This is a genomic window from Chlorobium sp., assembly GCF_036528655.1.
Classification (GTDB): Bacteria; Bacteroidota; Chlorobiia; order Chlorobiales; family Chlorobiaceae; genus Chlorobium.
Genome location: NZ_JAIGND010000019.1, coordinates 1 through 54,869 on the forward strand (window position 1 = coordinate 1; position 54,869 = coordinate 54,869).

The 54,869-nt window shown below is 52.2% G+C and carries 66 protein-coding genes and 2 tRNA genes (1 of these 68 running past the window's edge); 53 read left to right on the forward strand and 15 right to left on the reverse strand.

What is annotated here, in order from left to right; all coding sequences use genetic code 11:
• Positions 1–97 precede the first annotated feature (97 nt).
• Positions 98–295 carry a DUF2726 domain-containing protein gene (locus K4305_RS05430; RefSeq protein ID WP_331561459.1) on the forward strand — a complete coding sequence of 66 codons (198 nt, stop codon included), beginning with the start codon at positions 98–100 and terminating at the stop codon, positions 293–295.
• Between the two features lie 438 nt (positions 296–733).
• Here the strand turns inward: K4305_RS05430 and guaA are convergent, their stop codons facing one another.
• From guaA to K4305_RS05445, 3 genes are read right to left on the reverse strand one after another with little or no spacing between them, the layout of a single operon-like run.
• Complete coding sequence (guaA, locus tag K4305_RS05435; RefSeq protein ID WP_331561386.1) at positions 734–2,275, reverse strand: glutamine-hydrolyzing GMP synthase; 1,542 nt, start codon at positions 2,273–2,275, stop codon at positions 734–736.
• A 25-nt stretch (positions 2,276–2,300) separates the two neighbouring features.
• A complete protein-coding gene (locus K4305_RS05440; RefSeq protein WP_442880431.1) occupies positions 2,301–4,604 on the reverse strand; it encodes a penicillin-binding protein 1A in 2,304 nt (767 codons plus the stop codon).
• 8 nt (positions 4,605–4,612) lie between these two features.
• The gene (locus K4305_RS05445; protein ID WP_331561388.1) at positions 4,613–5,536 is read right to left on the reverse strand and encodes an alpha/beta fold hydrolase; all 924 of its coding nucleotides are present in this window, start codon (positions 5,534–5,536) and stop codon (positions 4,613–4,615) included.
• Positions 5,537–5,725: 189 nt separating this feature from the next.
• Here K4305_RS05445 and K4305_RS05450 point away from each other — a divergent pair, with 189 nt between their 5' ends.
• The 41 genes from K4305_RS05450 to rplQ all read left to right on the forward strand — a co-directional run bounded on the left by K4305_RS05450 (position 5,726) and on the right by rplQ (position 32,149).
• The gene (locus tag K4305_RS05450) at positions 5,726–6,394 is read left to right on the forward strand and encodes a DedA family protein (RefSeq protein ID WP_331561389.1); all 669 of its coding nucleotides are present in this window, start codon (positions 5,726–5,728) and stop codon (positions 6,392–6,394) included.
• 348 nt (positions 6,395–6,742) lie between these two features.
• Positions 6,743–6,816: transfer RNA gene (locus K4305_RS05455), tRNA-Pro, on the forward strand.
• A 171-nt stretch (positions 6,817–6,987) separates the two neighbouring features.
• Complete coding sequence (locus K4305_RS05460) at positions 6,988–8,454, forward strand: phytoene desaturase family protein (protein ID WP_331561390.1); 1,467 nt, start codon at positions 6,988–6,990, stop codon at positions 8,452–8,454.
• 130 nt (positions 8,455–8,584) lie between these two features.
• On the forward strand, positions 8,585–9,847 hold the full coding sequence (locus tag K4305_RS05465; RefSeq protein WP_331561391.1) for a putative DNA modification/repair radical SAM protein: 1,263 nt from the start codon (positions 8,585–8,587) through the stop codon (positions 9,845–9,847).
• 4 nt (positions 9,848–9,851) lie between these two features.
• A complete protein-coding gene (locus K4305_RS05470) occupies positions 9,852–10,592 on the forward strand; it encodes a TIGR03915 family putative DNA repair protein (RefSeq protein WP_331561392.1) in 741 nt (246 codons plus the stop codon).
• 230 nt (positions 10,593–10,822) lie between these two features.
• Positions 10,823–12,088 (forward strand): hypothetical protein, encoded by a 1,266-nt coding sequence (locus tag K4305_RS05475; RefSeq protein WP_331561393.1) that lies wholly within the window; start codon positions 10,823–10,825, stop codon positions 12,086–12,088.
• A gap of 184 nt (positions 12,089–12,272) precedes the next feature.
• Complete coding sequence (gene rpsL, locus K4305_RS05480) at positions 12,273–12,677, forward strand: 30S ribosomal protein S12 (protein ID WP_292004099.1); 405 nt, start codon at positions 12,273–12,275, stop codon at positions 12,675–12,677.
• A 27-nt stretch (positions 12,678–12,704) separates the two neighbouring features.
• Positions 12,705–13,172 (forward strand): 30S ribosomal protein S7, encoded by a 468-nt coding sequence (gene rpsG, locus K4305_RS05485; RefSeq protein WP_331561394.1) that lies wholly within the window; start codon positions 12,705–12,707, stop codon positions 13,170–13,172.
• A gap of 51 nt (positions 13,173–13,223) precedes the next feature.
• Positions 13,224–15,338 (forward strand): elongation factor G, encoded by a 2,115-nt coding sequence (gene fusA / locus K4305_RS05490; protein WP_331561395.1) that lies wholly within the window; start codon positions 13,224–13,226, stop codon positions 15,336–15,338.
• A 66-nt stretch (positions 15,339–15,404) separates the two neighbouring features.
• Entirely contained in the window at positions 15,405–16,586 is a 1,182-nt protein-coding gene (tuf, locus tag K4305_RS05495) for an elongation factor Tu (protein WP_331561396.1), read from the forward strand.
• 79 nt (positions 16,587–16,665) lie between these two features.
• Positions 16,666–16,977 (forward strand): 30S ribosomal protein S10, encoded by a 312-nt coding sequence (rpsJ, locus tag K4305_RS05500; protein ID WP_292001667.1) that lies wholly within the window; start codon positions 16,666–16,668, stop codon positions 16,975–16,977.
• A 23-nt stretch (positions 16,978–17,000) separates the two neighbouring features.
• Entirely contained in the window at positions 17,001–17,630 is a 630-nt protein-coding gene (gene rplC, locus K4305_RS05505; protein ID WP_331561397.1) for a 50S ribosomal protein L3, read from the forward strand.
• 20 nt (positions 17,631–17,650) lie between these two features.
• Positions 17,651–18,277 carry a 50S ribosomal protein L4 gene (gene rplD / locus K4305_RS05510; RefSeq protein WP_331561398.1) on the forward strand — a complete coding sequence of 209 codons (627 nt, stop codon included), beginning with the start codon at positions 17,651–17,653 and terminating at the stop codon, positions 18,275–18,277.
• 32 nt (positions 18,278–18,309) lie between these two features.
• A complete protein-coding gene (rplW, locus tag K4305_RS05515) occupies positions 18,310–18,621 on the forward strand; it encodes a 50S ribosomal protein L23 (RefSeq protein WP_331561399.1) in 312 nt (103 codons plus the stop codon).
• 31 nt (positions 18,622–18,652) lie between these two features.
• Positions 18,653–19,492, forward strand: coding sequence for a 50S ribosomal protein L2 (rplB, locus tag K4305_RS05520; protein ID WP_331561400.1), 840 nt, complete (start codon positions 18,653–18,655; stop codon positions 19,490–19,492).
• Between the two features lie 33 nt (positions 19,493–19,525).
• Positions 19,526–19,822: a 30S ribosomal protein S19 gene (gene rpsS / locus K4305_RS05525; RefSeq protein ID WP_331561401.1), complete on the forward strand. Its 297-nt coding sequence runs from the start codon at positions 19,526–19,528 to the stop codon at positions 19,820–19,822.
• Between the two features lie 29 nt (positions 19,823–19,851).
• Positions 19,852–20,214: a 50S ribosomal protein L22 gene (gene rplV / locus K4305_RS05530; RefSeq protein WP_331561402.1), complete on the forward strand. Its 363-nt coding sequence runs from the start codon at positions 19,852–19,854 to the stop codon at positions 20,212–20,214.
• Between the two features lie 13 nt (positions 20,215–20,227).
• Positions 20,228–20,980 carry a 30S ribosomal protein S3 gene (gene rpsC, locus K4305_RS05535; protein WP_331561403.1) on the forward strand — a complete coding sequence of 251 codons (753 nt, stop codon included), beginning with the start codon at positions 20,228–20,230 and terminating at the stop codon, positions 20,978–20,980.
• 42 nt (positions 20,981–21,022) lie between these two features.
• On the forward strand, positions 21,023–21,442 hold the full coding sequence (gene rplP, locus K4305_RS05540; RefSeq protein WP_331561404.1) for a 50S ribosomal protein L16: 420 nt from the start codon (positions 21,023–21,025) through the stop codon (positions 21,440–21,442).
• Between the two features lie 34 nt (positions 21,443–21,476).
• Positions 21,477–21,683: a 50S ribosomal protein L29 gene (gene rpmC / locus K4305_RS05545; RefSeq protein ID WP_331561405.1), complete on the forward strand. Its 207-nt coding sequence runs from the start codon at positions 21,477–21,479 to the stop codon at positions 21,681–21,683.
• 30 nt (positions 21,684–21,713) lie between these two features.
• Entirely contained in the window at positions 21,714–22,013 is a 300-nt protein-coding gene (rpsQ, locus tag K4305_RS05550) for a 30S ribosomal protein S17 (RefSeq protein ID WP_331561406.1), read from the forward strand.
• Positions 22,014–22,049: 36 nt separating this feature from the next.
• Positions 22,050–22,418 carry a 50S ribosomal protein L14 gene (gene rplN / locus K4305_RS05555; protein WP_331561407.1) on the forward strand — a complete coding sequence of 123 codons (369 nt, stop codon included), beginning with the start codon at positions 22,050–22,052 and terminating at the stop codon, positions 22,416–22,418.
• Between the two features lie 9 nt (positions 22,419–22,427).
• Positions 22,428–22,500: transfer RNA gene (locus K4305_RS05560), tRNA-Gly, on the forward strand.
• Between the two features lie 34 nt (positions 22,501–22,534).
• Positions 22,535–22,777, forward strand: coding sequence for a 50S ribosomal protein L24 (gene rplX / locus K4305_RS05565; RefSeq protein WP_442880429.1), 243 nt, complete (start codon positions 22,535–22,537; stop codon positions 22,775–22,777).
• 60 nt (positions 22,778–22,837) lie between these two features.
• Positions 22,838–23,425 carry a 50S ribosomal protein L5 gene (gene rplE / locus K4305_RS05570; protein ID WP_331561408.1) on the forward strand — a complete coding sequence of 196 codons (588 nt, stop codon included), beginning with the start codon at positions 22,838–22,840 and terminating at the stop codon, positions 23,423–23,425.
• 18 nt (positions 23,426–23,443) lie between these two features.
• Positions 23,444–23,713 carry a 30S ribosomal protein S14 gene (rpsN, locus tag K4305_RS05575; protein ID WP_331561409.1) on the forward strand — a complete coding sequence of 90 codons (270 nt, stop codon included), beginning with the start codon at positions 23,444–23,446 and terminating at the stop codon, positions 23,711–23,713.
• Between the two features lie 63 nt (positions 23,714–23,776).
• Positions 23,777–24,172: a 30S ribosomal protein S8 gene (gene rpsH, locus K4305_RS05580; RefSeq protein ID WP_331561410.1), complete on the forward strand. Its 396-nt coding sequence runs from the start codon at positions 23,777–23,779 to the stop codon at positions 24,170–24,172.
• A gap of 28 nt (positions 24,173–24,200) precedes the next feature.
• Positions 24,201–24,740 (forward strand): 50S ribosomal protein L6, encoded by a 540-nt coding sequence (rplF, locus tag K4305_RS05585; RefSeq protein ID WP_331561411.1) that lies wholly within the window; start codon positions 24,201–24,203, stop codon positions 24,738–24,740.
• A gap of 43 nt (positions 24,741–24,783) precedes the next feature.
• On the forward strand, positions 24,784–25,143 hold the full coding sequence (gene rplR, locus K4305_RS05590) for a 50S ribosomal protein L18 (RefSeq protein WP_331561412.1): 360 nt from the start codon (positions 24,784–24,786) through the stop codon (positions 25,141–25,143).
• 24 nt (positions 25,144–25,167) lie between these two features.
• Positions 25,168–25,686, forward strand: a complete 519-nt coding sequence (gene rpsE / locus K4305_RS05595) for a 30S ribosomal protein S5 (protein ID WP_331561413.1) — start codon at positions 25,168–25,170, stop codon at positions 25,684–25,686.
• Between the two features lie 22 nt (positions 25,687–25,708).
• Positions 25,709–25,894, forward strand: coding sequence for a 50S ribosomal protein L30 (rpmD, locus tag K4305_RS05600; RefSeq protein WP_331561414.1), 186 nt, complete (start codon positions 25,709–25,711; stop codon positions 25,892–25,894).
• Between the two features lie 33 nt (positions 25,895–25,927).
• Positions 25,928–26,485 carry a 50S ribosomal protein L15 gene (gene rplO / locus K4305_RS05605; protein WP_331561415.1) on the forward strand — a complete coding sequence of 186 codons (558 nt, stop codon included), beginning with the start codon at positions 25,928–25,930 and terminating at the stop codon, positions 26,483–26,485.
• 17 nt (positions 26,486–26,502) lie between these two features.
• The gene (gene secY, locus K4305_RS05610; RefSeq protein WP_331561416.1) at positions 26,503–27,834 is read left to right on the forward strand and encodes a preprotein translocase subunit SecY; all 1,332 of its coding nucleotides are present in this window, start codon (positions 26,503–26,505) and stop codon (positions 27,832–27,834) included.
• A gap of 12 nt (positions 27,835–27,846) precedes the next feature.
• The gene (gene map / locus K4305_RS05615; RefSeq protein ID WP_331561417.1) at positions 27,847–28,656 is read left to right on the forward strand and encodes a type I methionyl aminopeptidase; all 810 of its coding nucleotides are present in this window, start codon (positions 27,847–27,849) and stop codon (positions 28,654–28,656) included.
• Positions 28,657–28,683: 27 nt separating this feature from the next.
• Positions 28,684–28,902 carry a translation initiation factor IF-1 gene (gene infA / locus K4305_RS05620; RefSeq protein ID WP_292001689.1) on the forward strand — a complete coding sequence of 73 codons (219 nt, stop codon included), beginning with the start codon at positions 28,684–28,686 and terminating at the stop codon, positions 28,900–28,902.
• 113 nt (positions 28,903–29,015) lie between these two features.
• On the forward strand, positions 29,016–29,132 hold the full coding sequence (gene rpmJ, locus K4305_RS05625; RefSeq protein WP_010933819.1) for a 50S ribosomal protein L36: 117 nt from the start codon (positions 29,016–29,018) through the stop codon (positions 29,130–29,132).
• A gap of 34 nt (positions 29,133–29,166) precedes the next feature.
• Positions 29,167–29,544: a 30S ribosomal protein S13 gene (rpsM, locus tag K4305_RS05630; protein ID WP_331561418.1), complete on the forward strand. Its 378-nt coding sequence runs from the start codon at positions 29,167–29,169 to the stop codon at positions 29,542–29,544.
• Positions 29,545–29,588: 44 nt separating this feature from the next.
• Positions 29,589–29,972 (forward strand): 30S ribosomal protein S11, encoded by a 384-nt coding sequence (gene rpsK / locus K4305_RS05635; RefSeq protein ID WP_331561419.1) that lies wholly within the window; start codon positions 29,589–29,591, stop codon positions 29,970–29,972.
• A gap of 38 nt (positions 29,973–30,010) precedes the next feature.
• Positions 30,011–30,622, forward strand: a complete 612-nt coding sequence (rpsD, locus tag K4305_RS05640) for a 30S ribosomal protein S4 (protein ID WP_331561420.1) — start codon at positions 30,011–30,013, stop codon at positions 30,620–30,622.
• Positions 30,623–30,651: 29 nt separating this feature from the next.
• The gene (locus K4305_RS05645; RefSeq protein ID WP_331561461.1) at positions 30,652–31,638 is read left to right on the forward strand and encodes a DNA-directed RNA polymerase subunit alpha; all 987 of its coding nucleotides are present in this window, start codon (positions 30,652–30,654) and stop codon (positions 31,636–31,638) included.
• A 46-nt stretch (positions 31,639–31,684) separates the two neighbouring features.
• Positions 31,685–32,149, forward strand: a complete 465-nt coding sequence (gene rplQ, locus K4305_RS05650; protein WP_331561421.1) for a 50S ribosomal protein L17 — start codon at positions 31,685–31,687, stop codon at positions 32,147–32,149.
• A 57-nt stretch (positions 32,150–32,206) separates the two neighbouring features.
• Here the strand turns inward: rplQ and rsmG are convergent, their stop codons facing one another.
• Positions 32,207–32,869, reverse strand: coding sequence for a 16S rRNA (guanine(527)-N(7))-methyltransferase RsmG (gene rsmG, locus K4305_RS05655; protein ID WP_331561462.1), 663 nt, complete (start codon positions 32,867–32,869; stop codon positions 32,207–32,209).
• Between the two features lie 175 nt (positions 32,870–33,044).
• Between rsmG and K4305_RS05660 the strand changes: the two genes are divergently transcribed.
• Complete coding sequence (locus K4305_RS05660; protein WP_331561422.1) at positions 33,045–34,163, forward strand: mannose-1-phosphate guanylyltransferase; 1,119 nt, start codon at positions 33,045–33,047, stop codon at positions 34,161–34,163.
• Between the two features lie 16 nt (positions 34,164–34,179).
• On the opposite strand, the gene cysS is transcribed toward K4305_RS05660, so the two are convergent.
• Positions 34,180–35,634, reverse strand: coding sequence for a cysteine--tRNA ligase (gene cysS / locus K4305_RS05665; RefSeq protein WP_331561423.1), 1,455 nt, complete (start codon positions 35,632–35,634; stop codon positions 34,180–34,182).
• 144 nt (positions 35,635–35,778) lie between these two features.
• On the opposite strand from cysS, the gene yihA reads away from it, so the two are divergent.
• The 7 genes from yihA to K4305_RS05700 all read left to right on the forward strand — a co-directional run bounded on the left by yihA (position 35,779) and on the right by K4305_RS05700 (position 42,696).
• On the forward strand, positions 35,779–36,357 hold the full coding sequence (yihA, locus tag K4305_RS05670) for a ribosome biogenesis GTP-binding protein YihA/YsxC (protein ID WP_331561424.1): 579 nt from the start codon (positions 35,779–35,781) through the stop codon (positions 36,355–36,357).
• Between the two features lie 12 nt (positions 36,358–36,369).
• A complete protein-coding gene (locus K4305_RS05675; RefSeq protein WP_331561425.1) occupies positions 36,370–37,674 on the forward strand; it encodes an adenylosuccinate synthase in 1,305 nt (434 codons plus the stop codon).
• A 21-nt stretch (positions 37,675–37,695) separates the two neighbouring features.
• The gene (locus K4305_RS05680; RefSeq protein ID WP_331561426.1) at positions 37,696–38,001 is read left to right on the forward strand and encodes an MTH1187 family thiamine-binding protein; all 306 of its coding nucleotides are present in this window, start codon (positions 37,696–37,698) and stop codon (positions 37,999–38,001) included.
• Positions 38,002–38,128: 127 nt separating this feature from the next.
• A complete protein-coding gene (gene bchN / locus K4305_RS05685) occupies positions 38,129–39,391 on the forward strand; it encodes a ferredoxin:protochlorophyllide reductase (ATP-dependent) subunit N (protein WP_331561463.1) in 1,263 nt (420 codons plus the stop codon).
• Positions 39,392–39,430: 39 nt separating this feature from the next.
• Entirely contained in the window at positions 39,431–41,038 is a 1,608-nt protein-coding gene (locus K4305_RS05690; RefSeq protein WP_331561427.1) for a ferredoxin:protochlorophyllide reductase (ATP-dependent) subunit B, read from the forward strand.
• 34 nt (positions 41,039–41,072) lie between these two features.
• Positions 41,073–41,903 (forward strand): ferredoxin:protochlorophyllide reductase (ATP-dependent) iron-sulfur ATP-binding protein, encoded by an 831-nt coding sequence (bchL, locus tag K4305_RS05695; protein WP_331561428.1) that lies wholly within the window; start codon positions 41,073–41,075, stop codon positions 41,901–41,903.
• A 238-nt stretch (positions 41,904–42,141) separates the two neighbouring features.
• Positions 42,142–42,696 carry a four helix bundle suffix domain-containing protein gene (locus K4305_RS05700; protein WP_331561429.1) on the forward strand — a complete coding sequence of 185 codons (555 nt, stop codon included), beginning with the start codon at positions 42,142–42,144 and terminating at the stop codon, positions 42,694–42,696.
• A 149-nt stretch (positions 42,697–42,845) separates the two neighbouring features.
• Here K4305_RS05700 and K4305_RS05705 read toward each other — a convergent pair whose 3' ends face one another.
• The 10 genes from K4305_RS05705 to modD form a co-directional block, all read right to left on the reverse strand.
• On the reverse strand, positions 42,846–46,322 hold the full coding sequence (locus K4305_RS05705; RefSeq protein WP_331561430.1) for an alpha-amylase family glycosyl hydrolase: 3,477 nt from the start codon (positions 46,320–46,322) through the stop codon (positions 42,846–42,848).
• A 162-nt stretch (positions 46,323–46,484) separates the two neighbouring features.
• Positions 46,485–46,862 carry a hypothetical protein gene (locus K4305_RS05710; protein ID WP_331561431.1) on the reverse strand — a complete coding sequence of 126 codons (378 nt, stop codon included), beginning with the start codon at positions 46,860–46,862 and terminating at the stop codon, positions 46,485–46,487.
• Positions 46,849–47,232: a phage holin family protein gene (locus K4305_RS05715; RefSeq protein ID WP_331561432.1), complete on the reverse strand. Its 384-nt coding sequence runs from the start codon at positions 47,230–47,232 to the stop codon at positions 46,849–46,851. Before K4305_RS05715 ends, K4305_RS05710 begins: the two co-directional genes overlap by 14 nt.
• Before the next feature lie 40 nt (positions 47,233–47,272).
• The gene (locus tag K4305_RS05720) at positions 47,273–47,545 is read right to left on the reverse strand and encodes a DUF883 family protein (RefSeq protein ID WP_331561433.1); all 273 of its coding nucleotides are present in this window, start codon (positions 47,543–47,545) and stop codon (positions 47,273–47,275) included.
• A gap of 93 nt (positions 47,546–47,638) precedes the next feature.
• Positions 47,639–48,376, reverse strand: coding sequence for an SDR family NAD(P)-dependent oxidoreductase (locus tag K4305_RS05725; RefSeq protein ID WP_331561434.1), 738 nt, complete (start codon positions 48,374–48,376; stop codon positions 47,639–47,641).
• Positions 48,377–48,445: 69 nt separating this feature from the next.
• Positions 48,446–49,501, reverse strand: coding sequence for a molybdenum ABC transporter ATP-binding protein (modC, locus tag K4305_RS05730; protein WP_331561435.1), 1,056 nt, complete (start codon positions 49,499–49,501; stop codon positions 48,446–48,448).
• Positions 49,498–50,184: a molybdate ABC transporter permease subunit gene (gene modB, locus K4305_RS05735; protein ID WP_331561464.1), complete on the reverse strand. Its 687-nt coding sequence runs from the start codon at positions 50,182–50,184 to the stop codon at positions 49,498–49,500. Before modB ends, modC begins: the two co-directional genes overlap by 4 nt.
• 27 nt (positions 50,185–50,211) lie before the next feature.
• Positions 50,212–50,958, reverse strand: coding sequence for a molybdate ABC transporter substrate-binding protein (modA, locus tag K4305_RS05740; protein ID WP_331561465.1), 747 nt, complete (start codon positions 50,956–50,958; stop codon positions 50,212–50,214).
• Positions 50,959–50,992: 34 nt separating this feature from the next.
• Complete coding sequence (gene modA / locus K4305_RS05745; RefSeq protein WP_331561436.1) at positions 50,993–51,775, reverse strand: molybdate ABC transporter substrate-binding protein; 783 nt, start codon at positions 51,773–51,775, stop codon at positions 50,993–50,995.
• 44 nt (positions 51,776–51,819) lie between these two features.
• Positions 51,820–52,665 carry a ModD protein gene (gene modD / locus K4305_RS05750; RefSeq protein ID WP_331561437.1) on the reverse strand — a complete coding sequence of 282 codons (846 nt, stop codon included), beginning with the start codon at positions 52,663–52,665 and terminating at the stop codon, positions 51,820–51,822.
• Positions 52,666–53,118: 453 nt separating this feature from the next.
• On the opposite strand from modD, the gene K4305_RS05755 reads away from it, so the two are divergent.
• From K4305_RS05755 to pstC, 3 genes are all read left to right on the forward strand, one after another.
• Positions 53,119–53,268 (forward strand): hypothetical protein, encoded by a 150-nt coding sequence (locus tag K4305_RS05755; protein ID WP_331561438.1) that lies wholly within the window; start codon positions 53,119–53,121, stop codon positions 53,266–53,268.
• 258 nt (positions 53,269–53,526) lie between these two features.
• Complete coding sequence (locus K4305_RS05760) at positions 53,527–54,555, forward strand: PstS family phosphate ABC transporter substrate-binding protein (protein ID WP_331561439.1); 1,029 nt, start codon at positions 53,527–53,529, stop codon at positions 54,553–54,555.
• Between the two features lie 75 nt (positions 54,556–54,630).
• Positions 54,631–54,869: the 5' portion of a phosphate ABC transporter permease subunit PstC gene (gene pstC / locus K4305_RS05765; protein ID WP_331561440.1), read on the forward strand. Its footprint extends 1,003 nt past the window's final position; only the first 239 of its 1,242 coding nucleotides appear in the window; it begins with the start codon at positions 54,631–54,633; its stop codon lies beyond the right edge, outside the window.

Sequence of the window (54,869 nt, forward strand, 5' to 3'; positions counted from 1 at the left end):
GAGGTTCTTCCAGGGAGCTTTTAAGCCCAAAATGTGTCAAAGAACGGTGTTTTTTAGGATCGACTACGAGCTTTTCGGCTGACCCAAGTACAGAGATATATCAAAACTCAATAAATCGAGGTTCCCTGAAGTCGATGGCTATGCGTTCCATCGCAAAGGAACCCGGCAGGCGAAACGTGATGCGCTTAAGGATGCAGTGCTGGCCAAATGCGGGCTGCCGATACTTCGCCTGTCGACGGTCGGGAGCGACGAGCGGAACTGGATCAGGAAAAAGCTGGAGGAGGTTGCAGCATAACAGCGGCCAAGAGAAGTCTTTCAACTGAAAGAGTTGCCCACGGATTGGCACGGATTGGCACGGATTTATGGAAGAGGGGTTACAGAGTGTTTGTGTTGAGCTCTTGAGCTATCGAGCTGTCAGGCTAACAAGCCAAAAGAGGGAAGAGCGCGGTTCCCGCTGATTGAAAACGGATATTCACGGATGGAAGACGACGGAAGTCGGGAGTAGAAGAGAAGAAGAAGAGTTGCCCACGGATTGGCACGGATTGGGGATTGGATTTTCACGAATGGATACGGGCTTCAGGGGATACTGCCGTGCGATCCGGAATCTCCGGCAGGCGCTGCTTGTATAAAGTAAAACAGGCATGCTCGGGCACGCCTGTTTTACAAACCGATTTTTCTGACAGAAGTACCGCAGGCTATTCTGATACAAGCCATTCAATAGCGAGCAGTTTCGTTACTCCCATTCAATGGTGGCCGGCGGTTTCGAGGAGATGTCGTAGGCAACGCGGTTGATGCCGCGCACTTCGTTGATGATGCGGTTCGAGACGCGCGAGAGGAAGTCGTGCGGGAGATGCGCCCAGTCTGCGGTCATGCCGTCAGAGGACTCGACGGCCCGGAGTGCGAGCACGTTTTCGTAGGTGCGCTTGTCGCCCATCACCCCTACCGACTGTACGGGCAGCAGCACGGAGAACGCCTGCCACACATGCTGGTAATGGCCGCTCGATTTCAGTTCTTCGAGGTAGATCTCGTCGGCATCGCGCAACACGTCGAGCCGTTCCTTCGATATCGAACCGAGCACCCTGACGGCAAGCCCCGGGCCGGGGAATGGGTGGCGCATGAGAATATCCTCGGCAATGCCGAGTTCGCGACCGACGGCGCGGACCTCGTCCTTGAACAGCTCGCGGAGCGGTTCGATAAGCTTCAGCTTCATGCGTTTGGGAAGTCCCCCGACGTTGTGGTGCGACTTGATGGTTTCGGACGGGCCTTTCACGCTGACACTTTCTATCACGTCGGGGTAGAGGGTGCCCTGAACCAGGAACTTCTCCTCGTGCAGGTTTTCCTCGAACACCTGGATGAAGGTTCTGCCGATGATCTTGCGTTTCTTTTCGGGCGAAGCGACGTTCTTGAGGCGCTTGAGGAAGAGTTCGGAGGCGTCGGCGAGCGTGATCCTGAGCCCGAGCGGCTTGAGGAAGCTCATCACCTTTTCGGCTTCGTTTTTCCTTAACAGGCCGTTATCCACAAAGACGCAGTGCAGGTTTTTGCCTATAGCCTGGCTTACCAGCACGGCAGCAACCGTGGAGTCCACGCCGCCGCTGATGCCGCAGATGACGGTTTTGTCGCCGGCCGTTTTGCGGATTTCATCGATCTGGTGCCGGATGAAATGTTTCGGCGACCAGTCGGGCGTTATTCCGGCGATGTCGATAAGAAAGTTCGAGAGCAGCTGCTTGCCATAGAGACTGTGCTGCACCTCGGGGTGGAATTGCAACCCGTAGACCTTGAGCGCGGCCTTGCTTCCATAGCTTTCGAGCGCGCACATCTCGGAATTCGCCGTGCTTGCCGTTACCCTGAACCCGTCGGGCATGCGCACCACCTTGTCGCCATGGCTCATCCAGACATCCGAGTCCGGGATGTTCCGGAAGAGCATGCTCTCATGTTCTTCGTCGTGGCTGACGAGCATCCTGGCGCGACCGAACTCCTGTTTCGATGCCGATGCAACCTCGCCGCCGAAATGCTTGGCAATGGCCTGCAGGCCGTAGCAGATGCCGAGAATCGGCAGTCCGAGGGCGAAAATGCCGTCATGCGGAAGAACGGCGGAATCACCGTAGACGCTGGTCGGGCCGCCTGAAAGGATGATGGCTTTCGGGGCGTGCTCCCTGATGGTATCGGGAGTTGTATTGTAGGGCAGAATTTCCGAATAAATGCCCAGCTCCCTGATTCGACGGGCGATCAGCTGGGTGTATTGCGATCCGAAATCCAGAACTAAGACTGATTGCATTCGAGTGTGTTGATTGATTGATTCCTCAGAAAAGGCCCTCACCGGCTGGTTCATCGGCAGGCAGGGGTTGCAGTTCCGTCGCATCTCCTCCTTCCGCCGGCGATGCGGAGCCGGTGTCTTCTGAAGACTCTGCTGGTTGTGATTTATAATAATTGAACCCTTTCGGCGTGTAATACTCGATATAGACATCCGAGCCCATAAGATCGGACGGAGTATTGGTGTTGCCGGAAATGGGGACGGCAATGACGTTCTCGGGAATATGGAAATAGCGGTTATCGAGCTTCAGTGAAGGGTCGCTGTAAGCCTTTTTCATGAACATCGCCCATATCGGCAGCGCGGCTCTCGCTCCCTGTCCGTATTGCATCGAGGTGAATTTAACGCGTTCATCGTCAAATCCGGTCCAGACGACAGCGGCAAGCTGGGGAGTAAACCCCGCGAACCAGGCATCACGCATGCTCTGGGTGGTTCCGGTTTTGCCTGCAGCCTCGTAATCGAACCCGTAACGGGCCCGGAGAGCGATACCTGTGCCTTTGTTGACTACATCCTTGAGCATTGACACCATCACGAAATTCGAGGTGGAGTCGATGGCGAATCTGGTATTAGGGCGATATTCGGAAATTACCCGGTTATGTTTGTCGTGTACTTTCAGGATTGAGACCGGTTCGTTCCATATGCCGTTGTTTGCAAAGGTTGCAAACGCACCGGCAAGTTCGAGCGGCGTAACTTCCGCTGTACCGAGAACAATGGAGAGGTTCGAAGGCATGGGCGACGAAATGCCCATTCTTCTTGCATAGCTGATGATTTCCGGGATCTTTAGATTTTCGTAGGCAAGTCGCACCGTAACCTGGTTCAATGACCTGCTCAGTGCCGAGCGGAGGGTTGTCAGGCCGCCTGAGGATCCGTCGGAGTTTCTCGGCGACCATATGCCGCTGCCGCTTTTAATGGCTACGGGCTGGTTCAGCACTCTGAAATTTGCGGGAATCCCCTTGTCGATAGCCGCGGCGTAGACAAACGGCTTGAATGTGGAACCGGGCTGACGTTTCGCCTGCCAGACATGGTCGAACTGATAGCGGTAATCGTCAGGCGAGAAGTTGTTTCCCCCCACCCAGGCCTTGACATGTCCGTTTGACGGGTCGATTACGACAAAAGCGAGCTGTATTCGCGTTTTTTCCCGGAGGAGGTTTCCGAGCCAGACCTTGTCAGCCCGAAGTCTGGTGAGTGCCGATTGTTCGGAAACGCCTTCTTCTCGCAGTTCCTTGAATCGGGCGCTCTCTTTGATGATTGTGGTTTTCAGCGTTTCAGGCCATCTCCACGAACGGTCGAACGAAGCCTGAAGCGAAGCGAGGTGCTCCCTGACGGCCTGTTCTGCATATTTCTGCATACGGCTGTCAAGCGTCGTCTGAATGGTTAGCCCGTCGCGGTAAACGTTGATGTCTCCAAGCATTGACGCCGGTTTGATGGTCTGCCGGATGTATTCCGTGAAATAAGGAGCCAGGCCGTGATGGTTGACCGGCGTAAAGTTCAGCTGCAGCCTTGCTTTCTTTGCCGCTGTTGCCTGTGCCGGGGTGATGAACTTCTCTTTTTCCATCAGCGAAAGCACCAGATTTCTTCTGGCTACCGAACTTGACGGATTTTTCACGGGATTGTATCCGGTCGGGTTTTTCAGCGTGGCGATGAGCGTGGCGCTTTCCGGCAGCGTCAGCCTGCTTGCCGGTTTGCCGAAATAGGTTCTCGCTGCCGCTTCGATGCCGTATGCTCCCGAACCGAAATAGACGGTGTTGAGATAGAGAGCGAGTATTTCGTCTTTGGTGTAGGTTTTTTCAAGCTCGATAGCCGTGATGAACTCCTTGGCTTTTCGGCTGATGGTGCGTTCCTGGGTAAGGTAGAGGTTTTTGGCAAGCTGCTGGGTGATGGTGCTTGCGCCATGCCAGCGTTTTCTTCCTTTTATGATGTTTTCGCCCATCGCGAGCGCGAGCCTTCTGAGATCAACGCCCCAGTGGCTGTAAAACGAAACGTCCTCGGTTGCTATAAGCGCGTGCTGAACCGATTTCGGTATCGATTTCAGCGGAATGAAGGTGCGGTTTTTCAGAAAGAACTTGTGCAGCAGCACGCCGTCTTCGGAATAGACCAGCGAGGCGAGTTCAGGGTTTGGATTTTCGAGTTCCTCGATGCTTGGCAGTCCCTTGAACGGGTTCAGGGCATAAGCGGGCGCAGTTGTGAGCGTAACGAGCAGAAACGCGGCGAAAGCGAAAAAAAGGGTTTTCGATAAGAGTGTTTTCACAGTGACGTTCGGTCTTTGAGTTTTCACGTAATAAGCAACGGGTACCATTGTATTCATCAGGGGATCATATACTCTTCTGCAGGACGGCTTTCCCCGGCACTCTTTTTATAAAAATGTCCGGCAAATTCAAAATGCTTTTTCAGTACCGCAGCGAACGCCGCTGTGTCTTCGAGCATGGGAAGATGTCCAAGGCTCATGAACCGCGCAAGCGAGGTCGGGGCGGCTGACAGGGCCTTTCTTTTTTTGAATAGCGTTATGGTGCCTTCAGGCGGAATGGTATGGTCTTCCATGCCGACGCAGCAGAGCACAGGCGATGCTATCCCGATCACATGCGACGTATAGGTGCGCAGCGCTTCGGGGTCGATTGAGAACCTGCCGACAGCGTTTGTGGCTTCCTTGTCGGACTGCGTGAAGTCTTCGATGATTATGTCACTGTATTCCCTGCCTATCTCTTTGGCTGCCGCCCTTTTGATAAAAAGGGTCCGGAGAGGCTCTACCTGAAAAATGTTCCGCATGTTCATCGAAACGTCGATCAGGCCGCCAAGAAATAAAAGCCCGAGAGACGTCAATGCGGTTTCCTCGAAGATCCCGCACGCTGTAATGGTTGCAGACAGGAGAGCGTCGGGATAGTCAGTACAGAGTTCCGTTGCAACCATGCCGCCCATCGAGTGGCCGACGATATGCAGGTTTCTTGACTTTTCCAACCCGAGGTGCTCAATAAGATCGCCGGCTTCCCTGGCAAACCCTTCGATGGTATAGGATGGTTTTCTCCCCTTAATCAGCGTTCTGCCTGTCCCGCTCTGGTCATAGGTTATGCATCGGTAATCAGGTGTCAGCAAGCCGACCAGAGGCTTCCAGTATCTTGAAGATATTGCCCATCCATTCACGAAAAGAATTGCCGGTTTTTCTTCAAGTGCGGTATCATGCTCCGCACTGTCTTCATAAAAAAGCCTGCAGCGCGAAGATGCCAGATAGCTCATTGCAAATAAAGACGGTTACGTGTATAAAATACCAATATATGATAATTATGACTTTTCTTATTCATCAGCGAAGCCGTCCTGATACTGTCGCGGAGGCTTAATTACAGTGCTTATTTTGTGTATAAGACGTCCAATCGCTACATTACTGGTGCCTTTCTGTATTTTTTCCCCTGAAAACATCCTCATTGTATGGATAACTCATTCACCGGATTTCTTTTCGGCATTGCCGATTTCATAATTCATATCGATAAACACCTTCAGGTTCTCGCATCAGAATACGGTTTGTGGTTATACGGCATCCTCTTCCTGATTGTTTTCTGCGAGACAGGTCTCGTCGTCACCCCTTTTCTTCCCGGCGATTCCCTGCTTTTTGCTGCCGGATCGCTTGCTTCAATACCCGGATCGCAGCTCGATCCCCATCTGCTCTTCGTTGTTTTCTTCGTCGCCGCTGTATTGGGCGATACCGTGAACTACAGTATCGGTCACGCGCTTGGTCCGAAGGTATTCGATTTCAAAAAGTCGCGGCTCTTCAATCCCGGTCATCTCGAAAAAACCCGTGAGTTTTTTGAAAAATATGGAGGCAAGACCATCATTATCGCCCGTTTTATTCCAATAATCAGAACTTTTGCGCCGTTTGTAGCAGGTGTCGGGGCGATGTCCTATCCGAAATTCATTCTCTTCAATATTCTTGGCGCGCTCCTCTGGGTGGGGCTGTTCAGCTACAGCGGCTACTATTTCGGACAGCTGCCCTTCGTGCAGCAGAACTTCAAACTGCTGATTATCGCCATTATCGTCTTATCGCTTCTGCCCCCGGTGGTCGAATACCTCAAGCATCGTTACGCCCGCAGCGACAGGTAGGCGGACGCTCGCGATGCCCGTTGCCGCTGGTAGTTCGATACGCTCTGTCGCCGCGATGTTGATAACTTGTTGATGTTGTGTGGAATACGGAAACAGATGAGCCGAGGGAAAACCGGATAAAGTGTCTGAATCGGTCTTTACTCTATATATTATAAATGGTTATAAGGTTTTTACGTTATTGCGGAGCCATGGGTTGTTGAACGGCTTTTCCGGCGATATCCGCATGGCGACTGTGGATAATCATTTCTGCCGTTCATCGCGGCATGAAGGATTGCAAAGCAAAAACAGCAAAAAGAATTATATTTATCCGCGGATTTTTTTATTTTTGCTTCCCTCAGACACGATTATCGGCGTATAGCGCAGCCTGGTAGCGCACTTCCTTGGGGTGGAAGGGGTCGTGGGTTCAAATCCCGCTACGCCGACTCTTTTATGCTTTGCCTTCTTTACTCTTCTTTTCTACGCAGCCTACTTTCCATCCGTAACCGTTGCAGTGCTCTTCTTCTTTCGGCAACCGTGAACGTCCAGCATGATTTTACGGTTGGTTTTCAGAAAATGCAGTCACCCGGTCACCTTAATGGAATCCGGCTCAGATCATGGAACTTTCCGGACTCAATACCGTCATTATCGGTTCAGGCATTGGCGGCCTGGCGGCAGGCGCTCTTCTGGCTTCGCGCGGAGCACTGGTTACCGTGCTTGAAGCCCAGGGATACCCGGGCGGCTGCGCCGCCACATTCTCCAGGCAGGGATACCGTTTCGATGCCGGTGCTACAGTCGGGTGCGGTTTTCATCCTGGAGGCCCTATGGATGTGCTTGGCAGGGAGCTCGACATCGCCTGGCCGGTACGTCAGGAGCCGGTAGCCTGGCGCTACTGCCATAGCTCGCTCAGTCTTGATCTTGACCGTCAGGGATCGGGCGTGCTGGCACGCTTTCCTGAGAGTAGAGCCTTCTGGCAGGAGCAATCCGTGCTTTCGGGGCTTCTCTGGAAGCTGGCGGCTGGCGGCCTTCCATGGCCTCCCGCATCGATAGCGGATCTTGCGGCATTGCTTCGCAAAGGGTTTTCCGGTTTTCCCGGTACGTCGCGATTGCTGCATTTCGCTGCGAAAACCGCCTATGACTGGCTCGTTGAGCACAGGCTTGATAACAATACCGAATTCGTGAGCTTCATCGATGCCCAGCTGCTCATTTCCGCCCAGGCAACATCGCGAGAGACCAATGCGGTCAACGCCGCCATAGCCCTTGACCTTCCGTTTTCCGGAGCATGGTATATCGAAGGAGGTATCGGACGCATTTCGGAACAACTTGCTCTCAGCATAGAGCGACATGGGGGCACGGTCCTTTACAGGGAAAAGGTCGAACGCATGCATACGATCCGAAGACAGGTATTCGGCGTTGAAACTTCAGGCGGTCTGTCGCTTGCTGCCGACCTGTTTCTCGCAAACCTCACGCCAGCCTCGCTTGCCCTGCTTGCCGGCATTTCGTCGGATTCGCCCCTGCTTCGTCAGAAAGGGCCGGCACACCGCTGGGGAACCGTTACGCTCTATCTCGGTCTCGATGCCGCAACTGCAGCCGGGGCAGGAAATCGCCATCTCCAGATAATCGGGCAATCGGGCGATCCTGGAGAAGGCAACAGCATTTTCGCCTCCTTTTCGATGCCGGGTGAAGAATGGCGCGCTCCTGGCGGGTGCGTGGCAGTCACGGTTTCTACCCATACTCGTCCGGAGCCATGGTTTGCAGCCATCGGAAAAAGCCGTGAGGAGTACCTGAGACTGAAATCGATCTATGTCGAAAAGATGCTCGACCTGCTTGCGTCGCACATTCCAGGCCTTCGTGACGGCATACGTTTTCTTGAAGCGGGTACTCCGATTACATGGGAGCGGTACACGGGGAGGCATGGCGGTTATGTCGGGGGATACCCGCAAACTTCGCTTTTCGACGTCAGGGATCCGGCAACAGGTTTCGACAATATGCTGCTGGTCGGCGATTCCGTTTTTCCGGGACAGTCTCTTCCGGGCGTCGTGACCGGTGCGAGGCGTGTCGTTGAACTGGCAGGCAGGGGATAGTGGGTAGTAGGTAATGGGTTGTGGGTGGTTTTATTTTGTCCTTGTCTGTCGGTGTGCGTCAGTGTCAGTCCTTATCGTGCATTGAGGTTGATTGCGGAGCAAATAGCTTGTTGTTGGCTATATTTTTTCTATGGAGACGCTTGAAAAACTTCAGATACTTTCAGGTGCGGCCCGTTATGATGCGTCGTGCGCGTCGAGCGGCAGCCGCCGCGAAAACTCTTCGTGCGGTATCGGCAATACGTCGCAGGGGGGGATCTGTCACTCCTGGTCGGATGACGGCCGGTGCATTTCTCTCCTGAAAATTCTGCTTTCGAACGATTGCGTCTACGATTGCGCGTATTGCGTCAACCGATCCTCGAATTCTGTTCCGAGAGCTTCGTTCACTGCGCGCGAAGTTGTTGATCTCACTATGGAGTTCTACAGGCGGAACTATATCGAAGGACTTTTTCTCAGTTCCGCAGTCATGCAGAGCCCTGACCAGACCATGGAGAGTATGGTCTCCGTAGCAGAAACGCTTCGTCTCGAAGAGCGGTTCGGAGGGTACATCCACCTGAAGATCATTCCCGGCAGCAGCAGCGAACTGGTGCGCAGGGCAGGCCTTCATGCCGACCGAATCAGCGTGAATATCGAACTGCCTTCCCAGGAGTCTCTCAGGAGGCTCGCGCCACAGAAAGGGAAGCAGGCCATAATCGAACCCATGTCGCTTATCGGCAAAGAGATTCGGCACAGCCTCGTCGAGCGCAGGAAGAGTCGCCGCGCTCCGCGTTTCGCGCCTGCCGGGCAGAGTACGCAGATGATAATTGGCGCAAGCCCCGAGAGCGATTTCCAGATTCTCAGACTTTCCGAGGGACTTTATCGGAAGATGAATCTGAAGCGGGTTTACTATTCGGCATTCGTTCCGGTCAATGAGGACAGCCGCCTTCCGGTGCTTGCCTCGCCTCCGCTGCTTCGCGAACATCGTCTCTATCAGGCCGACTGGCTGCTGCGCTTTTACGGGTTTTCCGTCAGTGAAATCCTTTCGGACGACGCTCCGAATCTCGACGAGTCGTTCGATCCCAAAACCGCCTGGGCGCTTCGTCATCCAGAATTTTTTCCTGTCGAGATCAACCGGGCCGACTACGTTACACTGCTTCGCGTGCCGGGTATAGGGGTAACGTCGGCCCGCCGCATTGTTGCCGCCCGCCGTTTTTCCATTATTACGCCCGAAGGGTTGAAAAAGATCGGCGTTGTCATGAAGCGCGCCAGATATTTCATTACCTGCTCCGGCAGACCTTTCGAATCTCCTGGCCGGCAGTCCTCAAGGATTCGCAGCCAGCTGCTGCTTGCTGACGGCGGGATTTCAGCCGTTACGGAACAGCCAGGGCAACTCGTGCTGCCCGGCCTTTTGTCCTGATGCCATGAATCGATATCTTTACGACGGAACACATGAAGGCCTGCTTACCGCATCGGCCGTCATCATCGCTGAAGAGGCTGATCCTGAAGTTGTTATGCTTGCCGCACGTGAGCATACCCTGTTCGAAGAGGGGGTCTTTATCGGTACCGATACGGTCGCAGCCGAAACTTTTTTCCATCGGCTCCGGCGGGTTGCCCCCGATGCCGCTGCCGCCCTGTATTATTTCATGCTTTCGGAAAAGGACGGCAACGAGACCAGTCTGCTGCGCTACCTCGCTCTCGCGTTCCGTTACGGTGACCGTGTAAACGGTAACCTGACGCATCCTGCAGTACGTGATGTCGTGACGATATCTCGAAAAGTATCGCGGGAACTGCACCGGTTCAAGGGCATTCTGCGCTTCGAGAAGCTTTGCGATGGCGCATATCTTGCCCGCATGGAGCCCGATCACAATATCCTTCAGCCGCTGGCTCAGCACTTCACCAAAAGGCTCAGAGCCGAGGACTGGTTCATTTATGACGTTCGCCGCCGAACCGCTGCACGCTGGCATCGGGGAACTCTGCAGCTTGGTGCGATCGAGCAGTTTACTGCTCCGGCGCTTTCCGAAGAGGAAAAGAAGATTCAGGCGCTCTGGCAGGGGTTCTTTCGTTCCATTGCCATACCTGACCGCAAAAACCCGCGAATGCAGAGAACCGGCATGCCCATGAAGTACTGGAAATACCTGACCGAGCAGCCCGGGGGGGCGTAAACCGGGGGCGTGGGAGCTATAGTGGTTTTCTGTATAATAAGTATGGTTAAATTGATTTTTCGCGTGGAATGCATGTTCTCTTTTTGAAAAATTATACATTCCACATACTGTCTTCGACCGGAATATTCGGAAAGAGAGAAGCCGCTGCGAAGCGGTTTTTTCTGGTTTAGTGGGTCAGACAGGAATGCTGCAAGTTCATTTCTTTTTTCTTCATGAAGAACATTCTTTTTTTGTCTGTCAATTTTCCTCCGATGCTTACGGAGGGCTCTGCAAGGGCCTTCAGGCTTTTTACCAAGTTTCAGGAACTGGGATGGGCGCCTGTTGTCGTTGCGCCGGCAGAGGTGGCGTGGGATGAGTCGGATGCATGCAGCGTCGGGTCGGAGCTTTCCGGATATTCCGGGATATATCGTACCGGAGAAGTTATTGCCGCTTCGACCTTCGGGCCTGAACGCGCTGCGCAACTGGTGCAGGGTGATACGGCGTTGCCCTTGAATGCCTCGCCGCTCAGGATGATATCGGGCATGCTTCCTGGAACGAACCTCGTGTCGGGCTGGGAGAAGCAGGCGGCATCCATTGTCGCGGATATTATTGCCCGGTATGATACCGTCGATGCAATCTATGCCCAGGGACCTCCTGCAGCGCCGTTGCATCTTGCGCTCGATATTTCCGCAAAGCACGGAATTCCTGTCATTTTTGATCTTGTGGCTCCCGTCGACGGCTTTTCTTTGCCCGGCAGCAGCCGCCAGTACCTGGCAAAAATCGAGGAACGGGTGGTGACTTCCGGTCACACGATCATGACTCCGACCAGAGCATTGAAGGAGTACTTCCTTAAAAAGTATTTCGGGAAGGTTACCCATGACGACATTTCGATTGTATCTGACTTCTGTCTGATGCCTGCTGCAATAGCGTCCATGGCATCGCAGAAGCGCGACGGCGGCACGCTTCTGCTCGTTTTTGCCGATCATCGGGTTCAGGGCAAGGATTTAAAGCGGTTCATGCAGGCGCTTGGCGCTTTTACGAAACAGCCAGCAGTCAGCAAGGGGGCGGTGTCGGTACGGTTGATCAGCAGCTCCCTGGAAGAATCGCATAAATACATCCGGAAGTATCTGCAGGATGCTCCTGTTTCGTGCAGCCATCGACTGCAGGATAAGGAAGAACTGGATGCCGTTGCGCAATGCGATATTTTCTGTCTAATCGGAGGTGCGGACGAATCCTCGCGACTCATTCTGCCTGAACGGCTGCTCGATGCTCTCTGTATGAACAGGAAGCTTCTGGTGGTCGGTCCGGACAGTCCTGCCTCGCAGCTCGCTCTTGAAGCCGGCGGCTTTGCTGCTTCCCTGAATGATGTGCCGGCTGTAATTAAGGCGCTGCAAGCTGCGGCAGACGATTCTGAGAGAGCTGAACAAGCGGGCGGATCACGCCCGCCTGTAAGGTATACTGCGGATGCAAGCGATGGGGATCTTGCAAAATTGCTTGCCTATCTGCTCCCTGTCTGAGTCCATTTCTTCCGAATTGCTCTTTATCGTGTATCCGGAGGCTTGTTTTTATTGTCAGGATGGAGAAAAAATGCTATTCCCTATTTTGTTTTTTGCTTCCATTGAATTACATTGGTTGTCCTTATGGATTTTTATGATTTACATCGTGTAACATCAGACGTTTAAAAGAAAAAGAATTTTCAGTATGCCGACGATCCAGCAGCTTATCAGGAGCGGAAGAAGTGTAAAGGCGTCAAAAACAGCGTCTCCGGCGCTGGAAAAATGCCCGCAGAAAAGAGGTGTTTGTACGCGCGTATATACGACAACACCGAAAAAGCCTAACTCGGCATTGCGGAAGGTTGCTCGTGTAAGGCTTTCCAATAAAATTGAGGTTACGGCCTACATTCCCGGCGAGGGTCACAATCTTCAGGAGCATTCCATCGTTCTGATCCGGGGCGGAAGGGTGAAGGATCTTCCCGGTGTGCGCTATCACATAGTGAGGGGTTCGCTGGATACGTCAGGCGTCGCCGATCGCAAACAGAGCCGTTCGAAGTATGGCGCCAAACAGCCCAAGGCTGGCGCGGCCGCTCCGGCAAAGGGTAAAAGATAAACTGAATTTATAATCCTGAAGAAGAATATGTCGAAAAAAGGTAGCTACAAAAGTATCGGTGGTGATTTTCGCTACGGAGATGAAAGTGTCGCCCGGTTCATCAATGCGGTGATGCTCGATGGTAAAAAGGATGTTGCGGCCAGGATCGTATACGATGCTTTCGATATTATTGCCGAGAAGATGGCAGGGGAGGATCCTCTGGAGGTTTATCGCAGGGCCATGTCCAATATCGCTCCGGTAGTGGAGGTTCGCAGTAAAAGGGTCGGTGGCGCGACTTATCAGATTCCGATGGAGGTCAAGCCTTCGCGGAGGGGTGCTTTGGCGTTTCGCTGGCTGAAGCAGTATGCTGGCAAGCGCGGCGGCAGGTCAATGGCTGAAAAATTCGCTGCCGAGCTTATGGATGCGGCTAACGAGCAGGGTGCGTCGGTGAAGAAACGCGACGAGGTTCACAGGATGGCTGATGCGAACAAGGCTTTCGCTCACTTCCGGTTCTGATTTGTTGTAGGCTAATATATATAAGGTAGATAAAAGACTAATTTTTGTGTTATGACACGGCAGGTTGCTTTAGATAAGGTCCGCAATATTGGTATCATGGCCCACATCGATGCCGGTAAGACGACGACGACGGAGAGGATTCTTTACTATACCGGACGTCTCCACCGCATGGGTGAGGTGCACGAGGGTGGCGCGACGATGGACTGGATGGAGCAGGAAAAGGAGCGGGGCATTACGATCACTTCGGCGGCAACCACATGTTTCTGGGCTCCGAAGTATGGCAGTTATGCCGGGATCAAACACAGAATCAATATTATCGATACTCCCGGACACGTCGACTTTACCGTTGAGGTCGAGCGTTCATTGAGGGTTCTTGATGGTGCAGTTGCGCTCTTCTGCGCTGTCGGCGGTGTCGAGCCGCAGTCCGAAACCGTATGGCGCCAGGCCAACAAGTACGGTGTTCCGAGGATTGCCTATGTCAACAAGATGGATCGTACGGGCGCAAACTTCTTTGATGCGGTCAAAGCTATCAGGGAAAGGCTCGGGGCCAACCCGGTGCCCCTTCAGATACCGATCGGCGAGGGCGAGATGTTTGCCGGATTCGTCGATCTTATCAGAATGAAAGGGATTATCTATAACAAGGATGACGGCAGCACCTATAACGAAGTCGAAGTTCCTCATGATCTGCAGAATGAAGCCAGAACATGGAGGATCAATATGCTTGAAGCGGTTTCCGAAGTCGATGAAACCCTTCTCGAAAAGTACCTGAACGGCGAGGATATAACCGAAGAGGAGATCCGTAAGGTGCTCCGCCAGGCTACCCTCAATGTCGATATCATCCCGGTTCTTTGCGGTTCATCGTTCAAGAACAAGGGTGTGCAGTTTATGCTTGACGCGGTTGTCGAATATCTTGCGTCTCCGGTCGATGTAGGTGCTGTCGAGGGACATCATCCGAGAACCGAGGAGCCGGTCGTTCGCGAGCCTAATGATGAGGAGCCGTTTGCCGGTCTCGCTTTCAAGATTGCTACCGATCCTTTTGTCGGCAAGCTGACCTTTTTCAGGGTTTATTCCGGCGTGCTCAAAGCCGGCAGTTACGTACTCAATACGATGACCGGCAAGAAAGAGCGTATCGGTCGAGTGCTGCAGATGCATTCGAACAAACGCGAGGATATCGATTCGGTCTATGCCGGCGATATAGCGGCCGCAGTCGGTCTCAAAGAGGTAAGAACCGGCGATACCCTCTGTGATGAAAATCATCCCGTTGTGCTTGAGAAAATGGTCTTTCCCGAGCCGGTTATCCAGATCGCCATCGAGCCGAAGACGAAAGCTGATTCCGACAGACTCGGTATGTCGCTCGCAAAGCTTGCCGAAGAGGATCCGACCTTCAAGGTCAAAACCGATGAAGAGACGGGACAGACGCTGATTGCGGGAATGGGCGAGCTTCATCTTGAAATTCTGGTCGATCGACTCAAAAGAGAGTTCAAGGTCGAAGCAAACGTGGGTCAGCCGCAGGTTGCCTATCGCGAAACTATTCGCAAGGCGGTCGAGCACGAAGGCAAATTTGTCCGTCAGTCCGGAGGTAAAGGTCAGTTCGGTCTGGTGAATCTTAAGGTTGAACCCCTCGAAGAAGGAAAAGGGTATGAGTTTGTCGATGCCATCAAGGGCGGCGTCATTCCCCGTGAATATATTCCTGCCGTCAATGCCGGCATCCAGCAGGCGCTGAAAGATGGTGTCGTTGCAGGCTATCCGATGCAGGATGTTAAGGTTACGCTCTTCGACGGTAAATACCACGAAGTGGACTCGTCAGAAATGGCGTTCAAGATCGCCGGCTCCATCGGTTTCAAGGGAGCTGCCAAAAAAGCCGATCCGGTACTTCTCGAGCCGATCATGAAGGTGGAGGTTGTTACTCCGGAAGAGTATCTCGGCGATGTCATGGGTGATCTTTCGAGTCGCCGCGGACATATCGAAGGTATGGGTCAGCGCGCCGGAGCACAGTTCGTAGGGGCCAAGGTGCCGCTCTCCGCCATGTTCGGATACTCGACCGATCTGCGTTCGATGACGCAGGGACGGGCTAACTATTCGATGGAATTCGACTGTTACCGTGAAGTGCCCCGCAATATTGCGGATGCTCTGCAGGAGAAAAGAGTAAGCAAGGATTCGGAATAAGTGTATACAGGCAGTACCAGTTTTCATTATTACAACAATAACAGACAATCCAGAGGGAGATAAGTTATGGCAAAAGAGTCTTACAAAAGGGATAAGCCTCATGTCAATATCGGTACTATCGGTCACGTTGACCATGGTAAAACAACCTTGACCGCGGCAATCACCTCGGTGCTTTCCAAGCAGGGTCTTGCCGAGCATCGCGAATTCGGTGATATCGATAAAGCACCGGAAGAGAGAGAACGCGGTATTACCATTTCCACGGCACACGTCGAGTACCAGACCAAAAAGCGCCACTATGCGCACATCGACTGTCCCGGCCACGCTGACTACATCAAAAACATGATCACCGGTGCAGCTCAGATGGACGGAGCTATTCTCGTCGTAGCCGGTACCGATGGCCCTATGCCTCAGACCCGTGAGCACATTCTTCTTGCCCGTCAGGTGAACGTTCCGGCCCTTGTCGTATTTCTCAATAAAGTCGACATTGCCGATCCGGAGCTGCTCGAGCTTGTGGAACTCGAACTCAGAGAGCTTCTGACCGAATACAACTTCCCTGGCGACGACATCCCGATCATCAAAGGATCGGCGCTGAAAGCGCTTGACGGCGATCCTGAAGGCGAAAAAGCGATCATGGAGCTTATGGATGCCGTTGATGAATTTATTCCCCAGCCTGTTCGCGACGTTGACAAGCCGTTCCTTATGCCGGTCGAAGACGTGTTCTCCATCTCCGGCCGCGGTACCGTTGGTACCGGCAGGATCGAAAGAGGCCGCATTAAAATCAACGAGGAAGTAGAGATCGTCGGTATCAAACCGACCCGCAAATCGGTCGTTACCGGTATCGAAATGTTCCAGAAGCTGCTCGACGAAGGTCAGGCAGGTGATAACGCCGGCCTTCTCCTCAGGGGCGTCGACAAGAACGAACTCGAGCGCGGCATGGTTATCGCCAAACCAGGCAGCATCAAACCGCACACCAAGTTTGAAGCTCAGGTCTACATCCTGAAAAAGGAAGAGGGTGGTCGTCATACACCGTTCTTCAACGGTTACCGTCCCCAGTTCTACTTCAGAACCACCGACGTTACCGGTTCCGTAACGCTGCCTGAAGGCGTCGAGATGGTTATGCCTGGCGACAACCTCTCGGTTGCTGTCGAGCTGATCGCTCCTATCGCAATGGATGAGAACCTCCGCTTCGCTATCCGCGAAGGCGGCCGTACCGTTGGTGCAGGTTCCGTTACCAAGATCATCGAGTAATCCAGAGTGATGCTGTCCCGGGGCGGGGCTTTAACCTCCCGCCCCTTTTTTATTGCTAACAAAGAAACAGGGTTGACAAGTGGCTGTACAGCAAAAGATAAGAATCAAGCTCAAGTCTTACGACCATAGCCTGGTTGATAAATGGGCTTTACGGATTATTGATGTGGTGAAGCAGACGGATGCCATCATCTTCGGTCCCATACCGCTGCCGACCAAGGCGCATGTTTATACGGTAAACCGTTCTCCGCATGTCGATAAGAAATCCCGTGAGCAGTTCTCGTTTTCGTCCCATAAAAGGCTGATCGAGATCATCAATCCTACTGCCAGGACCATCGATATGCTGATGAAGCTCGAGCTTCCAAGCGGTGTAGATGTTGAAATTAAGTCTTAACGAATTAGAAAAGCTAATCATATATGGGTGCGATTCTTGGAAAGAAAATCGGCATGACCCGTTTATACAATGATAAACGCGAGGCGATATCCTGTACTGTTATCCAGGCAGGCCCGTGCTTTGTGACGCAGGTGAAGAGTGCAGAGAAGGATGGCTATGACGCGTATCAGATCGGTATCGGGGAAAGGGATGAAAAAAAGGTCAACAAACCACTGCAGGGTCATTACAGGAAGGCCGGAGTCACACCAGGCTTTATGATGGCGGAATTCACCAAAGCCTATTTCAGCGAAGAGCTCGAAGCAGGCAATCCGGTCAGCGTGGAGTTGTTCAAGGAAGGCGAAAAGGTCAATGTTCTTGGTGTTTCCAAGGGTAAAGGCTTTGCCGGCGTGGTTAAACGCCATAATTTCGGCGGCGGATCGAGAACGCATGGTCAGTCCGACAGGTTGCGTGCTCCGGGTTCGGTCGGCGGATCTTCCGACCCATCAAGAACCTTCAAGGGTACGAGGATGGCCGGACGCATGGGAAGCGACAATATCACCGTCAAGAATCTTGAGATAGTCAAGGTTATGCCGGAATCCAATCTGCTGGTGATCAAAGGTGCAGTGCCGGGCGCAAAGAACTCCTATGTAAAGATTGTTTCTATCAAAAAGTAAACGCTGATAGCACCATAGTTATGGAACTCAAAGTCTTAAATACCGGCGGCACTGAAACAGGGGAAGTTGTTACGCTCAGTGATGAAATCTTCGGCGCTGAAATATCTGAACATGCAATGTATCTCGACGTCAAGTCGATTCTCGCCAATAGAAGACAGGGGACACACAAGGCGAAAACCCGTGCGGAAGTAAGAGGAGGCGGCAAAAAGCCGTATCGTCAGAAAGGCACAGGAAATGCACGCCAGGGATCAACCCGCTCTCCGCTTATGGTTGGCGGCGGCACTATTTTCGGTCCCCAGCCACGCAGCTACGAGCAGAAAGTTAACAGGAAGGTCAAGCAGCTTGCACGCCGTTCGGCGCTCAGCGCGAAAGCACAGGCCGGACAGATCGTTGTCGTCGAGGATTTCAAACTTGGCGAGATTAAAACAAAGCCGGTGGCAGATATATTGAAAAACCTCGGTCTTGCTGAAAAGAAGACCCTCATGCTGACTCCGGAGTACGATATGATTATCGCCCGTTCGGGGAGAAATATCGAAGCCCTCAATATCATGACTGCAGAAAAAGCTTCGACGTATGATATACTTGACAGTCAGGCGGTTGTTTTTCAGAAAACCGCATTGAAAAAAATAGAGGATACATTAGGGTAATTGCAGGTTTCCAGTAAAAAGGAGTGAATGAGATGAAAAACCCGTTATTACGGCCATGGTTAACGGAAAAAAGCACAGGTCTGACAGAAAAGAAGGGTCAGTATGTGTTTGTTGTCAAGCCGGATGCAGATAAAACCGACATCAGGAACGCTGTGGAAAAAAAATTCGGCGTAACAGTTAAATCGGTGCGTACCGTGAACTGTCTTGGCAAGGCGAAACGTCAGTTTACCCGAAAAGGGCTGATTGCCGGAAAAAAGAGTGACTGGAAAAAAGCCGTCATTACGCTTGCAGAAGGGCAGTCGATCGACTACTACTCCGGTTCTGCACAGAAAGGCGAAGGATAGAAAACACAACAAGGATTAGATCATAATTGCAATGGCAATCAGGAAATTAGCGCCGATAACTCCAGGGTCGCGGTTCATGTCATACCCTGGCTTTGAGGAGATTACAAAAAGTGAGCCGGAAAAAAGTCTTCTCGTTCCACTCAAAAAAAGCGGCGGCAGAAACAGCGCTGGCCGGAAGACTTCGCGTCACAGAGGAGGCGGGCACAAGCGTCATTACCGGATCGTTGACTTCAAAAGGAACAAGGATGGCATTCCCGCGAAAGTCGCTGCAATCGAGTATGATCCGAACCGTTCATCAAGAATTGCATTATTGCATTACAATGACGGAGAAAAACGTTATATTCTCGCCCCGAAAGGTCTGAAGGTCGGCGATCAGTTAGAGAGCGGTGAAAAGGTGGAAATCAGGGCAGGAAACACCATGCCTTTGAAAAATATACCACTCGGCACCGATATCCACAACGTCGAGATGCGGGCCGGCAAGGGCGGACAGATAGTGCGTTCAGCAGGAGCATTTGCAGTACTTGCCGCTCGTGAAGGCGATTACGCCACTCTGAGACTCCCATCCGGGGAAATCCGCAAGGTCAGGGTCGAGTGTCGTGCCACTATCGGTGTCGTGGGTAACTCAGATCACGAAAATATTGTGCTTGGAAAAGCCGGAAGAAGCCGCTGGCTCGGTATCCGGCCTCAGACGAGAGGTATGGCCATGAACCCGGTGGATCATCCGATGGGTGGTGGCGAAGGCAAATCCAAATCCGGCGGCGGAAGAAGGCATCCGAAGTCGCCGTGGGGACAGCTTGCAAAGGGTCTGAAAACGAGAAACAAAAAGAAAGCCTCTTCAAAGCTCATAGTCCGCGGCAGGAACGCCAAATAATTGTAGCGCTTAATTATAACAAGCAGAGAAAGTATGCCAAGATCACTTAAAAAGGGACCGTTCATTGAGACAAGACTGGAACAGCGGATCCTTGATATGAACACCAGGGGTGAAAAGAAGGTCGTAAAAACCTGGTCCAGAAGTTCAATGATTTCACCTGATTTTGTCGGTCACACGATTGCCGTCCACAATGGCAAAACTCACGTTCCTGTGTATGTCAGCGACAACATGGTTGGTCATAAGCTTGGCGAGTTCGCTCCGACCAGAAACTTTCGCGGCCATGCCGGCGGGAAGTCTGAAAAAGGCGGCTCGGCACCAAGGAAAAAGTAACATGAATAACGCGAAAGGGTAAGATAACCATGCAAGCAAAAGCAATATTACGTCATACGCCAACATCGCCCAGAAAGATGCGTCTTTTGGCTGGGCTCGTTCGTGGTAAGCAGGTCGATCAGGCAAAAGCTATTCTCCTGAACTCTACAAAAAGCGCTTCAAGGAATGTCATGTTGACCCTTAAATCCGCAGTCGCCAATTATGCGCAGCTCAACCCTGATGAGAGGGTAAGCGATCAGGAACTGTTTGTCAAGGCCGTTTATGTCGATCAGGGTGCGACACTCAAAAGAATGCTTCCGGCACCGATGGGACGTGCTTACAGGGTTCGCAAGCGTTCGAATCACCTGACTGTCATCGTCGACAAGGTTAGCAATCCAGTAAATAAAAAATAACAAGGAGAGAACATTGGGTCAGAAAGTTAATCCTACTGGATTCAGGCTTGGTATCATAAAGGACTGGACTTCCCGCTGGTACGACGACAGTCCTGTTATTTCGGATAAAATCAAGCAGGATTATGTTATCCGCAACTATGTGCAGGCAAGGCTGAAAAGGGAGAAAGCCGGTATCGCGCGCATCGTTATCGAGCGGACCACCAAACATATCAAGATAAATATCTATGCGGCCCGTCCGGGTGCAGTCGTAGGACGCAAGGGTGAAGAGATCAATAACCTCTCACAGGAACTCAGCCGTATTACAGGTAAAGAGGTGAAGATTGACGTCGTCGAGGTTGTGAAGCCCGAAACCGAGGCCCAGCTCATCGGCGAGAATATCGCATACCAGCTCGAAAATCGCGTCTCCTTCAGAAGAGCCATGAAGCAGGCTATCCAGCAGGCGATGAGGGCCGGTGCTGAAGGCGTGAGGATCCGTTGCGCAGGACGTCTCGGCGGTGCAGAAATCGCAAGGGCGGAGCAGTACAAGGAAGGAAAGATTCCGCTCCATACCATTCGCGCCAACGTGGACTATGCAAGCGTAACCGCACATACCATTGCCGGCACCATAGGTATCAAAGTCTGGGTATACAAGGGCGAAGTACTTGTTCAGCGCATCGATGCCATTGAAGAGGAAGAGCTGAAGAAGATGAAAGACCGCCGCTCCGATTCGAAGTCGAGGCCCCGCGACCCGCGCAGCAAGCGCCGTCGCCGCACGAAGCGCGCATAATGATTTATACATTACAATCAGAAAAAGAATGGAGTTGTCGGTATGTTAATGCCAAAAAGAGTTACATATAGAAAGACGCAGCGGGGTCGCATGAAAGGCAATGCGGGCCGCGGAACGACAGTGTCTTTCGGTTCTTTCGGTCTTAAAGCTCTGGAGCCGGCGTGGATTACGAGCCGTCAGATAGAGGCCGCCCGTGTTGCCATGAACAGGTATATGAAAAGGGACGGGAAAATCTGGATCAGAATATTTCCCGATAAGCCTGTAACCAAGAAGGCCGCTGAAACCCGAATGGGTTCCGGAAAAGGTTCTCCTGAATTCTGGGTAGCCGTTGTAAAGCCCGGCAGAGTCATGTTCGAGGCTGAAGGCGTATCGAAAGAGATCGCTACAGAAGCGTTCAGGCTTGCTGCACAGAAACTGCCGATCAAGACAAAGTTCATTGTTCGGCCGGATTACGAAGGATAACCGACCAACATATACTGACAAGAGGATTATAACCATGAAAAAGCACGAAGTAGCGGCCATGAGCAAGCAGGAATTGATCGACAGGATCAGTGAGCTCGAGGACAGGATTGCCGATATCAATTTCTTTAAGGTGATAGAACTGCCGCAGAATCCGATGGTGTTCCGCAATTCGCGGCGCGACATCGCCCGCATGAAGACACAGCTCCATAAAATGAACGCTGCAGAAGCCGGGAAGAACTGATCAAGGCAATAACAAACGGTTTACGATTCAATGGAAGAAAATAAAACAGGAACTGCCGCAATGGAACAGAACGCCGTCGCAAGGGGACGTAAAAAAAGCTGGCAGGGCAAGGTCGTCAGCGACAAAATGGACAAGGCAATAGTTGTTGCTGTCGAGCGCAGGGTACAGCATCCGGTCTACAAGAAATATTTCAAAAAGACCACCAGGCTGATGGCGCACGACGAAAAAAATGAAGCAGGCATCGGAGATCTCGTTAAAATCGTGGAATGCAGGCCGCTGAGCAAAAGAAAAAGCTGCCGTCTCGTCGAAATTATCGAGAAAGCCAGGTAAGAAGGACTCTTTATACATTAAAAAGGTTGAATCAGGATGATCCAGAAAGAAACAAATCTGGTTGTTGCAGATAACAGCGGTGCCAAGAAAGTTCGTTGTATTCATGTCTTCGGTGGAACCGGCAGACGCTATGCAGGTCTCGGCGACCAGGTGATCGTATCGGTCAAGGCCGCTGTTCCTGGCGGTGTGGTGAAAAAGAAAGATGTATGTAAAGCTGTTGTCGTCCGGTGCGTCAAGGAGCAGAAAAGAAAGGACGGATCGTATATCCGTTTCGATGAAAATGCCGTCGTGCTGCTCAATGCGCAGGGCGAACCGAGAGGTACGCGTATATTCGGGCCAGTCGCCAGAGAATTACGCGATAGAAAATATATGAAAATCGTATCTTTGGCGCCTGAAGTGCTGTAAGGTTTTCAAGCGGGAGTAACTCAGTTGGTAGAGTCACAGCCTTCCAAGCTGTTGGTCGCGAGTTCGAGTCTCGTCTCCCGCTCAGGATTTTATGAATACTATCATATCAGTGAAAAATGAAAACAGGGATCAAAAAAGTTAAGCTGCATGTCAGAAAAGACGACAATGTCGTTGTCATCAGCGGAAACGATAGGGGCAAGGCAGGGAAGGTGCTGAAAGTATTTCCACAGAAATGCAGGGTGATCGTTGAAGGCGTGAACATCAGAAAGCGACATATGAAACCGACGCAGAGCCATCCGCAGGGTGCCATTATCGAGAGGGAGTTTCCGATCCACGCATCGAACGTCAAGAAAAGTTAAGCAGTAACAGCAATACATAAGCCGGGATGACCAAGACCATTCCGGAAATAACGGATAATAATGACAAAGAAAAAAGAAACAGCGCCTGTCGAAAACGTCGAAGCTCGGCTTGACGCATTTTACCGTGAGAAGGTCGTTCCCAAGCTCATGGAGAGGTTCCAGTACAAAAACATCATGATGGTGCCGAAGCTTCAGAAAATCGCCATCAATATCGGTGTCGGAGAAGCCGCAGCAGAGCCGAAGCTGCTTGAGACTGCCATGTCGGAACTTGCGCAGATTACCGGTCAGAAACCGCAGATACGCAAATCGAGAAAGGCGATTTCGAACTTCAAGCTCCGCGAAAACCAGGCAATCGGATGCCGGGTAACGCTCCGCAGAAAAACCATGTACGAGTTTCTTGACCGTTTTGTCAGTCTGGCCGTTCCGAGGATCCGCGATTTCCGCGGTCTGAACGATACCAGTTTTGACGGACGGGGCAACTATACAACCGGTATCAGGGAGCAGATCATATTCCCGGAAATCGATATCGATAAAGTACCGAGAATATCTGGAATGGATATCACCTTCGTGACATCCGCTGCTACCGATGAAGAGGCGTATGTACTGCTTGCCGAGCTTGGTATGCCATTCAAAAAGAAGAACAACTAACTTATCAGGAAATCCGAAATGGCCAGGAAAAGCATTATTGCACGGAACGAGAAAAGGAAAAAGCTTGTAGAAAAATATGCTGCAAAGCGCGAAGAACTGTTAAAAGCCGGCGATTACGAAGCACTTCGCAAACTGCCGAGAGACAGCTCCGCAACCAGGGTCAGAACCCGTTGCGTCCTTACCGGTCGTGGAAGAGGTGTGTACGAAAAATTCGGGCTATGCCGCCAGATGTTCCGGAAACTCGCCCTTGAAGGCAAGATTCCAGGTGTCAGGAAGGCAAGCTGGTAAGGGGTTCAGTATTACCGGAAAAGAGAGAGATTTGTTCATTTTTGAAAGTAACCAACGTTTGCTATGCCTGTAACGGATTCTATTGCAGATTATATCACCCGTATCAGAAATGCGGGGAGAGCGAAAAATAAAACCACCGATATCCCGTATTCGAAGCTGAGGGAGAATATATCCCGTTTGCTTGTTGAAAAGGGTTATATAAAGAACTTTACAGTCATCACGGCCGAGCAGTTTCCGTTCATTCGGGTCGAGTTGAAATATGTCGCAGAAGGTGAGCCTGCGATTCGGGAGATTACCAGGGTGAGCAAGCCCGGAAGAAGAGTGTACCAGGGCAAAGATATCAAGAAGTATCTTGGCGGCCTCGGACTTTACATTCTTTCTTCATCGAAAGGCATCATTACCGATAAAGAAGCCCGCGAGCAGGGCGTCGGCGGTGAGATACTCTTCCGTATCTATTAATTCATAAGCCAAAGCGTACAGGAATATCATGTCAAGAATAGGAAAAATGCCGATAAATCTGGGAAACCAGGCAAAGATCGAGGTCAGTGAGGATAATATAACGGTGACCGGTCCGAAGGGCACGCTTGAGCAGGCGATGGTTTCGCAGGTATCGGTGAAGGAAGAAAACGGATCCGTTACAGTCGGAAGAATCGATGACAGCAAGAAGTCCAGGGCAATGCACGGTCTCTACAGAATGCTTATCAGCAATATGATTGAAGGCGTGACGAAAGGGTTCACCAGAAAGCTCGAAATCGCAGGCGTCGGTTATCGCGCCGAGCTGAAAAACGATCTGCTGGCTCTCTCTCTCGGCTATTCGCACATGATCTATTTCAAAGCACCTGACAGCATCAAGATAGAGGTTCCCGATCAGACAACCATTCTGATAAGCGGCATCGATAAAGCGCTTGTCGGTCAGGTCGCCTCCAAGATCCGTTCATTCAGGAAGCCGGAACCGTATCGTGGCAAGGGAATCAAGTACGAAGGTGAGATCATTCGCCGCAAGGAAGGCAAGGCAGCCGGAAAGTAAGAGCGAAAACAGTCAGGCAATAACATTATTACGGTTGAAGAGAATGAGTCAAATCGATAAGGCCTCACGCAGGCAGAAAATCAAGGACAGAAGCAGGAAGCAGGTCCATGGAACGGAATCGAAACCGAGACTCTGTGTTTACAGAAGTCTGTCGCAGATCTATGCGCAACTGATCGACGACGATAAAGGTGCGACCATCATGGCCGTATCGAGTATGTCCAGGGAAAACAAGGCTCTTGAAGGCACGAAAACCGATGTCTGCCGTATTATTGGCAAGCAGCTCGGAGAAATGGCCAAAGCAAAGGGCATTACCAGCGTCATATTCGACAGAAACGGATTTCGTTATCACGGCAGAGTGAAAGCGTTGGCGGATGGTGCGCGGGAAGCCGGCCTGGTCTTTTAAAAAACCTTACAAAGAGAACGTTACATGTCGAAAATATCTGTAAAGAATATCAGGCCGGGAGAATTGAATCTGAAGGAGAAGCTGGTTCATATCAACAGAACAGCAAAGGTTGTAAAAGGTGGTAAACGTTTCGGATTCAATGCTATTGTAGTGGTGGGCGACAAGGAAGGTCATGTCGGATATGGTCTTGGAAAAGCCAATGAAGTACAGGATGCCATTGCCAAAGGGGTGGAAGACGGAAAGAAGAATGTGATCAAGGTTCCCATAATCAAGGGCACTATTCCGCATCAGGTTATTGCTAAATACGGTTCAGCCAAAGTGCTGATGAAGCCGGCAACTCCCGGTACAGGTCTTATTGCCGGAGGCGCAGTTCGCGCTGTGCTTGAGATGGCAGGAGTTCATGATGTGCTGACCAAATCGCTCGGTTCATCCAATCCGCATAACGTCGTCAAAGCAGCGATCAAGGGACTGCAGAGCATGTCCGATGCAATGGATGTGGCCGAAAGACGGTCAAAGAGCCTTAAAGAGGTTTTTGAAAGCTAAACAGAAGATAGAGTAAGAAGTCATGAGCGAGAAAACAATACGGATAACACAGGTTCGCAGCGTTATAGGGTGCACCAAAAAACAGAAAGACACGATCAAGGCTCTTGGTCTCGGTCGTCCGAATTATTCGGTGGCAAAGCAGGACAATCCCTGCCTTCGCGGTCAGATTCGGGTGGTTCAGCACCTTGTAAAGGTTGAAGAGAATTAAGATTTTACTAATAGCAAGTCGGGAATCGATATCATGGATTTAAGTTCACTTCGTCCAGCAAAAGGCGCGGTAAAAAACAGGAAACGTGTCGGCCGCGGACAGGGGTCCGGTAACGGAACTACTGCCGGTAAGGGTAATAAAGGCCAGCAGTCAAGAAGCGGTTATCAGAAGCCGATCAATGAAGGTGGTCAGATACCGATTTATCGCAGGCTTCCAAAATTCGGATTCACTCCTCCGGACAGAAAGTCAGTCAAGACACTCAATGTCTCACAGATAGAGGCATGGATCGAGGAAGGTCTGATTGATGGAACCGAGATTTCCGTGCTGGACCTGAAGGCATTGTGCAATGCAAGTTACGCCGATTACTTCAAGATTCTCGGTAACGGCGAAATCACCAAGCCTGTAAATATAACGGCACATTTTTTCAGCAAGAGCGCCGAAGAGAAAATAGCAAAAGCTGGCGGTTCGGTTACAAAGGCCTACCGTACGCTTGAAGAAGCTTCCAAAATAGCAGATCTGTCGGTCGAAGAGGCTCTCCTGAAACCGAAAGCTCCGCTTGTAAAGAGAGTTAAGAAATCAGCAAAGTCCTGAATATCGCCTGACCCGTTATGAAGCTTATCGAAAGTATACGCAATATCAATAAAATCCCGGAGCTTCGGCAGCGGATCCTTTATGCCCTTCTTCTTCTGTTCGTCTACAGGCTTGGTTCTCACATTACCTTGCCGGGCGTCGATGCGTCAGCAGTAGCTGCCGCATCACCCGCCCACTCGAACGACCTTTTCGGACTTTTCGATCTCTTCGTCGGCGGTGCGTTTACGCGAGCCTCCATCTTCTCGCTGGGCATAATGCCCTACATCTCGGCTTCCATTATCATACAGCTTCTCGGAGCCGTTACTCCTTATGTGCAGAAACTGCAGAAGGAAGGAGAGGAAGGACGCCAGCGAATCAATCAGATGACCCGATACGGCACGGTGATGATAGCAGCTCTCCAGGCATGGGGGGTAACGGTCAGTCTAGCCAGTCCAGCATCATTCGGTATGGTGGTGGTTCCCGACCCTGGTTGGTTCTTTACACTGAACGCAGTATGCATTCTGACGGCATCGACCGTATTCGTGATGTGGCTTGGCGAGCGAATAACTGAGCGGGGTATCGGCAATGGAATATCGCTCATCATCATGATCGGCATACTTGCCGCTTTTCCGCAATCGCTTGTTGCCGAATTCAGATCGGTATCGCTCGGAAGCAAAAACTGGATCGTCGAGATCATCATTCTTGCCATGATGGCTGCAATCGTCGCATTCGTCGTCGTACTGACTGTCGGAACGCGCAGGATACCCGTTCAGCACGCAAAGCGGGTCGTTGGCCGAAAAGTCTATGGCGGCAGTACACAGTACATTCCAATGCGCATCAATACAGCAGGCGTTATGCCCATTATATTTGCGCAGTCGATCATGTTTCTTCCGGCTACATTCCTTTCGTTTTTTCCGGAAAACGAGATAATGCAGAGTATATCCGGAGCATTTGCTTACGATTCATGGTGGTATGCGCTGATATTCGGCACAATGATCGTTTTCTTTACCTACTTTTATACAGCCATAGCATTCAATCCAAAAGAGGTTGCAGATACCATGCGCAGGCAGGGTGGATTCATTCCTGGCGTCAGGCCGGGCAAGAGCACTGCCGATTTCATCGACAACATCCTTACCCGCATTACCCTTCCTGGCGCGATCTCTCTGGCGCTGATTGCGGTACTTCCGACCTTCCTGACAAAATTCGCAAACGTAACACCCGGATTTGCCCAGTTTTTCGGCGGAACGAGTCTGCTCATTATTGTCGGTGTCGGCCTCGATACCCTACAGCAGATAGAAAGCCATCTGCTCATGCGTCATTACGACGGATTCATGAAGACCGGCAAAATGAGAAGCCGACAGAAGTCGTAAGGGATAGACCGGATGATTACCATAAAAAGCGAGCGTGAAATTGAACTGATGCGGGAATCGGGAAGGCTTACGGCCATGGTACTCGATATGCTTCAGGAAGAGATAAAGCCTGGTATGACGACCAGGAAGCTTGACGAATTGGCCGAAGCGTTTATCAGAGATCATCATGCAGTGCCGAGTTTTCTCAATTACGCACCAAAGGGAGATCCCGATGTGACGCCATATCCGGCCACGCTTTGCGTTTCTATCAACGAAGAGGTTGTACATGGAGTCCCGAGTCCGAAGCGGGTTATTCGCGAAGGGGATATCGTATCGGTAGACTGCGGTGTCTATAAAGGGGGATACCACGGAGATTCTGCCAGGACCTATGTGCTCGGCACTGTCGAAGAAAAGGTTCAGCAGCTTGTTGACGTTACGCGGGAATGTCTTGAACTTGGCATCGCACAGGCAATCGAGGGAAATCGTCTGCATGACATTTCCGCTGCCGTCGAGGAACATGCGCGTTCCTTCGGTTTCAGCGTGATCGAGAACATGGTGGGACACGGTATCGGCAGCGAACTGCATGAAGATCCTGCGGTACCCAATTACGGAAAACGCCATACCGGAGTGAAGCTCAGGGAAGGCATGGCGCTCGCAATCGAGCCTATGATAGCTCTCGGACGCTCTCGAAAAGCGGTCAGCAAACGGGGCGGCTGGGTGGCCGTTACTGAAGATGGAAAACCGTCCGCTCATTTTGAGCATACGGTTATCGTGAGGCCGGGGACAGCGGAAGTGCTTACCCGCTCATTATTTGAACATGGAGCGCCCTATGGGCGCTCGTAAAACTTCTGAATTCAAAGGAGCGTACTGTTGGCCAAAGAAGAAGCGATCGAGATTGAAGGCGTTATCGTTGATGCGCTGCCGAATGCGCAGTTCAAGGTGAAACTTGAAAACGGCCTTGAAGTGCTTGCACATGTTTCCGGAAAAATCAGGATGCATTATATCAGAATCCTGCCGGGCGACAAGGTCAAGGTGCAGATATCTCCATACGATATTTCCAAAGGGCGGATTACATACAGGTATAAATAAACGTTTAAAAACGATCAATCATGTGTTGATTGTAAAAACAATATTTTGTACATTACAAGCCTTTCAGATTTTTCTATAGACAGACGATTTAATTATTGTATGCGGGGTCAATTATGAAAATATATTCATCCATCAAGAAGCGTTGTGAGCATTGCCGTATCATAAAACGAAAAGGAAAGCGTTTTGTGATCTGCAAAGTGAATCCGAGTCATAAGCAGCGCCAGGGTTGATCTTCAGAAATAATCAATAGAACCAATAGAGCACATGAGGATAGCTGGGGTAAATTTGCCGCTGAACAAGCATGCGGTCATTGCTTTAACGCATGTTTACGGTATCGGAAGGACTTCCGCCAAGCACATTCTGCAGAGAGCAGGTATCGCTCCGGACAGGAAGATTTCCGAGCTGAACGATGAAGAAGCGCATGCGATAAGGGAGATTATTGCCGAAGATTACAAGGTTGAAGGTCAGGCTCGCGGCGAACAGCAGCTCGCGGTCAAGCGTCTGATGGATATCGGTTGCTATCGCGGTTTGCGACATCGCCGCTCGCTTCCTGTGCGTGGCCAGCGGACACAGACCAATGCGAGAACCAGAAAAGGTAAGCGCAAGACGGTTGCCGGCAAGAAGAAGGCAGTGAAGAAGTAGTAAGTTAGCAATACATCAACTTTGAGACTTTAGAGTGTACGCTCATGGCAACAGTTAGCAGGAAAAAGAAAAAAGTAAAGGTTACCCCTGAAGGTGCTGTCCATATCAAGGCATCGTTCAATAATATCATGGTGACCATTACCGATCTCCAGGGAAATACGGTGTCCTGGTCAAGTGCAGGAAAAAACGGATTCAGGGGATCTAAAAAGAATACCCCATATGCTTCTCAGGTGACATCCGAAGCGGCCGCAAAAGAGGCGTTTGATCTCGGCATGAGAAACGTCCAGGTTTTCATCAAAGGACCCGGAGCCGGAAGAGATGCCGCTATAAGGGCGCTTCAGGGGGCAGGTCTCGAGGTTCGTTCCATAAGGGATATCACTCCGCTGCCGCATAACGGCTGCAGGCCGCCGAAACGCAGAAGGGTCTGATTTTTTTTATTCATAGAATTTTCAATGAAGCAATTGATATGGCAAGATTTAGAGGCTCAATAACAAAAGTATCCCGCCGGTTAGGTATTGCGCTTTCGCCGAAAGCTGAAAAATATCTTGAAAGAAGACCTTTTGCCCCTGGACAGCATGGACAGTCGAGAAGAGGTAAGGTTTCCGAGTATGCGCTGCAGCTCAGGGAAAAGCAGAAGATGAAATATCTGTACGGTATTCTTGAAAAGCAGTTCAGGAACTACTACAAGAAGGCCGTATCGCAGAGAGGCGTTACCGGTGATAACCTTGTCAAGCTTCTTGAAAGACGATTCGATAATGTTGTCTATCGTGCAGGATTTGCGCCCTCAAGAGCGGCTTCCCGTCAGCTTGTATCGCATGGACATCTTCTGATAAACGGAAAGAAAGTCAACATTCCATCCTATCTTGTCGCTCCCGGCGATCTCATCGAGTTTCGCCAGAAGAGTCGCAACATGGGTGCCGTCGCCGATTCGCTCAGCAAGGCCCCGGAATCCCGTTTTCCTTCGTGGATACAGGTAGACAAGGCCAACCAGAAAGCCGTTTTTCTCAGTGTTCCCGAGCGCGAAGATATTCAGGAGCCGTTCAACGAGCAGCTTGTCGTTGAGTTGTACTCCAAGTGATTTTAACGAACCCCAAGGTATAAATGACTATGATATACCAGATGCAGATGCCTGCGAAAATAGAGGTTGATGAAGCTACGCATACGGAAAGTTACGCAAGGTTCATTGCGCAGCCACTGGAGAGGGGGTATGGTGTAACACTTGGTAACGTTATGCGTCGTGTGCTCCTCGCTTCTCTTCCCGGAACTGCGATTACCGGTCTGAAAATCGATAACGTCTTTCACGAGTTTTCTACCGTCGAAGGCGTCAGGGAAGATGTTCCCGAAATTGTGCTTAATCTGAAAAAAGTTCGGTTCCGTTCCAACTGCAAGAGAAACTGCAAGACGTCTCTGGTACTTGTCGGGCCGAGAGAGTTCACCGCCGGGGATATTGTTGCCCAGGAAGCCGAATTCGAAGTACTCAACAAAGATCTGCATATCGCCACGATCAACGAAGGTTCTACGCTGAAAATCGACCTGTTTATAGGCAGAGGACGCGGGTACCTTCCGGCAGAGGAAAATCGTCCCGACGGCATGCCGATAGGCTTCATTGCAATCGATGCGATTTTCACCCCGATCAGAAACGTGAAATTCACCGTCGAGAATACGCGCGTAGGGCAGCGTACCGACTACGAAAAAATGATTCTCGATGTGGAAACCGACGGATCCATCAGTCCCGATGATTCCATCAGCCTTGCCGGAAAGATCATCAACGAGCATGTGACCTTTTTTGCGAACTTTTCTCCCACCGAAGAAGAGTTCACCGAAGAGGAGTTCAAACAGCAGGACGACGAGTTCGAGAATATGCGAAAGCTCCTCAATACAAAAATTGAGGATCTCGATCTATCGGTACGATCGCATAACTGCCTCCGTCTTGCCGAGATTGATACAATCGGTGACCTCGTATCGAGGAAAGAGGACGAACTGCTCAACTACAAGAACTTCGGTAAAAAGTCTCTCACCGAACTTAAGGAGCAGCTCGAAAAATTCGATCTGAAGTTCGGTATGGACATCACAAAGTATCAGATGAAAGGGTAAACAATTAACTGGATTATTTTTGAATTTTTGAGATCAGGAATCAGTCATGCGTAAAGTCAAGCCGGCAAGAAAACTCGGAAGAACCGCGGCACATAGAAAAGCCACGCTGGACAATCTGTCCACCCAGCTGCTGCTCCACAAGCGTATCGAAACGACGGAGGCAAAGGCTAAGGAAACCAGAAAGGTCGTTGAAAAAATCATCACCAAAGCCCGTAAGGGAACCGTACATGCCCAGCGCGAGATTTTCAAAAGCATCCGCGACAAGGAAGCCGTCAAGATGCTGTTCGAAGAGATCGTTTCCCGCATAGGTGACCGTAACGGCGGTTACACCCGGATAGTAAAACTGGCACCACGTTTTGGCGATGCTGCGAAAATGGCGGTTATCGAATTGGTTGATTACTCGGAAGCGCCGACGAAACAGGTTCAGACAGGAAAGCAGGATCGTGCAAAACGAGTAAAGGGATCTAAGAAAGCAGAGGAAACGTCAGTGGCGGCTTCATCCGCAGAGTGATTTCCGGTTCCGAACCGGCATAAAGATCAGCGTTAGTCATTGTCAGGAAAGTAAAGGTTACTTCCGGGCAATGACTATCTCTTTTTCCGCAAAAAACGGGCTGAAACCGCTTATCGGAAAATGTTCGACCGACGTCGGAAAGCCATGATGTGCATGACTTGCCTCGAGCGCGGTTCTGATTTCTGCGTCGAGATCGCCTCCCTTCAGACAGATCAGCAGGCCCCCGGGTTTAAGAAGCCGTCCGGCATATCCGCAAAGCTGTTCGAGCTGTGCGACCTGTCTGCTGAGTACGGTCTCGAAAGAGAGCCCTTGAATCTCTTCAACTCTTGAATGCACTGCAACGGCATTGGTAATGCCGAGATCCTTCAGCATGGCCTGGCAGGCAGAAATTTTTTTGCCTGTCGAATCGACCAGCATAAAACGGGTGTCCGGATATGCTATTGCGAGCGGTATTCCTGGAAGTCCCCCACCGGTTCCGAGGTCCAGAACTTTTTCGCCTGCCTCAAAGGGATGGAATACGCCCATGAGCAGAGAATGAAATACATGTTTTATGATGACCGGCGCATCCTCTTTTCTGCTGATGAGATTTATTTTTCTGTTCCACTGTTCGAGAAGCGAAGCATAACAGGCAAGTCCCTCAAGCTGTAATGGAGATAACGAAAGGTTAGCATCCGAGCAGAGTTTCCCGAGGGCCTCGAAATCTTCTTTGTGGCGTTTCATCATGATGGTTTAACGATTACTGTGGTTACTGGAAAAAAAGATATTTTACCATGAATGGCAAATTACCGTCCCGGCTCATTTATCACTGATTGCTGCCGGGAGATATTGATGAGCGCAGTTCATGTCCATGCTCCGAAGATTGGCTGCATCTTGCCCGGGAAGAACGTCATGCGTTATGAATAGTACTGAGAATATGCATATATACGCCATCATTATGGCAGGTGGCCCTGTCAAGGCGCTATGGCCGGCAGCAAGAAAGAGCCGTCCGGTTCATTGCCTCGATTTTTTCCATCAGGGAGCCCTGATAACGCATATTATCGATTGTATTGAATCGACAGTTGCTTCAGACAGGGTTTTAGTGATCACGAGCAAGGAAGGCAGGGAGTGTCTCCTGAAGACAGGTACGTCAATCAGACCAGAGAATATCATTGCCGAGCCGGTTTCCCGCAATACCGCGATCTGTATTGCACTCGCTACGGCTTACATAAAAAAAAGCGATCCGGATGCTATCACCATCGTGCTGCCTTGCGACCATCACATAGGAGACCTTGCGAAATTCAGGGATGTTATACATGCAGGAATCGCCGTCGCTGCTGAAAAAAACGGTCTCGTAACGATCGGCGTCACTCCCGAGTATCCCGAGACGGATTATGGGTACATACAGGCCGATGAACGGCTTTCTGTGGGGCTTTCCGGAGATCCTGCAAACGGATTCAGCCTGTTCCGCGTGAAAACATTTGCCGAGAAACCCGATTATGCCACCGCTGTACAGTTTCTTGAGAGCAAGGATTTTTTCTGGAACAGCGGAATATTCATCTGGCATATTGGCGTTATCTGGCAGGAGTTCGAGCGATCGATGCCTGATCTTTTCAAGGACCTTCTGGTTATGTATGAGCATCTCGGAACGCCGGACGAAGGCGCCGTGATCGAAGATGTCTACAGCTGGGCACATCCGGTTTCTATCGACTACGGTATCATGGAAAAAGCCGATTCCGTTTTCATGATCGCTGCAGATTTCGGCTGGACGGATCTTGTCAACTGGGATGAAGTTGCCAAGGTGGCAGCCGGCATCGAGGGCGCGGAAGAGTCCTGTGAACTGGATGTCCTGAGGATGGAGAGTCCCGGAGTGTTTCTCAGAAAACCGCAGGGAAAAGCCGTCTGCATGATCGGAGTAAGCAATCTTATCGTCATCGATACAGGTGATGCGCTGCTGATATGCGGCAGGGGGGAGTCCTGCAAGGTTTCCGGAGCGCTCGACCAGTTCAGGCGCGAGAACAGGGAAGAATTACTGTAGGCCGCTTTTTCGGAAATCAGGATTCCGCTTTCAGCGACCAGCTTGCGCCCTCGCGGGTGTCTTTTACCTCTATGCCGGCCTCGAGCAGATTGTCCCTGATACGATCGCTCAGGGCGAAATCCCTGTTTCTGCGTGCTTCGGCCCTCATATCGAGGAGCAGTGAGACAACCTTTTCGAGCGCTTTTCCGCTTTTCGCATCCGTTACGGCGGTCGGTTTCCCGGCTGGCGCTATGACGCCGAGCACTGTCCCTGCAAAGGTATCAAGAAAAGCAACCGCATCGGATATCGCTTCCGACGAGAGCCCTTCGGGTTTATCGAGTGCGCTGTTGACGGTTTTCGAAAACTCGAAAAGAACCGAAACCGCAAGCGGAGTGTTGAAATCGTCATCCATTGCATCCCCGAACTTTGTACGGAATTCGGTAGTGTCTATGATGCCGCTGCCCGGCACGGTCTGAAGCAGGCGTTTTCGGGTATCACGCATTTTTTCCAGCCCCGAAGAGGACGCGTGTATTGCGGCCTCGGAGAAGTCAAGAGGGGAACGGTAATGCGACTGAAGGATGAAGAACCTGATGACCATAGGATCCGTGCTTCGGAAAAGATCCTTGAGATTGACAGAATTCTTCAGGGATTTTCCCATTTTAATCCCGCCAACGGTCACCATATTGTTATGCATCCAGTAGCGGACGTAAGGTTTTCCGGTTGCGGCTTCCGACTGCGCGATTTCACAGTCGTGATGAGGAAACTTGTTCTCCATACCACCGCCATGGATATCTACCGTATCGCCAAGATATTTCATCGACATGGCCGAACATTCCACATGCCAGCCCGGATACCCCATTCCCCATGGAGAGCGCCATTGCATGAGATGTCCCTCTTCGGCTTTCTTCCATAGCGCGAAATCGGATGGATGGCGTTTCTCGCTTCGGGTTTCCACCCTGGTGCCGGATTGCAGGGCCTCCTGATCGGTTCTGCCGGAGAGCTTTCCATAGTCCGGAAATGACCCTACCGAAAAATAGACGTTGCCGTTCACCTCATAGGCATGTCCTTTCTTCAGCAGCTCTTCGATCAGAGCGATCTGTTCCGGAATATGACCGGTAGCCGTCGGCGCGATATTGGGGCGTTCTACCCCGAGCCGGTCCATGTCGTCATAGAAACTGCGGGTATAGTATTGCGCGATCTCCATGGGATCGGTCTTTTCGAGCCGGGCCTGACGTGCTATTTTATCCTCTCCCTCGTCGGCATCGTCGGTAAGGTGTCCGACATCGGTGATGTTCTGCACATACCTTACCCTGAAACCGCTTTGACGAAGCCAGCGGGCCACCACATCGAACGAGACGTAGCTTTTGGCATGGCCGAGATGCGCATGTCCGTACACGGTTGGCCCGCAAACGTACATGCCGACAACGCCGGGGTGTACCGGCACGAACGGTTCTTTCTTTCGGGTGAGAGAATTGTAAATCTGTAATGCCATGGTGCGCGTCGTAAGAGGTCCCTGATGACTGAAAAACCTTACGGAAGTTAAACATTTGGGTTTTTAACGCAAGGTTTTTAGCTTCCTTTTTACCACAGCTTCCGTATATGGGCAAGACCATTCGGGATCGTCAGACGCCATGGCATGAACATCACTAACGCCGTTTTTTTTAAAAGTGTTTCCACTCCCTCCGGTCTTCCCGATGAAACGTTTCCCGAGATTGTCTTTGTCGGTCGTTCCAACGTAGGAAAATCCACGCTTCTCAATTCGCTGACCGGCGTCAAAGGGCTGGCCAAAACGAGTTCCACTCCCGGAAAAACCAGATTGATCAACTATTTCCGGATCAACGGGGAACTCTATTTCGTCGATCTTCCCGGGTATGGTTACGCGGCGGTCGGAAAGCAGGAGAAAGCCCGATGGGGAAATCTGCTGGAAGTGTACATCAGGTCGAGGCGTTCGATTGCGCTCGTGCTTCTCCTGATCGACTCCCGCCACCCGGGAATGTCTTCTGACAGAGAAATGGCGGATTTTCTCGAATTTCACGGCAGGCCGTACGGCGTCGTCATGACCAAGGACGACAAGCTGACTCAGAAAGAGCGTACCGCCGCACTGCGCGCCATGGAAAGTTTCTCGGCAAAAGCCAAATTTATTGTAAATTATTCATCTTTTTCCGGAAAGGGGAAAGCGCAGCTACTTGCCCATTTCGAACACTCTATCGGTTAAAACTCAAACGACGTGGAATCAAAAACATTCAGTAAGCCTTCACAGACTGCGACCGTCATTGTCGGAACACAGTTCGGCGACGAGGGAAAGGGAAAACTCGTTGACTACCTGTCCAACAAGTACGATATCGTTGTCCGTTATCAGGGCGGCGCCAATGCCGGCCATACCATCTGTTTCGATAATAAATCCGTTGTGCTGCATCTTATACCTTCAGGCATTTTTCAGAAGGGATGCGTCTGCGTTATCGGCAATGGCGTGGTCATCGATCCCGTTGCATTGCTCGAAGAGATCAGAAAGGTCGAAGAACTCGGATACGAGGTGAAGGGACGTCTTTTCATCAGCCACAACGCCCACCTCATCATGCCTTACCACAAAAGGCTCGATTCGCTTTCCGAGGATGCCCAGGGAGATCAGAAAATCGGGACCACCGGCCGCGGCATCGGTCCGAGCTATGAAGACAAGTTCGCCCGAAAAGGGATCCGCGTCGTCGATCTCCTGAGCCCTGAAGTGCTGCAGGAGAAGCTGCGCGACAATCTTGCGGCCAAGAACAAGCTGCTCAAGAACATCTACGATAAAGAGGCGTTCGATGTCGAAGCGATGGTCCGCGAGTATTCCGAATTCGACAAGATCATCGACCCCTTCGTAACCAATACGCAGCTTTATCTCAACCGCAAGCTCAAGGAAGGAAAAACCGTACTGCTCGAGGGGGCGCAAGGCTGCCTGCTTGACGTCGATCACGGCACCTACCCTTACGTGACCTCCTCGAACCCAACCTCCGGCGGAGCCTGTACCGGATCGGGCATCGCACCGAACTACGTAGGCAAGGTAATCGGTGTCGTGAAAGCATACATGACGAGGGTCGGCAACGGCGCGTTTCCTTCGGAGCTGTTCGATGAAACCGGCGAGAAACTCGGGCGTATCGGCCACGAGTTCGGCGCCACGACCGGACGAAAACGCCGCTGCGGATGGATTGACCTTGTCGCTCTTCGGTATTCCCTTACGCTGAACGGCGTGACGGAAATTGCGCTCACGAAGCTCGATGTGCTCGATACCTTTGAAGAAATAAAGGTATGTACCTCCTATATGCTCGACGGAAAGGAGATACACGACTATCCAACCGACCATCAGACGCTTTCGAGGGTAACCCCGGTCTACAAATCCATGCCGGGATGGATGTCGTCTAACGCGCATGCCAGAACGTTCGGAGAGATGCACGAAGCGGCCCGCAGCTATGTCGGGTATATCGAGGACGCGCTGGAGGTGCCGGTGACCTTCATTTCCGTCGGACCGGGCCGGGAAGAGACAGTTTTCCGCTGATAAAACGAGGAGAAACACAATATGGCTCTTCTCGATATTACCGTCATTCCACTCGACGGAAGAAGTTCCGGTTTCAGCTCTTTCGTGGCCGGACTTCAGGAACTCCTTGCCGAAAGCGGCTGCAGCTTCCGGCTGCACGATATGGGTACCACAGTCGAAGGGTCCGTCTCCGATCTTTTTCTCCTGGCGCATCGCCTGCACGAGCACGCCTTCAGCCTGGGAGCCGAAAGAGTCTACACGGTCATAAAAATCGACGACCGGCGCGACCGCCGGGTTCACCTTGGTGAAAAGATCGCTTCGGTCCAGGAGAAAATAGGGGGTGCCTGAGAGTACAGGATTAAAGAAAAATATTATATCTTCAGAATCTTAATGTATGACCGCAATGGACGCCGTTGATGCGTTCTTTCCCGCCAAAGGGAGCGCGGTCGTTAACGATTTCAGGAGGAAAAACTTCATGATGCAGGTTCCCGGCGAATTCCCGATTATCAAGGAAGACAACGTTACGCACAGTTTCTGCGGCCTTGCCTGTGTCGGCTGGATGTACCAGAAGATCAAGGACAGCTTTTTTCTGATTCTCGGCACCCATACCTGCGCACATTTTCTGCAGAACGCGCTCGGCATGATGATCTTTGCCAAGCCCCGTTTCGGCATAGCGCTGATCGAGGAGGGAGATCTTGCCAAACACGAGCCGGGTCTTGAGGATATTGTAGCTGAAATCAAGGCGGACCACCATCCATCGGTGATTTTTCTGCTTTCGTCCTGCACTCCGGAAGTGATGAAAGTCGATTTCAAGGGTCTCGCCCATCACCTCAGCACTCCGGACGTACCGGTGCTTTTCGTTCCCGCAAGCGGACTTGTCTATAACTTCACACAGGCCGAAGATTCGGTTCTCCATTCACTTGTTCCCTATTGCCCGGAAGCGCCCGCAGGAAAGAAAAGCGTTGTGTTTCTCGGTTCGGTCAACGACGCCACGGCCGACGATCTTCGCGCCGAAGCCGAAGAACTCGGTATTCCGGTCGCCGGATTCCTTCCCGAATCGCGTTTCGACCGCATGCCGGCCATCGGCCCCGATACCGTCCTCGCGCCAATTCAGCCCTATCTGTCGAGGGTTGCCGTCAAGCTTGCCCGCGAACGGGGCGCGCGCGTTTTGAACTCGCTCTTTCCATTCGGACCGGACGGCACAAGAGTGTTCTGGGAGGACCTCGCAAAAGAGTTCGGCATTGAGGTCGACCTCCGCGACCGCGAGAAGGCCGCATGGGAAAAGATCCGCCAGCAGACGGAACTCCTTCGGGGCAAAAAGGTATTTCTGACCGCCGATACCATGATGGAACTTCCGCTTGCGCGATTCCTCAAAAGCGCGGGAGCCGATGTCGTGGAATGCAGTAGCGCTTACATCAACAAGAAATTCCACTCCCGCGAACTCGAAGCGCTTGACGGCGTGCGGGTAGTCGAACAACCGAATTTTCATCGCCAGCTCGAGGATATCAAACGGGATCGGCCCGATCTGATCGTTACATCGCTCATGACGGCAAACCCCTTTGTCGGCAATGGTTTCATCGTCAAATGGAGCATGGAGTTCACCCTCATGTCCATCCACAGCTGGTCAGGGGTGTTCACGCTGGCCAACCTTTTTGTTTCGCCGTTCAACCGCCGCAGCAAACTGCCCGCATTCGACGAAACGGTATGGCTCGAAGGCGTCATGCCGAGCGCGGAATAAACCAATGAACGCAACAGCAACACTAACTGTCATCAGCGTATGCGCTTAGCTTTCTGGCTTTACGAGGGTACCGCTTTGCACGGTATCAGCCGGGTCACCAACAGTATGAAAGGGGTGCACACTGTTTACCATGCCCCTCAGGGAGACGACTATATCACCGCCACCTACACCATGCTCGAACGCACTCCGGATTTTCCGGGGCTTTCCATCAGCGTGGTACGCGGACGCGATCTCGCTCAGGGGGTATCGAGGCTTCCGGCGACCCTGCAGCAGGTGAACGAACACTACAGTCCGGAACTCACGGTTATCGCACCGAGCTGCAGCACCGCTCTGCTTCAGGAGGACCTTCGCCAGCTTGCCATGCATTCAGGCGTGCCCGAAGAGAAGCTGCTGGTCTATGCGCTCAATCCGTTCAGGGTATCCGAAAACGAAGCCGCCGACGGCCTCTTCACTGAACTGGTGAAACGGTATGCCGCAGAACAGGAAAAAACTGCCGAACCATCGGTCAACATCCTCGGTTTCACCTCTCTGGGTTTCCACCTGAGAGCCAATCTTACAAGCCTGCGTCGCATGCTTCAGACGCTCGGCATCAAGGTCAACGTCGTGGCTCCCTGGGGCGCCGGAACGGACGATCTCCGCAAGCTCCCGGCCGCCTGGCTCAATATCGCCCCGTATCGCGAAATCGGAGCCTCTGCTGCCGCATATCTTTGCGACCGGTTCGGCATGCCGGCCCTCTATGATGCACCGCTTGGCGTTGAACCCACACGACAGTGGCTTGAAGGCATCGTCAGGGAAATCAATATCGTCGCTGCCGCCAAAGGAGCCCCGCTGCTCAGGATGCCGGCACTCAGGGCATTTTCGCTTGACGGCCTGAGCGCGCCGAGCGGTGTGCCATGGTTTGCCCGTACCGCCGACATGGAAAGCTTCAGCGGCAAGAAAGCCTTTGTTTTCGGCGACGCAACCCACACCGTCGGAGTAGTGAAGTTCCTTCGCGACGAACTCGGCATGCAGATCATCGGCGCCGGAACCTACCTTGAGCGCCATGCTGCATGGGTAAAAGAACAGCTTCAGGGGTACCTGCCCGGAGAACTGATGGTAACCGACAAATTCCAGGAGATTTCGGCATTCATCGAAGAGGAGATTCCCGACCTCGTCTGCGGCACCCAGATGGAGCGGCACAGCTGCCGCAAGCTCGACGTGCCCTGCATGGTGATTTCGCCGCCGACCCATATCGAAAACCACCTGCTCGGCTACTACCCGTTTTTCGGGTTCGACGGAGCAGACGTTATGGCCGACAGGGTCTACATCTCATGCAAACTTGGCCTCGAAAAGCATCTCATAGACTTTTTCGGCGATGCCGGACTGGAATACGAAGAGGAATCCTCTTTCCAACCTGATGCGGCAGTTTCGTCGAACGGCCACGAGGCGAGCGGGCCTGAGAGCGCGACATCCGTCGCAACTCCGGCACAGGCAACCGATCCTGACGGCATGAGCTGGACCGATGAAGCTGAGAATATGCTCAAGAAGGTTCCGTTCTTCGTTCGCAAGAAAGTTCGCAAGAATACCGAAACCTTCGCCCGACAGCAGGGCGAGAGCTGTATTACCGCCGACGTATTCAGGCAGGCAAAAGAGTCGCTCGGCGGATAAGGATTTTATTCAACCACATTATCCTGTTCTCATTATGAGTTTAGTCTTAGCGGTGTACGGCAAGGGAGGTATCGGCAAGAGCACGACCAGCGCCAATATATCCGCAGCCCTGGCCCTCAAGGGAGCCAAGGTACTGCAGATCGGCTGCGACCCCAAGCACGACAGCACCTTTCCCATTACCGGCAAGCTCCAGAAAACCGTGATCGAAGCGCTCGAAGAGGTTGATTTCCATCACGAAGATCTCACTGCCGAAGATATCATCGAAACCGGTTATGCCGGCATCGACGGCCTCGAAGCCGGCGGTCCTCCCGCAGGAAGCGGCTGCGGTGGCTATGTTGTAGGCGAATCGGTCACCCTTCTCCAGGAGCTTGGCCTCTACGACAAATACGACGTCATCCTCTTCGACGTGCTCGGCGACGTGGTCTGCGGCGGATTCAGCGCGCCGCTGAACTATGCCGACTATGCCATCATCATCGCCACCAACGATTTCGACAGCATCTTTGCCGCCAACCGCCTCTGTATGGCCATTCAGCAGAAAAGCGTCCGCTACAAGGTCAAGCTTGCCGGCATCGTAGCCAACAGGGTAGACTACGCCAAAGGCGGAGGCACAAACATGCTCGACCAGTTCGCCGAAAAGGTCGGCACCAGGCTGCTCGCCAAAGTACCCTATCACGAACTGATCCGCAGAAGCAGATTCGCCGGAAAAACCCTCTTCGCCATGGACGACAGCGAAGAAGGCAAGGAAGAGTGCCTGCAGCCATACCTTCAGATTGCCGAAGACATTCTCTCCGAAAACCCGAAATCCTCGGTGCCTGTACCAATCGGCGACCGCGAGATATTCGAAATCGTCGGCGGCTGGCAGTAAGGATTCAGCATTTTTTAACAGAAGCGGGCAAATGCCCGCTTTTGTGCGTTATGGGCGCTGGTGAATGGGACATATGGGACGGATAGGACGAATGAGACAAGAGAAAAAGAACAAAATACTTGCATAGTTCGCAAACACTGTCTTTATTCTTTCATAAGTCCCATAAGTCCCATAAGTCCCATAAGTCCCATAAGTCCCATAAGTCCCATAAGTTCCATAAGTCCGAGACTTTATGCCCATGAACCAGATTATTCTGCCTCACGGGGGTTACCGGGAATTGCTCTCGTACCGGAAATCCGAGATTGTCTATGACCTGACGTGTCGGTTCTGCCAGCGGTTTATCAGCAGGGGAGACCGTACTGTCGATCAGATGGTACAGGCTGCGCGATCAGGCAAGCAGAACATCGCCGAGGGCAGTCAGGCTGCCGGGACATCGAAAGAGACTGAAATCAAACTGACCAGCGTAGCCAGGGCGAGCCTTGAAGAGCTTCTTCAGGACTACTATGACTATCTGCGAGTGCATGGATTTTCGGTTTGGGAAAAACAGTCGCCTGAAGCGCTTTATGTGAGAAAAATTGCAAGCGGTCCAAAAGTGACTTATGAGGCATTTCGGGAATTCGTTGAAACCCGTTCTGCAGAAGTGATTGCAAATATTGCCATCTGCCTCATTCATCAGACCAACTACCTTCTTGATCGGCAAATACAAAAGCTTGAAAAGGATTTTCTCAAAGAAGGAGGAATCCGGGAGCGGATGACCCAGGCCCGTCTGCAGGCAAGAAGTCGGGGGAGATAGATCGAGTAATGGGACGTACGGGACGGATTGGATATATGGGACGAATGAGACAAGAGAAAAAGAATAAAACACTTGCGAGTTTCGCAAACACTGTCTTTATTCTTTCATAAGTCCCATAAGTCCCATAAGTCCCATAAGTCCCGTCTGGTTCAGGAAATCAATTCCTCTTCATCTTCCGTTATGCTTTCTTTCGCCGCAAGTAATCCCCCAAGCTCGTAACCGGCAAGGAAGGCCTGCATGTCGAGCTGCTTCAGGGCTTCGCTCCATACGGCTTCCGATGCTGCGTCAGCGGGTTCGGGCTCCGGGGCAATCATCGCTTCCGTTCTTGCAATGCGCCCAAGCCATGCCGTCAAGGCGGTGAACCCTTCGATGCGGAACCATCTCTTCTGGTATCGGTACTCTATCTGCAGCAGACGTTCGACCGAGCCTCTGCAGGTATCGTACAGCTTCTTCATGCTTTCCAGCACTATTATTTCAGGCACCTCTTCTTCGGCGGCTTCCGGAGTCGAAAGCAGACAGGCGAGCAGGTCAGCAACCGTTCCTCCGGCAATGCCTCTTATGCCGGCCTGGTTGTAATAGGCGTTCAGGCTGTCGTGCATCAGCCAGTCGTCGATGATATTCGTGCGCAGAAGCCGGTTCCCTTCGAGCAGGTGCTGCAGGGCATCGAATACGATCCAGTGCATGAAGAGCGTCCGATCTGCATCTTCTGCAGCGCTTTTTTCCTGATCGTCACGCCGCTGCATCAGTGTTTCGGCTGCCCTGCACAGCGCAAGTGCCCGGACATCGATATCTTCAGGCAGGGCGATCTCCTGATCGACAAGATCTCCGTAAATGACGGCGACCTTTTCGGTCAGGGCGAGCAGCTGTTTTCCGAATGCTTCCAGCCCGGCTTCGTCAGCCGCCTGTTCTTCCGGCACGGGCAGTTCCTCAGAGTCGAGGAATTCGGTGATGAGACGGTGCAGGCCAGAGAGGCTCATCTGGAGCACGGCATGTTCTATCGAGCCGATTCCCCGTCCGTCAAGTTCCCGACAGAGCATATCATAGGGGCGAAGCTTCGATGGCCTGACCTCCCGGAAGTCGAGAAGGAGATTGTAGCGGTAGCCGTCGAGCGACAAAAACAGCCCTTCAGAAGCAAGCTGCGATGCCGGACGGATGAATTCGAGTCCGCAGGCATGATCCCTGAAAATAACGAACACAGAACCATCCGCGCTCAGTTCGAGGCCTTCGACAAGAGAGGATTGCCGGATCGCATCGCCGAACTTGTATCCGGAGGATGTCCTGATCCAGCCCGAAGCCTGGTTGATGGTATTGTTGAAGATGAAAAGCGCCTTGTCGTTGCCAAGCCGGTTCGAATAGGCAAAGATGTTTTCGTTGACCGTCCCTTCAGGACTGTAGACATCGTAGAGAAAGAAATTGCACACCTCGGCGAAGAGCGGGCGTTTCTTCATGACCGGAAAGATCTCCCGGTAGTGTCTCGCCACCAGATGGTCGTCGGGTTGCTCGTCGTAATATGCCTTGGCGTACTCCATTCCGTATTTCTCGTGGAACCCTTCGATCTGGCCATGGCCGAACATCGGCAGACCCGGAAGGGTGATCATCATCATGCAGATACCGAAATACTTGTCTCCGTTGCCGAACTGCGAGATTGCGGTATCCTCGTCAGGATTGTTCATGAAGTTGACGTAGCGCTTCAGGATTTCGGCATCGAACTCGAGCGTATTCTTGATCAGATAGCGGTAGCCGGCGTTATCCTCTTTTTTGAGCATGTGCATGAATGCGCTGTTGTAAACGCGGTGCATGCCGAGCGTGCGAACGAAATAACCTTCGAGCATCCAGAACGCTTCGGCAAGCAGCAGGGTATCGGGCACTTCGGTCTGAACCCGGTCCACCACCTCCCGCCAGAACTCCACCGGTATGGCCGCGTCGAAATCGGCCATGCTCATGCTGTGCGCGGTTCTCGACGGTACTGCGGCTTCATGGCCGGACAGAGGGAACCAGAGGCGCTGGATGTGCCGTTTTGCAAGCACCATTGCGGCATCGAAGCGAATGACGGGGAACATGCGCGCGACATGCAGGATCTGCTGGATCACTCCTTCGCGCACCTCGGCGCTCAGAAAGTTCAGCTGGGCTGTGTCGTTCCACGGCATGTTTGTGCCGTCGTTGCCATGATAAATGTATCGGGTATCGCCATTCGAGTGATCGACGCGCTTGAAGGTGACCGCTGCATCCGAACGGTTCCAGTAACCGTCCTCGATATAGATGCCGTACCGGTGATCGCTCGACAGGTTCGGGCCGTTATAGGTATAGTTCGGATAGGGCGGCCACGGAGAAGAAAGAAACCAGTCGGGCCGGTTTTTCACGAGATCGGAATCGATGCCCGTATGGTTAGGTACCATGTCGCTTGCAAGACGGACGCCCCGCTGCATGGCCCGGTGACGGAGGTTCAGGTAACCCTCATAGCCGCCGAGGTCGTCGGCGATATCATACCGGTCGAGCGCGTAGGCCGAAGCCTTCGCTTCGGGGTTGCCCTGAATCTGCTTGATTTTCTGCGACGCGGGACTGCGCTGCCAGAGACCGATAAGCCAGAGCGAGGTAAACCCCCTGCCTGCCAGCATATCGAGTTCTTCGTCCGGAATATCCTGCAGGCGGGCGATGTGGCGCCCATACTTCCTGCTCAGCTGATCGAGCCAGACGTAGGTGCTTTTAGCGATCATAACCACCTCGGGCATCCACGAAGAGTCGGGAGAATAGTTTGCCGGAGCATTGTCGAGCGAGCTGAAATCGGGCGCCTGAGCACCCTTTTCGAACCAGCCGCCATCTTTCCGGTTCTCGGGCGAGGCTGCGAGGTTTTCAAAAAAGAGGTAGCGATCCTCATCCTGTATATAGGCGATCGCTTCGGCAAGAAGCGGCCAGAACGGCGACCCTTCGAGCAGATCCGCCCAGTTCAGCCTGATATAGCGCAGCTGGTCGAGGATGGAGTTCGGCGCATGCCGGATAGGCATGGTTATCAGTTCCGCCAGATCCGTATTGCCAGGTCCGGCAGGCCCCATTGCTTTCATCGCCCCGAGCATAACCTGGATGAGTTTCGCGTAGGCGTTTTCTTCGCGCAGCTTCTTGTCGGAGATGTACGCTGAAAGTCGATCGAGCGCGGGATTCTGGTTGTTCAGCCAGACCAGCAGGGACTCTTCGAGCACCTCCTCGCGGTTAGCCTTTTCCTGCAGAAAGACATCTGTCTTTTCAGTTCCGCTGAAAATACCAGCTGTCGGAAACGATTCAAGGAAGCGGTTGAGATACCGTGCAGTGTCCCGCTCCGGAAGCGACTCTTCGAAAGTCCTCCGTACATCGGCAAGAAGTGCCGGATTGCGTCGCGCGGCAGTTTTTGAAAGCACATAATGCAGCACTTCGTGCAGCAGTTTCATGCCGTGCAGTTGGGCGGGAAGAATGCCCTCGCCGGAAGCGATATGGCTGTTGAGTATTTTTGACTGTTCTTCGGCTTTTTTCTGGCTTTCCTGCATATCAGCAGAAAGACGTAGAAATTCCGGATCATGCTGCTGAAACAGCATTCTTGCCGTCCGGTTAAGATAAAAATGCTCTTTATTGCCGGTAGCGATTGTTGTTGCGATCATGGTGGCTGAATAAATGGAATACTTGGCCTTCCCTTTAGCCGGGAATGGCCGTGCTTATGACAAGGTACGGAAAATCCCGATAAAACACCCCTGCGGGGTATTTCGGTTTCCTGCATCCCGCCAGGGATGTTTCGTGCAGGGAGTTGCAGGATGGTACCGGTATCAGCGGATTTTCCGGTCGAGATAGCGTTGCAGGTAGGTGAAACCCAGATCTTTTGCCGAACGCAGGATATCGATGCCGATAGACCCCATCGCGCTTCTGACGGACGACGACGGCTGTAGGGGCTGTGCGGCTGTTGCCGTCCGGATTTTACGGGACGAGGGCTTCAGCGCCCTGCCGATCATGAAGCCTACGGCCAGAACCGCGCCGGCGGTTTCAAAAGGATGCTTTCTGACGATTTCTTCCGGAGAAAGTTCGGTCTGCAGATCCTCTTTCAACTGTCGAGCCCTGTCCCTTATCTGCTCCTCCTTTTCGGCGATGGTATTCTGAAGATCTTCTATACGGGCCTGTATGCCGTCAAGCGTGTCATTTGTAGTCATGTGCGGAAAGAAGAAGTTTCTGTATAAGGTTGGGCAGTATATCCGGTCTGATTCTGAAGAAAAAGAAAAAACACGAAATAAAAACGAGGCTTACCAGCAGGTACCCGATGAACATATGGCCGGTCAGTTCGCCAAGCAGCAAGGCTACTGTCGTAATCAGGTATGCCAGGCCGATCAGCAGCACGACAACGAGCATGACCATGGATGCCGCGACAGAAATTTTTTTTGTCAGATCTATCTTGACCAGCTCGATTTTCGCCTCGATGATCGCCGCAACATCCTCGAAGGTGGAGGTGATGCTCTCTTCTATCAGCTTAGGTATACCGGGCTGTTTTGATTCAGGCGCGCCGCCACCTCTGTTTTTCAGCATCTGGCGAATCATGATTATAAAGGAAAAAATAGGACAGCGTTCAATGCCGCCGTTTCAGGATAAAACCAAGCAGTGTTCCTGCACCCAGTGTATAGAGCATGGCAGGAACAGGATTTTCCCTGATATAGGTTTTCACTTTTGCCGCAGTCTGTTTCAACTGCTCGTACTGTTCGCTCTCCATGAACGAAGTGACTGCATCGGAAACCGTGCTGCCAAGCTCCCTGACCTGCTCAGGTATGGTTGAGTCGGCATGTTGTGTATCCTGTTCGGGTTCGCTGCTGCTGTGTATGACGACCGGGACTTCCTGTTCCATAACGGGTTGAATTGGTGTTGAGCCGAATTTTCTGTAATAACAACAATAAGCAATATAAGGACATTATGCCGAAACAACATAGGGTATTCCGACTCAGGAAATAACCCTCCCACCGTCCACATTGATCACCTCTCCGGTTATGTAATCGCTCTCCATGAGGAAGAGGATCGTCCTGACAATATCGAGAGGGTCTCCCGCCCTTCCGAGCGGGATTTTCTCCAGCAGCCGTTCTTCCGGCTCGTTTTCGCGCGACGGATAGCTGCTGATGGTACCTGGCGCAACCGAGTTAACGAGAATGACGGGAGCGAACTCGCGGGCAAAAATTTTCGTGAGGTGCTGGACGCCGGCTTTCGAGACCGTGTACGGCGCATAGCTTTTCCACACCAGACCGGCGGAAATATCGGTCATGGAGATCATGCGCGATACGAATGGCTGTTTCATCATGATCCGCGCGGCCTCCTGCATGGTGAAAAAGGTGCCCTTCAGATTGGTGCCGACAAGGTTGTCCCACTCCTTTTCCGTTATGTCCGGAAGCCTGGTGGGGTAGAAGTTCGACGCACTGGCGATCAGGAGGTCGAGCCGGTCGTACAGCTCCCGGAACCTTTCGAATGCCGCGGCGATTTCCGACGGATTCGAAATATCGCACTGCACCATCTCCGATTCAGGACTCACCCACTTCAGCCGTTCAAGCGTTTCCCTCGCTTTTTCTTCGGCGTGATGCCATGTAAAGAATATCGTGTAGCCCTGCCCGGCAACAGAAAGCGCTATTTCGCTGCCAAGTTTGCCGGACGCGCCGGTCATAAAACAAACCCTTCTGCCGGAAGTCTTCATGGCTGTTTCCGTTAGATTCAATCCGTTCAAACAGTTAACAGCAGGGGCTGGTAAAAAGTTGAAAGAGCTTCAATGGAGTCTTCTGAACGAAGATGCTTTTATGGCGGCAAAAAGCGTCGATCCTACGGTAATGTCGAGTTCCTCGGCTGCGGAACGCACGATTTCAGCCACGAATGTCTCGCCGTTTACTTCCAGCACTACGCCTATCCGCCCGTCGGAGCTGAACAGTTCGCTGACGCTGCATTCCAGAAGATTCCTTGCACTGATGGCTTCAGGGTGCTGCTTGAAGAGAATGATGTCGCGCGATGAAAGTTCGAAAATCGATGCGCCTTTCTGTTTTCCATCCGAGATCAGCAGGTTTCCGGATCCCCAGCGGTAGGAGTAAAGGCCGTTGACCACATAAGGGTCCCGCAGGTGCAGCAGGTTAATATAACCCGACTGGCTGAGCGCCATCCGGTTTCGGGCGAGCTGATCGGCAGTGGTCTCCTCGCTTACCCCGCCGTCCTGCAGGACGAGGATGCTGTCGGTCATCAGCTGCATTTCAAGCACGGAGTGCGAAATAAAGAGATAGGGAATAGCGAATTCCCTGCTCAGGGTGCAGAGGTACGGTATGATCTGGAACCGAAGGGAATCGTCGAGCGCCGAAAGCGGTTCGTCGAGCAGCAGCAGTCGCGGATTCGAGAGTACGGCCCGGCCGAGCGCCACCCGTTGCTTTTCTCCCCCCGAAAGACGGTTTACGCCGCGCTGAAGCAGGGGGCCGAGCTGCAGGGCGTCGATGATCGCATCAGGAGTGATCCGACGGCTTATATCGGGACACCGTTTGTAGCCATAGAGCAGGTTGGCCTTTACGCCCAGATGCGGGAAAAGCATGGCATGCTGAAATACTATGGCTATCCGCCGTTTTTCCGGCGGCAGACAGATACCCCTTTCGCTGCTGAAAAGCGTTTCGTCGTCGAGCGCTATTTCTCCCCTGTCAGGAGTGAGCATGCCTGAAAGCAGGTGCACCAGCGTGGACTTGCCACTGCCGGATTTCCCGAAAAGACCGGTGCGTAATCCCTGTATTCCGGCTGCGGCCCTGAGGGTGAATCGCCCTTGAGTCTTTTCAACATCGAACCGTAGTTTCACGACACCTCCCTGCGGCTGAGGTTTCGGCTGAGCATTTCATGCAGAAAAAGCACGGAAACCGAGATGATCACCGCGACGATGCAGAGCGAGAGCGCCATCATAGTGCTCGAAGGAGAGCTTGCGTAATCATATATGGCCAGAGGAATGGTCTGTGTCAGGCCTGGAATGTTTCCCGCCACGATGATGGTTGCGCCGAACTCCCCGAGGCTGCGCGCAAACATCAGCGAGGAGCCGGCAAGGACTCCCCTGAGCGAGAGCGGCAGAATGACGGTGAAAAGCGTATCGTACCAGTGGGCTCCGAGACTGCGGGAGGCTTCTATCAGCTGACGGTCGATAGATTCCATGCCGATCCTTATCGAACGAACAAGCAGGGGGAATCCCACGAATGCCGATGCGATCACGGCGGCTTTCCAGGTAAAGACGACCTGTATGCTCAAAGCTTCGAGCATCCGGCCCAGGAATCCGTTCCTGCCGAGCAGGAGCAGCAGTATATAACCGATAACGACCGGGGGAAGGGTAAGCGGAAGATTGACGAGTACCTCCAGCAGCATCTTGCCCCTGAACGAACGGAACACCATCAGCCAAGCGGTTGCGAACCCCAGAGGCAGCGACAGAATCGTTGCCGTCAGCGCCACCTTCAGCGAGAGCAGGATGGCCTGTATGTCTTCGGGTGTGAGCGACAACATTGCTGATCGTTTTTTTCAGGAGAGTTACAGGATGAAACCGTATTTCTTCAGCACCGATCCGGCTTCACGACTCTTGAGATAGGTGAAGAACTCCTTCGCATCGCTGTTCGTTGCGGCTTTTGCTGTCAGGGCTATCGGGTAGACCACCTCGGGATAGAGCTTCTGCGGTACGGTGAAGAGCAGTTTCGTTTTTTTGCCCTGCAGCGCATCGGTGCGGTAGACGAAGGAGCCGTCAACCTCGCCCAGCTCCGCATACATCAGGCACTCGCGCACATCCTTGGCCATTACCAGCTTGCCCTGAAGCTGCTGCTCCAGACCCGCATTTTTGATGGCGGTTTGTGCATATTCTCCGGCCGGAACGCTTTTAGGGCTTCCGATGCCGATCTTGTCGAGTCTGGCAAGATCGTTCATACCGGTTACTTTTATGCCTGTCGATCCGGTGAACACAAGGGTGTTTCTTGCAAAGTTTCCGATACTCTTCTCTTGGACGAGCTTTTTTTCTTTCAGGTGATTCATCCATTTGATGTTTGCCGAAATGAACAGGTCTGCGGGAGCCCCGTTCTCGATCTGGCCGGCCAGAGCGCCCGAAGCGCCAAAATTTTTCACGAACACGGTCCCGGGATGAGCTTTTTCATACTTCGCAGTGAGTTCATTGATCACCTCCTTAAGGCTTGCGGCAACGGAGAGTTTCACTTCTCCGGCTATTGCAGGCATAGAACCCAGCAACATAAGAAGCAGTATGAAGGCGGAGTGCCTGAGAGTATTTTTCATCATAGTATCCGGTGTTACGGGATTGTTTCAGGAATTATCTGTTTGTTGAGAAAACTGTCTGGCTGGTTGCGAATCCGTATTTTTTCAGGACTTTTTTCGCCTCTATGCCCTGAAGGTATTCATGAAATGAGATTGCTTCAGGATTCGATATGCCTTTTATCGTCAGGGCCATCGGAAAGACAATTTCAGGGTACAGATTCTGTGGTACGGTAAACAGCGTCCTTGACTGCCTGGCAAGAAGCGCATCGCTTAGAAAGACGAACGAACCGTCGACTTCGCCCATCTCGGCATACATCAGGCTTTCACGCACATCGCGAGCCATGACAAGCTTCCCTTTGAGTTTCTTGTCAAGTCCCGCCTCATGAATGGCCGCTATTGCATATTCACCCGCAGGGACACTCTTCGGACTGCCGAGGCCTATTTTGTCGAGATAAGCCAGATCTTGCATTCCGGTAACCTTTTTTCTTGTCCTTCCGGTAAAAACCAGCGAATTATTTGCGAATATCCTGATGCTTTTTATGTCGACAAGATGCTTTTCTTTTACATAATCCATCCATTTGGTGTTAGCGGCAATGAACAGATCTGTCACCGCACCGTTTTCTATCTGTCCGGCAAGAACGCCGGATGGTGCGTAATTTTTTGAAAAACGAGTTTCCGGATGTATTTTTTCGTACCTGTCTGTCAATTCGTTGAGAACGTCTTTCAATCCGACGCCTGCGGCAATTCTTACCTCTCCAGCTATAACAGGATTCACTATCAGCAGAAAGAACAGTAGAAGCGGGGCTATTCTTGTTATGAAACGCCATGTGTTTGCCATTGTTGACAAAAATGCTGAGTTGCTGCTGCTGTTCATCTGTTTCTTCATGCCCGGACGGTTGCCTGTATATCGGCAGGCTTGCCGAAATAGACCGACGAGAGTACGAGGATATCAACGCCGGTAGCGCTGTATGCTGCAGCATTCTCTGCGTTGATGCCTCCAGCCGCCGAAAGCTTCACGCCAGGGAACTCGCGGTGTATTTCACCAGCGAGAATGGCGAGCTCGTCTGCCGGCATTTTGTCAACCTGCACCACGTCGGCTCCGGCGGCGGCGATTTTCAGCGCCTCTTCGGCCGTATCGGCTTCGACGATCACCCGGTTTTCAGGCGCCGAGGCTTTAAGTCGGGCAAGTCCGTCGAGGAACCGGTCGAGACCGCCGAGAAATGCTGTATGCTGGCGAAACACGAGAATGGTTTCCGAAAGTCCAAGCCGGTGGGGGAGCGCTCCTCCCGCCATGATGGACTTGATCGCCACTTTCTTCGTGCCGGGAAACGACTTCCGGGTGGTGACCACCGAGATGCCGGGATTGGACGATCGTGCTGCCTGCACCACTTTGGCGGTTCGGGTGGCTATGCCCGAAGCGTATTCCAGAAGGTTCAGAGCCACCTTCCAGCCCGCATGCAGGCTTGCCGCGCTTCCCGATGCAGCAAGGAACGTCGTTCCGGATTCCACCTCCGTGCCGCTTGGCAGGATCGACAGCACCGTCGCTCCGCACCTCTCCAGTACCCTTGCCGCCTCCTCTGTGCACGAGAGCACAGTGTGATGCCGGCTCGTAAAGGTAATGGTTCCCTGTTTGCCGCCGATGCCGAGCAGCGAGGTGGTGAGATCCCCGTACGGCACGTCCTCTTCGATGAAGCGTTCGATATCGCTGTCCTGCAACCGATAAAGCATACTCGTTTTGTTATTTCGTTATATCGTTACGGTTATTCCGCCCTTCAGAAAAATGCCGCTTTCAGGTGCCTCATGGCGAAAGCGGCTTATGATCTGTGACCGGCAGCCTCTTTTTCCTTCGTTACTGGCCCGTGAGGGATTCCTCTTCCGTTCTTTCGATTATGAGGTTATTATAATAAAAATATAAGGAAAATAAAATATAAAACCTGAATAAATAAGGCGAGTTGTTGGTTGTGTCGGCAATATTCCTACGTTCCTGTTGAAAGATGTCCTGCAGTCATGTCTTCAGGACAAACTTTTGCGATAGATATGCGTTATGCAGTCATAAATATAACGAATTGCCTGAAAACAATAAAACATCCGGGAGGTTGCATGCCATAAACACTTTCCTGAAGACCCTGTCGAGCTTGAAGCCAATAAAAAAGCAGACTGGCCCTTGAGCACGGCAAAGAGATGCTGCAGCAGGCCCGCCTCCGCACGTCGAAACTCTGCGCAGGGGAGATCTCAACCCTGCTGCGGCACGGCAGCCTTCCGGAAACGGTTCTCGAACTGCAGCATGAAAGTCGCCTGCTCGTGATGGAGCGCCAGGGAGAAAGCTCATGAAAACGCCCCGGAAAGCATAGGCAGCCATATCGAAAACGCTTGGTTCGCGCCATGCACCGGCCGATTCTTGTGGTGATGCCGCGCTCCGTTTTTCCCCTTCTGCTGCAAGCCTTTCAATTTAACGGTTCCGTAACCGGTCCGTAACAATTCCTCAACACTTCCTTCCGTATCTTGGTTTGCATATATAACCATACAGTGATATATGCGCTCTCGGTCTGTCAGGTATTACGGTTTAACTCATTAAACAGGTATTCCATCATGGTCATAAAACGTTTCTGGAAGAGCGCCGTTATGGCGTGCGCTTTCGCCGGCATCGCTACCGGTGCGGTCGAAGCGCGTGAACAGGTCAGGATCGTCGGTTCAAGCACCGTGTTTCCTTTTGCGAGTTATGTTGCCGAAGAGTTCGGCAAGACGACGAAGTTCGCCACTCCTGTAATCGAGTCTACCGGTTCCGGCGGGGGTCACAAACTGTTCGGCGAAGGCGACGGCCTGGCCACGCCGGATATCACCAACTCGTCGAGAAGAATGAAGAAGTCTGAGTTCGAGCGTGCGCAGCAGAACGGGGTGAAAACCATACACGAAATGGTGATAGGTTATGACGGTATCGTCGTCGCCAACGCGAAATCCGCCCCTGCCCTGAAGCTCACCCGCAAGGATCTTTTCATGGCCCTTGCCGAAGAGGTTCCGGTGAAAGGCTCGCTCGTAAAGAATCCATACAAGATGTGGAACCAGGTCAACCCTGCACTTCCGAAGCAGAAGATTCTCGTTTACGGACCTCCTACCAGTTCCGGCACCAGGGACGCATTCGACGAAATGGTGATGGAAACCGCCTCGAAAAAGATGACGGAGTACGGCGCCGCTGCCGGCAAGTACAAGAAGATCCGTCAGGACGGCATCTACGTGCCTTCCGGCGAGAATGACAACCTGATCGTGCAGCGTATCGTGAAAGACAGGAATGCCGTCGGCGTGTTCGGCTACAGCTTCCTCGAAGAGAATGCCGACAGGATCAAGGGCGCAACCGTGGACGGGGTGGCTCCGCTTCCGGCAAACATCACCAGCGGCAAGTATCCTGTTTCGAGAGACCTTTTTTTCTATGTGAAAGGTTCGCATCTGACACAGGTCAAGGGGCTGAAAGAGTATGTCGATCTGTTCCTGAGTGAAAAGATGATCGGCGAATACGGATACCTTAAGAAAATCGGGCTCATTCCTCTTTCCAAGGCACAGCGGGATGCTGTTCGCGCCAACTGGACCTCGAAAAAAGTGCTGACTGCGGCATCGCTCGACTAAGAAAAACCATTGCGCGCCGTTTCCTGCCCGGATAGCCGGCAGGGGCGTTGTGCAAATCATTCACGGAGTTCAGGTTTGCTTGACAGTACACTTGTTTACGGTTTTCTTGCCGGCCTGCTGCCCCTGTCCTGGATTGCATACAGGATAGGGCGCGGCAAGGCGGCAGGGTTCGAGAAAACGGCTGCGCTGCATTCACGCCCCGAAATGCACGGTTGGTATGTCGTTGCGACGACGGCGCTCCCTTCGATGCTGGCTCTTCTGATTTCTCTCCTGCTGCATGCGTCAAAGATCCGGGAGGTACCTTCTACCGTACT

Excerpts from the sequence above, each read along its gene's own strand:
- K4305_RS05680 (WP_331561426.1), top strand. The coding sequence starts at position 37,696 with ATGGCTCTTCTCGATATTACCGTCATTCCACTCGACGGAAGAAGTTCC.
- K4305_RS05445 (WP_331561388.1), bottom strand. The coding sequence starts at position 5,536 with ATGAGCTATCTGGCATCTTCGCGCTGCAGGCTTTTTTATGAAGACAGT.
- K4305_RS05470 (WP_331561392.1), top strand. The coding sequence starts at position 9,852 with ATGAATCGATATCTTTACGACGGAACACATGAAGGCCTGCTTACCGCA.
- rsmG (WP_331561462.1), bottom strand. The coding sequence starts at position 32,869 with ATGAAACGCCACAAAGAAGATTTCGAGGCCCTCGGGAAACTCTGCTCG.
- rpsH (WP_331561410.1), top strand. The coding sequence starts at position 23,777 with ATGCCTGTAACGGATTCTATTGCAGATTATATCACCCGTATCAGAAAT.
- modD (WP_331561437.1), bottom strand. The coding sequence starts at position 52,665 with ATGCTTTATCGGTTGCAGGACAGCGATATCGAACGCTTCATCGAAGAG.
- modA (WP_331561436.1), bottom strand. The coding sequence starts at position 51,775 with ATGGCAAACACATGGCGTTTCATAACAAGAATAGCCCCGCTTCTACTG.
- K4305_RS05440 (WP_442880431.1), bottom strand. The coding sequence starts at position 4,604 with ATGGTACCCGTTGCTTATTACGTGAAAACTCAAAGACCGAACGTCACT.
- rpsG (WP_331561394.1), top strand. The coding sequence starts at position 12,705 with ATGTCGAAAAAAGGTAGCTACAAAAGTATCGGTGGTGATTTTCGCTAC.
- rpsE (WP_331561413.1), top strand. The coding sequence starts at position 25,168 with ATGTCGAAAATATCTGTAAAGAATATCAGGCCGGGAGAATTGAATCTG.
- K4305_RS05450 (WP_331561389.1), top strand. The coding sequence starts at position 5,726 with ATGGATAACTCATTCACCGGATTTCTTTTCGGCATTGCCGATTTCATA.
- rplQ (WP_331561421.1), top strand. The coding sequence starts at position 31,685 with ATGCGTAAAGTCAAGCCGGCAAGAAAACTCGGAAGAACCGCGGCACAT.
- rplX (WP_442880429.1), top strand. The coding sequence starts at position 22,535 with ATGAAAACAGGGATCAAAAAAGTTAAGCTGCATGTCAGAAAAGACGAC.
- K4305_RS05705 (WP_331561430.1), bottom strand. The coding sequence starts at position 46,322 with ATGATCGCAACAACAATCGCTACCGGCAATAAAGAGCATTTTTATCTT.
- K4305_RS05710 (WP_331561431.1), bottom strand. The coding sequence starts at position 46,862 with ATGACTACAAATGACACGCTTGACGGCATACAGGCCCGTATAGAAGAT.
- tuf (WP_331561396.1), top strand. The coding sequence starts at position 15,405 with ATGGCAAAAGAGTCTTACAAAAGGGATAAGCCTCATGTCAATATCGGT.
- K4305_RS05720 (WP_331561433.1), bottom strand. The coding sequence starts at position 47,545 with ATGGAACAGGAAGTCCCGGTCGTCATACACAGCAGCAGCGAACCCGAA.
- rplW (WP_331561399.1), top strand. The coding sequence starts at position 18,310 with ATGAAAAACCCGTTATTACGGCCATGGTTAACGGAAAAAAGCACAGGT.
- K4305_RS05645 (WP_331561461.1), top strand. The coding sequence starts at position 30,652 with ATGATATACCAGATGCAGATGCCTGCGAAAATAGAGGTTGATGAAGCT.
- rplD (WP_331561398.1), top strand. The coding sequence starts at position 17,651 with ATGGAACTCAAAGTCTTAAATACCGGCGGCACTGAAACAGGGGAAGTT.
- rplP (WP_331561404.1), top strand. The coding sequence starts at position 21,023 with ATGTTAATGCCAAAAAGAGTTACATATAGAAAGACGCAGCGGGGTCGC.
- yihA (WP_331561424.1), top strand. The coding sequence starts at position 35,779 with ATGAACATCACTAACGCCGTTTTTTTTAAAAGTGTTTCCACTCCCTCC.
- rpsD (WP_331561420.1), top strand. The coding sequence starts at position 30,011 with ATGGCAAGATTTAGAGGCTCAATAACAAAAGTATCCCGCCGGTTAGGT.
- map (WP_331561417.1), top strand. The coding sequence starts at position 27,847 with ATGATTACCATAAAAAGCGAGCGTGAAATTGAACTGATGCGGGAATCG.
- rpmD (WP_331561414.1), top strand. The coding sequence starts at position 25,709 with ATGAGCGAGAAAACAATACGGATAACACAGGTTCGCAGCGTTATAGGG.
- modA (WP_331561465.1), bottom strand. The coding sequence starts at position 50,958 with ATGAAAAATACTCTCAGGCACTCCGCCTTCATACTGCTTCTTATGTTG.
- cysS (WP_331561423.1), bottom strand. The coding sequence starts at position 35,634 with ATGGCATTACAGATTTACAATTCTCTCACCCGAAAGAAAGAACCGTTC.
- K4305_RS05755 (WP_331561438.1), top strand. The coding sequence starts at position 53,119 with ATGCTGCAGCAGGCCCGCCTCCGCACGTCGAAACTCTGCGCAGGGGAG.
- rpsK (WP_331561419.1), top strand. The coding sequence starts at position 29,589 with ATGGCAACAGTTAGCAGGAAAAAGAAAAAAGTAAAGGTTACCCCTGAA.
- K4305_RS05700 (WP_331561429.1), top strand. The coding sequence starts at position 42,142 with ATGAACCAGATTATTCTGCCTCACGGGGGTTACCGGGAATTGCTCTCG.
- K4305_RS05715 (WP_331561432.1), bottom strand. The coding sequence starts at position 47,232 with ATGCTGAAAAACAGAGGTGGCGGCGCGCCTGAATCAAAACAGCCCGGT.
- rplO (WP_331561415.1), top strand. The coding sequence starts at position 25,928 with ATGGATTTAAGTTCACTTCGTCCAGCAAAAGGCGCGGTAAAAAACAGG.
- bchN (WP_331561463.1), top strand. The coding sequence starts at position 38,129 with ATGATGCAGGTTCCCGGCGAATTCCCGATTATCAAGGAAGACAACGTT.
- bchL (WP_331561428.1), top strand. The coding sequence starts at position 41,073 with ATGAGTTTAGTCTTAGCGGTGTACGGCAAGGGAGGTATCGGCAAGAGC.
- rplV (WP_331561402.1), top strand. The coding sequence starts at position 19,852 with ATGCAAGCAAAAGCAATATTACGTCATACGCCAACATCGCCCAGAAAG.
- rpsN (WP_331561409.1), top strand. The coding sequence starts at position 23,444 with ATGGCCAGGAAAAGCATTATTGCACGGAACGAGAAAAGGAAAAAGCTT.
- rpsM (WP_331561418.1), top strand. The coding sequence starts at position 29,167 with ATGAGGATAGCTGGGGTAAATTTGCCGCTGAACAAGCATGCGGTCATT.
- K4305_RS05465 (WP_331561391.1), top strand. The coding sequence starts at position 8,585 with ATGGAGACGCTTGAAAAACTTCAGATACTTTCAGGTGCGGCCCGTTAT.
- fusA (WP_331561395.1), top strand. The coding sequence starts at position 13,224 with ATGACACGGCAGGTTGCTTTAGATAAGGTCCGCAATATTGGTATCATG.
- rpsQ (WP_331561406.1), top strand. The coding sequence starts at position 21,714 with ATGGAAGAAAATAAAACAGGAACTGCCGCAATGGAACAGAACGCCGTC.
- rplB (WP_331561400.1), top strand. The coding sequence starts at position 18,653 with ATGGCAATCAGGAAATTAGCGCCGATAACTCCAGGGTCGCGGTTCATG.
- secY (WP_331561416.1), top strand. The coding sequence starts at position 26,503 with ATGAAGCTTATCGAAAGTATACGCAATATCAATAAAATCCCGGAGCTT.
- rpsS (WP_331561401.1), top strand. The coding sequence starts at position 19,526 with ATGCCAAGATCACTTAAAAAGGGACCGTTCATTGAGACAAGACTGGAA.
- rplF (WP_331561411.1), top strand. The coding sequence starts at position 24,201 with ATGTCAAGAATAGGAAAAATGCCGATAAATCTGGGAAACCAGGCAAAG.
- rpmC (WP_331561405.1), top strand. The coding sequence starts at position 21,477 with ATGAAAAAGCACGAAGTAGCGGCCATGAGCAAGCAGGAATTGATCGAC.
- K4305_RS05760 (WP_331561439.1), top strand. The coding sequence starts at position 53,527 with ATGGTCATAAAACGTTTCTGGAAGAGCGCCGTTATGGCGTGCGCTTTC.
- rplE (WP_331561408.1), top strand. The coding sequence starts at position 22,838 with ATGACAAAGAAAAAAGAAACAGCGCCTGTCGAAAACGTCGAAGCTCGG.
- rpmJ (WP_010933819.1), top strand. The coding sequence starts at position 29,016 with ATGAAAATATATTCATCCATCAAGAAGCGTTGTGAGCATTGCCGTATC.
- guaA (WP_331561386.1), bottom strand. The coding sequence starts at position 2,275 with ATGCAATCAGTCTTAGTTCTGGATTTCGGATCGCAATACACCCAGCTG.
- rpsL (WP_292004099.1), top strand. The coding sequence starts at position 12,273 with ATGCCGACGATCCAGCAGCTTATCAGGAGCGGAAGAAGTGTAAAGGCG.
- K4305_RS05690 (WP_331561427.1), top strand. The coding sequence starts at position 39,431 with ATGCGCTTAGCTTTCTGGCTTTACGAGGGTACCGCTTTGCACGGTATC.
- K4305_RS05725 (WP_331561434.1), bottom strand. The coding sequence starts at position 48,376 with ATGAAGACTTCCGGCAGAAGGGTTTGTTTTATGACCGGCGCGTCCGGC.
- K4305_RS05460 (WP_331561390.1), top strand. The coding sequence starts at position 6,988 with ATGGAACTTTCCGGACTCAATACCGTCATTATCGGTTCAGGCATTGGC.
- K4305_RS05660 (WP_331561422.1), top strand. The coding sequence starts at position 33,045 with ATGAATAGTACTGAGAATATGCATATATACGCCATCATTATGGCAGGT.
- rplC (WP_331561397.1), top strand. The coding sequence starts at position 17,001 with ATGGGTGCGATTCTTGGAAAGAAAATCGGCATGACCCGTTTATACAAT.
- rplR (WP_331561412.1), top strand. The coding sequence starts at position 24,784 with ATGAGTCAAATCGATAAGGCCTCACGCAGGCAGAAAATCAAGGACAGA.
- rplN (WP_331561407.1), top strand. The coding sequence starts at position 22,050 with ATGATCCAGAAAGAAACAAATCTGGTTGTTGCAGATAACAGCGGTGCC.